Origin of the sequence: Mycobacterium sp. SMC-2 (genome assembly GCF_025263485.1) — a bacterium.
GTDB lineage: Bacteria > Actinomycetota > Actinomycetes > Mycobacteriales > Mycobacteriaceae > Mycobacterium.
Genome location: NZ_CP079863.1, coordinates 1,545,241 through 1,602,911, shown reverse-complemented (window position 1 = coordinate 1,602,911; position 57,671 = coordinate 1,545,241). Strand labels below are relative to the sequence as shown.

Sequence of the window (57,671 nt, the reverse complement as noted above, 5' to 3'; positions counted from 1 at the left end):
TGTTGACCTTGTAGCGACCGACGCGGGCCAGGTCGTAACGCTTCTCCTTGAAGAACAGGTTCTCCAGCAGGGTCTGCGCGGACTCCTTGGTCGGCGGCTCGCCCGGACGCAGCTTGCGGTAGATGTCCAGCAGCGCCTCGTCCGTGCCGGCGGTGTTGTCCTTCTCCAGCGTGCCCATCATGATCTCGGAGAAGCCGAACCGCTCGTGGATCTGCTCGTTGGTCCAACCGAGGGCCTTGAGCAGCACGGTGACGGGCTGGCGGCGCTTGCGGTCGATGCGCACGCCGACGGTGTCGCGCTTGTCGACGTCGAACTCCAGCCACGCACCGCGGCTGGGGATCACCTTGACGCTGTGCAGCAGCTTCTCGGTGGACTTGTCGATGGTCTCGTCGAAGTAGACGCCGGGCGAGCGCACCAGCTGGCTGACGACCACACGTTCGGTCCCGTTGATGATGAAGGTGCCCTTCTCGGTCATCATCGGGAAGTCGCCCATGAACACCGTCTGGCTCTTGATCTCGCCGGTGTTGTTGTTGATGAACTCGGCCGTGACGAACAGCGGGGCCGCGTACGTCATGTCCTTGTCTTTGCACTCGTCGACCGGCGCCTTGACCTCGTCGAAACGGGGGTCGGAGAACGACAGCGACATCGAGCCGGAGAAGTCCTCGATCGGTGAGAGCTCGTAAAGCACCTCTTCGAGGCCACCCACCGGGGTCGGCTCGCCACGACCGGCGGCGGCCTCGCGCCAGCGCGGCGAGCCGATCAACCACTCGAAGGAGTCGATCTGGACGTCGAGCAGGCCGGGAACCTCGAGCGGTTCGCGGAGCTTGGCGAAGGAGACTCGGTTGGGCGCTCCGGGCACGGAGCCGTTTAGGGAACTTCCATTAGAGGAACTTTGTGGGCGATCCGTTTTGCTCTGGCGGGAAACAGCCAAGATGCATCCTTCCAGCACCTCGTGCGACTCACGAGAACCGGGAGCACCGGTTGCGTTCGCCGCTAATTGTGTCGGTTAGGCCGGCGAACGAACTGTCCGTATCTCACGCGCACGATTAAAGAACCAAGCCGTTAAAGGGGGCTCAGGCTTAGACCACGGTGTCAGGTGGCGGGTGAGGTGGGCAGGAGGTAGCCAGCGCAACGTCCAACAATAGCGCAGGGCGGCGCATTCCTCAACTGTCCAGCACAGGGCATCCAGGGACATCGGCGCTGGCTGGCATCTCGACACTCCGCTGGATACATGCTGCCCAACAGACTGGCCCGTTTACGGCCCGCCGTCAAGAGGGCGGGCCGCCCGGTTACACGAAGTTATCGCGCGACCGTCGGGCCGGCTCTTAGTCGCCGACCTCGTGCGGCCGGTACTTGTGGGTGCCCTCCAGGTCGTCGAGGATCGCGGCCTGCGCCTTTTGCGGCAGGGTGTGCAGAATCTCGCGCACCCGCGCCTGGCGCCGGGCCACGGCCTTGCGCTCCGGCATCCCCGGCGAGGCGACGATCTGCGGCGGCACTCCCTCGATCTCCTCGACACCGCCGGCGTGCTGACCGGCTTCGAGGGCGGCCTGCTCTTCGGCCATGGTCGACTCGTCCTTTTCCTCGGACATGCCGATCGGCCCGATGCGGCGGCCGTTGAGGAACTGCCGCACGACCGGCTCGTCACTGGTCAGCAGCACCTCGCGCGGGCCGAACATGACCAGCTTGCGCCGGAATAGCATGCCCATGTTGTCCGGCACGGTGCGGGCGATGTTGATGTTGTGCGTGACGATCAGGACCGTGGCGTCGATCTGGGCGTTGATGTCGAGGATCAGCTGGCTCAGGTAAGCGGTGCGAACCGGGTCCAGACCCGAGTCGGGCTCGTCGCAGAGGATGATCTGCGGGTCCATCACCAGGGCGCGGGCCAGGCTGGCGCGCTTGCGCATACCGCCGGAGATCTCGCCGGGGAACTTCTTCTCGTCGCCGCCCAGACCCACCATGGTCAGCTTCTCCATGACGATGTCACGGATCTCGCTTTCCTTCTTCTTGGTGTGCTCGCGCAGTGGGAAGGCCGCGTTGTCGAAGAGGTTCATCGAACCGAACAGGGCACCGTCCTGGAACATCACGCCGAACAGCGTGCGGATCTCGTACAGCTCTTTCGCCGAGCACTGCAGGATGTCGGTGCCGTCGATGACGACCGAGCCGCGCTCGGGCCGCAACAGACCGATCAGGGACTTCAGGAACACCGATTTGCCGGTACCCGACGGCCCCAGCAGGACGCTGACCTCCCCGGCAGGGATCTCCAGCGTCACGTCTTCCCAAATCCTCGACGACCCGAAGGACTTCGTGAGGCCGTTCACCTCAATAGCGACACCCATGGGAGATCCTTCCGTCGACGCTCATGCCCGCCACCTGCCCTTTTATGTGGCATGAGTCACTGTAGCGCACGCTTGCTACGCGGCATCAGGGTTGCGGGGCACAGCCCGGAAAAATTGGCTGACCTGAGATCGGGCCGCCGCCGCCGGCGGGCGTCCTATTCAACGCGCGTTAGCCAGTGGGCGCCCAGTTGCCATGGAAGCCCATCGGCACCCGCTGCGGCAGGTGGACGGTAGCCACCGGCTCGAGGGTCTGGGCATCCAGCAGCACCAATTGCCCTTCGTCGCGGTCGCGGTGGTAGCCGTAGCCCATCAGGATGCCGTCGTCTTCGGCTCGCGCCGTGGGATTGGGCACGAAAGACATCTCCCCGAGCACAAGGGCGGGATCGAGCGCCGCGACCTCGCGCACCCCGGTCGCGTAGTCGTGCTTGTACAGCCAGGGCTGGGCGCCCTGGAAGGACGCGCCGATGGTGTAGCCGAAGCGGTGCCGCCCGCCCAGCACGGTTTCGTTGATCCTTGGAAATTCCTGCGGCTGGTCGTCGCGGCATTCGGTGGCCACCGCGCCGGTCGCCAGGTTGATGGTCCAGCGGTCCAGCGTCGGCGGGGCCTCGCCGGGGCCGCGCCGGTCGCGGTCGAACATCCGCGAGTAGCGGACCACGTCGAGCACCAAAACCTCGGCCCCGTCCCGCATTTCGGAGTAGGCGTTGAGCGGGTGGTAGACGTAGCAGGGTTCGATGTCGAACCAGCGGATGGCATCCTTGCCCGCGTTGCCCTCGCGGCCCTCGCGGGGCATCACGCCGATGCGGGCCGGGTAGTTGGGGTTCCACGCGTACGGCATCCGGTCGGAATGCTTCGGGTTGCGGTTCATCGCGGCGTTGATCGGGCTCGGTACCCGCACGCGCCCGATCAGCGATTGCATCACCAGCCGGGCCGGCAGGCCGAGCAAGCGGGGCATGGTCACCGGCAGCACCTGCGCCGGGTCGAACGTCACCGGCAGGTCGTAGATGACGACGTAGGAGTCGGTCAGCGAGAAGTCGTGCATCATCGGCGACCCCGACACCTCGATGTCGACCGTGCGGCGGGCCCGCCCCCGGGTGTCGATCACCGAGTACTGCACGGTTCGCCCGCGGGCGAACGAGTAGGAGACGGCGTGCAATTCGCCGGTGCGCGGATCCCGGTGCGGATGCGCGGTGTAGCCCCCGGACAGGGTGCCGTCGAAATCGCACGTCCCGACGGTATCCAGCTCCTCGGTCAGCTCGTAGTTGGCGACACCGCCCTCGACCAGCGCCAGGGTGCGGCCGGCATGGGTCAAGACGTTGGTGTTGGCGCCCAGCGAGAGCATGCCAGCCCGCGGGTCGAGCCGGGCCGGCGTCGGCCCGCCCAGGGTGGCGCACACCGACAGACTGCGGACCCAGCGGTTGCGGTACCAGCGGGCCTTCCCGTCGCGCAGCGCGACGCCGTGCACCATCCCGTCGCCGCTGAACCAGTGATAGGTGGCCGGGTCGACCTCTTCGGCCGGGTTGGGCCCGTTGCGCAGATACCGTCCGTCGAGGTGCTCGGGGATGCGCCCGGTGACCGGCAGGTCGGTCGCGGTGACCTCGGCGCTCACCGGCGCCAGCAAGCCTTCGAGATAGGGATTCCGGGTTTCGGCGGTTTGCACGGACGTCATCGCTGAGCTCCTATAACATTGATATGACGCTGTTATAGGTAACGTACGCCGCGGATGGGAAGATGGCAACGATGACTTCGGAAGCGACTTCGGCGAGCCCGCGCAGTGTCCGCGACGAGATGCTGTCCGCCGCGGTGGACCTGCTGCACGAGCACGGCCCCGACGCGCTGCAGACCCGCAAGGTCGCCGGCGCGGCGGGCACCTCGACGATGGCCGTTTACACCCACTTCGGCGGGATGCGGGGCCTGATCGCCGAGGTGGCCGCTGAGGGGCTGCGGCAGTTCGACGCCGCGCTGACGGTGCCGCAGACCGCCGACCCGGTCGCCGACCTGTTCGCGATCGGCGCGGCCTACCGGCGTTATGCCATCAAGCATCGGCACATGTACCGGCTGATGTTCGGCAGCACCAGCGCGCACGGCATCAACGCGCCGGCGGACAACGTCCTGAGGCTGTCGGTCGCCGACATCGAGAAGCACTACCCGAGCTTCGCGCACGTCGTGCGCGGGGTGCACCGATGCATGCTGGCGGGCCGGATCAGCGCCGGCTCGCCGGACGACGACGCGGCCGTGGTGGCCACCGCCGCCCAGTTCTGGGCGCTGATCCACGGCTTCGTGATGCTGGAGCTGGCCGGCTACTACGGCCACGACGGGGCCGCCGTCCTGCCCCTGCTGGCGTCGATGAATTCGAATCTGCTTGTTGCGCTGGGTGATTCACCCGAGCGGGCGGCGCAATCCCTGCGGTCGGCGATGCGGGCGGGCTGAGCGCGCGAAAACCCCCGGAGCCGCGGCGCGGTCCGGGGGTTTTCGACGTGGAGCTACTTGACGGTGACGGTGGCGCCGGCGGCCTCGAGCTTGGTCTTGGCCTCGTCGGCGGCCTCCTTGGCGACCTTCTCCAGCAGCGGCTTGGGCGCGCCGTCGACCAGGTCCTTGGCCTCCTTGAGGCCCAGCCCGGAGACGATCTCGCGGACCACCTTGATGACGCCGATCTTCTTGTCGCCGGCGGCCTCGAGGATGACGTCGAACTCCGACTGCTCCTCGGCGGCCTCGGCGGGGGCGCCACCGGCGGCCGGGCCGGCCGCGGCGACGGCGACCGGAGCGGCCGCGGTGACCTCGAAGGTCTCCTCGAACTTCTTGACGAAGTCGGAGAGCTCCAAGAGGGTCATTTCCTTGAAGGCGTCAAGCAGGTCGTCGGTAGACATTTTCGCCATGGTGTGTGGGTCCTTCCTGATTTCCGGTTGGGGGTTTATTCGGCTTCGGCCGAGGTTTCGGTGGATTCGGCGGGTGCGGGGGCCGGTGCCGCGGGTGCTTGTGCGGCCTTCTTCTCCTGCAGCGCGGCCGCGAGGCGGGCGACCTGCGAGGCGGGCGCGTTGAACAGGCCGGCCGCCTTGGCGAGGTTGCCCTTCATGGCGCCGGCCAGCTTCGCCAGCAGCACCTCGCGCGACTCCAGGTCGGCGATGCGCTCGACCTCGGCGACGGTCAGCGTGCGGCCATCCAGGTAGCCGCCCTTGATGACCAGCGCCTTGTTCTCCTTGGCGAAGGTCTTGATGGCCTTGGCGGCGTCGACCGGTTCCCCGGTGACGAACGCGATGGCGGTGGGCCCGGCGAACAGTTCGTCGAGGCCCTCGACGCCGGCCTCGGAGGCCGCCCGCTTGATCAGCGTGTTCTTGGCCACCGAGTAGGTGGCCGATCCGCCCAGCGACCGGCGCAGCTCGGCCAGGTTGGCCACCGTCAGACCGCGGTACTCGGTGATCAGGGTGGCGGTCGCCTCCCTGAACTGCTCGGCGATGTCTGCCACGGCGGTGGCTTTGTCAGCCCTGGCCATGCGTACCTCCTGAAGTGAAAGCCATGCGACGTGTCGTCTGTGATCACCGGAGGAACGACGAACGCCCCGGCGCAGGATGCGGCCGGGGCGTGAAAGGACGCCGGCGCGGGCCGGCGCTGCTGCCTCGTCCTCCTGCGTGGGCCGCCGGGATGCTCCCGGACCTTCAACCGATTTCTCGGTGACCGACGGTCTTCGGTGGATCGGCAACCAGGATAGCCCGACGCGCCCCCGTCAGCCAAAACGGTGGGGGCGGCGGGCGGTCAGCCGAGGCCGGCCAGCCGGGCGGCACCGACCAAACCGGCCTCGCCGCCGAGCTCGGCCGGCACCACACGCAGGCCGGCGAGAAAATCCAGTCTGGCGTACTCGGCGAGTTTCTCCCGCAACGGATCGAAGAGCAGGCTGCCGGATTTGGCGACGCCTCCCCCGATGACCACGAGGTCCAGGTCGCAGACGGCGCCGACCGACGCGATCATGGCCGCGAGCGCGGTGGCCCCCCTGCGAAACGCCCGGCGCGCCAGCGGATCCCCTGCCGCCGCGGCGGCGGCCAACTCCCGGGCGCCCGCGGCGGGCGGCGCGGACCAACCGTTGGCCCGCGCCCAGCGCACCATCGACGGTCCGGACGCGACGGCCTCGACACAGCCGCGGCCGCCGCACACGCAGGGCGGGCCGGCGTCCGCCACGACCACGTGCCCGACGTGACCGGCGTTGCCGGTGCGGCCGGTGTAGGGAACGCCGCCGAGCACCAGCCCGCCGCCCACCCCGGTGGACACCACCATGCCCAGCATGAAGTCCGCGCCCCGGCCGGCGCCACGCCAGTGCTCACCCAGCGCCATGCACAACCCGTCGCCGCCGAGCCGTACCGGCACGCCCGGCACCGCGGCCGCGACCCGGTCGCGCAGCGGAAAGCGCTGCCAGCCTTTGATGTTGATGGGGCTGACGGTGCCGCCGTGCACGTCGATGGGGCCCGCCGAACCGATGCCCACCGCCGCCACCGCACCGTCGGCGACGCGGAGCGCGTCGGCGATTGTCGCCTCGGCCGCGGCCCAGACCTCCTCGGCCGCGCCGCCGCTCGGCGTGAGCCGGATGACCGTGTGCACCAGCGCGCCGTCGGGATCGGCGAGACCCGCGGCGATCTTGGTGCCGCCGATGTCCAGGCAGAGGGTGAGCATCGCGATCAGTGCCGGTGGGTGTTGTCGGGCTGATGGGGGTCGCCGGGGTGCTCGTAGCCGGGCGCGAGCCGCACCAGCTCGGCCCGCCGCGCGTCCAGCCACACCCGGAAGGCGCGGCGCCGCGCGGCACCCCGCAGATGGTCGGCGATCGCCGATGCCACGTCATCCAGCGGGGGCCCGGCCGGCGACGGGGCCCGCCAGCCGTGCTCATCGCGGCGCGGCTCGGCGAACCGCAGCGGGTTGCGGGCGTGATAGGCGGCCACCTCCGCATCGGTGACGCGCACCGCGGCGGTGACGTTGGCGAACAGCGCCCGCGCGCGGGGGTCGGCCAGCGCGGCCGCGGCCACGCTGCCGATCTCCAGCCGGGCCGTCGCGTCGGGCAGCAGGTCGGACTGGCTCGGCGCGCCCCGCCCGCTCAGGCCGCGCGCGTCGGCCTCGGCGGCGACAACCCGCTCGGTCACGATCAACTGGGTCAGCCAGCGCCGCAGTTGACGCCCCTCCCCGGTGCCGCCGGCCGGCAAGGCGGCCGCGCCCGGTCCGCCGCGCAGCCGTGCCTCGGCCGCGTCGACCTCGTCGACCGAGACCGGGACGCCGGCAACCGTCGCCACCACGCTCATGCCACCGAAACCCTTACCGCCGGGGTGTACACTAGCCGGCCGGCGCAGCCGACCCGGACCAGGGCCCACCACTGGCCCGGCTCCACCCAGGCCGCGGGGGTCACCGCGAAACTGAGGTCGGCGCTGCCGCGGGCGGGCAGCACCGCGCCCACCGCGGCGGGGCCTGCCCACTCCCACGTGCCCCACGGGCTGATCAGGTGCGCCTCCAACGCCAGGTCCGCCCCGGCGTGGCTGCCGACCGTTACGGTCAGCGCGGCGGTGTCGCCGGCGGCCAACTCGACGTCGGCCGGCCCCCGGGCGAGGTAGATCAGCTCCGTCCCCTCGCACCCGCCGACCTCGACGATGCATACGTCCTCGACCGTCTGTCGCCACGCGGCCGGCACCTCGTCGCCGGTGATGCGCAGCTGGGCCCGGACCGGGTACAGCCCCGGCTCGGCGCGGGCGGGCACCGACACCGCCACGTCGGCCTCCCGGTACTCGCCGCGGCGCAGCGAAAGGGGCAGCTGGTCGGGCTTGGCCGACCAGCCCTGCGGGCATACCAGCGTGAGCGTCCCGGCCAGGGTCGCGTCGCTGCAGTCGCTGGCCGCGGTGAGGCGCAGCACGACCTCGCCGCCCGGCTCGGCGGCCACCCGCGCGGGATGCAGATGCGCGACGGCCGGCAGCCCGCCGAGGGGCGCGGGGCCCCGGTTGTGCAGCCAGTAGCGCGCGTACAACGGCTGGGCGGTTTCGGCGTCCGGGGCCAGCGCGGTGGACTCCGTTCGCAAGCCGCGCGTCTCGAATCGGGCCAGGACGGTGGCCACCTGGTAGCCATGCAGGTCGAGCGGGCGGCCCGCGCGCGGGGCCTCGAGCAGGTCGGCGTCGCGGAAGTCGCCGACCTGGCCGATGTCCGAGCCGATCGCCACGCTGGCCCCCGCGCCCGTCGTCTCCACCAAGCGCAGCGCCACTGCGCCCGGGTCGACCGGCCGGGCGCTGCCCGCCGTGAGCGGGTTGCCGGCGGCCTTGAGCGCGGCCAGCTGAACGCCGGGCGGCTCGACGCGCAGCAGAGACCCGGCGGCGGACAGCGCGCCGCCCGCCCCGCCGGCGGCGGCGACGGCGAGCAGCGGGTGGCCGAATTGCGCGCTGCGGGCGGGGATCTCGGCGCGCCTCCAGTCACCGTCACCGCAGACCAGCGCGTAGTCGAAGACGTGTGTCCAGTGCTGGAGCTGGAAGTTCGAGCCGTCCGGGGCGGTGCGGCGCGGTTCGTCGATCCAGGTGCCCGACGGCCAGCCGGTGCAGGAGCGCATCAGCGCGGTGTGCAGGGTGCCTTCGGTGTCGACGGCGAAGCTGGGCACGCCGCGGTTGAGCAGGGCGACGGTGCGGTCTTCGAAGTCGGCGGAGCCCGCCCCCGCCCGCTGGGTGACAACGATCTCGGCGTCGCCGAGGTCCTCGACCAGCGACGCGATCGCGGCGGCCAGGCCTTCCTCGTCACGGCCGGCGACGACCAGCACCGGCAGCGCCGCCGGCGCACGCAGGTCGGCGCCGGGCACCCACGCCGCGGCCAACGGTGTCGCGGCCGGCACCCAGACCCTGGCGTGGCCCGTCGTCGTCAACTGGCGGTCCAGTTCGTCCGCGTACGCCGGGCCGGCCTGCGCCAGCACCGCCTTGGTGAAGGCGTTGCGGGCGGGCCCGCCCAGCGCGATGCGCACGTCGGGCAGGTTCGAATCGACGTCGAGATCGCCGTAGCGCGGTTTGTCCGCGCCGCTGCAGGTGGCCGTCACCCCGGCCCGGACGAGCGCGACCATCAGCTCGCGGGCCAGCGGTCCCGACTCCGCCTCGTCCGGCGACACCACCTCGGCCACCGAGATCGCCCGCACCCCATCGCCCAGCCGGACGCGCGCCGCCGAGGACAGCCCGAACCAGCCGTAGGCCGGGTTGTCCAACGTCCACAGGTTCCGCGCGGTGTCCACCGAGCCGGGCCCGTCGTGCAACAGGGCGAAGCCCCGCCCGACGACGGCGTCACCGACCTCGCTGACCGGCATGGCGCCCGGCACCGGGCAGGGCCAGCGCAGCCGTACCAGGCGGTCGGCCCCGGTGAACTCGTCGATGGTGGTGCGGCAGTCCACCCGCGGCACGCCGCGCCACAGCGTCAGGGTTTGCGTGTAGCGCAGCAGCGTGCCGATCCGCCCGGTGACGACGAGCCGCTGCCCCAGCGGGCCGTGGTAGGCGCGCGCCCGGGCCGGCGACTCCGACGAGCACACCACCGGCCCCCGGGGCAGCAGGTGCCACGGGCCCTCGCCCTGCGTCGGGTGCGCCGGGTATTCCTCGTAGACGGCCAGCTCGTTGCCCACCCGGCCGTCGGCGATCAGCTCGCGGCCGTCCCGAACCAGGGACATCACTCCCCCGCCGCGCGCCGGGTCGACCTCGAGGCGGTAGTGCTCGTTGGCGATCGCCGCGCCCGGCACCGGTTCCCAGCCTGCCGGTGCGCCGGCGGCCACCAGCCGATACGCCCGCCAGCCCAGCGACGGCACGTCGCGCGCCAGCCAGGTGACCGACCGCCCGCCGTCCTCGACGAGTGCGGGCAGCTGGGCGCCGTCCGCGTCCAGCACCCGCACCCCGGCCCCGAGCGGCGGGTCGAGCCGCGCGGTGACGATGTCGGTGCGCTGCCGGGCCAGCGGGTTCCACACCGCGACGTCACCATCCACCGCGCCGGACAGCAGCGCCAGCGAGGCGTCGCGGGTCGCGCGGCCCAGCTCCCACGCGTCGCGCCAGCCGGTCAGCAGGTCGAGGTAGACCTGGTCGGACTCCGAGCCGGTGATGGCGTCGTGGTGTGCGCCGTAGGCCAGCTGCACCCACGCCTTGGCCAGCCCCGCCTGCGGGTAGTCGGCGCCGGTCGTCAGCCCGGCGAACACGGCGAACCGCTCGGCCTGAAGGACGGCGTTCTCCGCGGCCCGGTTGGCCTGTTTGGTGTCGATGTAGGAGACGTCCTTGCCGGTGTAGATCGGGTTCATGTCGCGGGTCTGCGGTGAGGGCAGGCGGCCGCGCTCGGCCAGCCCGGCGCGCACGGCCGCGAAGAACTCCCGGGGCAGCGCGCACACGAAGCGCGGCCAGGTGTAGCGCGCGGCCCAGTCGCGGTGGATGGCGGTGACCCACTTGTTCGGCGGCGTGTAGTCGGTGCCCACGGGCAACAGCACGTTACGGGTCAGCGCGACCCGCTTGAGCTGACGAAACAGCGCGAAGGTGGCGGCCTCGGCCTCGGCGAGCGAGGCCGACGAGTCCATCCCCCAGCCCGCCCCGTAGTGCGCGGGCATGTAGTGGGTGAGCAGGCCGCGGCCCGACGGCGCGATCCACTCGAACTCGCTGCAGAACTGCATTCGGTCCACGTCGCCACCCGGCCCCCACTGGTGGTGCGGTCCCCGGGCCCACGAGCTCGACGTCAGCCCCGCGTCGGCGGCGAACCCCGGGAATTGCGGGTCGTGGCCGAACACGTCGAGCTGCCAGGCGGTGGCCGGGTCGGCGCCCAGCACGTGATGCTGAAATCCCATGCCGTGCACCAGGTTCCGGATGGTGGTTTCCGGGCTCGTCAGATTGGTGTTGGGTTCGTTGTAGGTGCCGCCCATCACCTCGACGCGGCCCTGCGCCAGGAACCGGCGCAGGTCGGCGCGGTCCTCGGGGTGGGTGTCCCAGTACGGCTTGAGGTAGTCGACCTCGGCCAGCACGAACTTGTATTCGGGCTCGCGACGGGCCATCTCCAGGTGCGCGTGCACCAGCTCGAAGCTGTTGGTCTGCCGGCCCGGCGGGTCCGCGGCCCACTCGCTGGTGTAGGCGCCCTGGGTGTTCCACCACACCGGGTCGTAGTGGAAGTGACTGACCATGAACATGGTCCAGCCGGGCTCGGCCACGACGAACTCGAACGGCTGCGCGGCGCCGTCGCCCAGCGCTCGCGCCGCCCGCCGCTGCCCGACCACCGGGCGGTCCACCCGGACCGGGACCTCGACCACCGTGTCGCCGACCCCAGCCACCGCCGCACCGCTGACACCGTCGCCATCGACGCGGACGGGCGCGGGCTCGGCCACCTCCGAAACGGTGACGCGGGCCAGCTGCAGCGGCGCGTCCGGCGGCCCGACGAAAAGCTCCGCCGAGTGTGCCGAAACCAGCTGCATCCCCGCACTTTACGACCCGGGGGACCTAATATCCGTTAATGCCCGCTCTTGCCCGGCCCGTGGCCGACGAACGCAGCGCCCTGCGCGAATACCTGCGGTTTCACCAAAGCGCGTATTTCGCCGTCAGCTACGGCCTCACCGATGAACAGGCCCGGTCCACCCCCTCGGTCAGCGCGCTCTCGATCGGCGGTCTGATCAAGCACGCCACCGCAATGCAGCGCAGCTGGATGGGACGGGTCGCCGCCGCGCCCGACGCGCCACCGAAAGACACCCGTCCGTTCGAGCAGACCGCCAGCGAGTTCGCCGATCAGCACGTGATGCGGCCCGACGAGACGCTGGACGGCTTGCTGCGGGCCTTCGAAGAACAGAACGCAAGGTCGCTGCGGCTGGTGGAGACCGCGGACCTCGACGCGGCGGTGCCGGTGCCCCGGGACATCCCCTGGTTCCCCAAGGACCAGGAGGCCTGGTCGGTGCGCTGGGTGATCCTGCACGTGATCAACGAGCTGGCCCGGCACGCCGGGCACGCCGACATCATCCGCGAAACCATCGACGGCGCCACCATGTACGAGTTGATCGCGGGTCTGGAAGGCTGGGCGATCCCGGGCTGGGTGCAGCCCTGGAGTCCGGGCTAGAGAATTGGGCCTGACTCGGCCGATTTGGCAGACTGCACAGATGAGCTCCACCAAACACCGAGACGTGGCCCGGCTCGACCGGGTGCCGCTGCCGGTCGAAGCGGCCCGGGTAGCCGTCACCGGTTGGCAGGTCACCCGCACCGCCGCTCGCGTCGTCGCCAAGCTGCCGGGTAGGGGGCCGTGGCAGCAGAAGGTGATCAAGCAGCTCCCGCAGACCTTCGCCGACCTCGGCCCGACGTACGTGAAATTCGGGCAGATCATCGCGTCCAGCCCAGGGGCGTTCGGCGAATCACTGTCCCGCGAATTCCGCGGCCTGCTCGACCGGGTGCCGCCCGCCGACACCGACGAGGTGCACAAGCTCCTCGTCGAGGAGCTCGGCGGCGAACCCGCCGACCTGTTCGCCAAGTGGGAGGAGACGCCATTCGCGTCGGCCTCCATCGCCCAGGTGCACTACGCGACCCTGCACACCGGCGAAGACGTCGTCGTCAAGATCCAGCGCCCGGGCATCCGCCGCCGGGTCGCCGCCGACCTGCAGATCCTCAAGCGCTTCGCGCAGGCCGTCGAGCTGGCCAAGCTGGGCCGCCGGCTCTCGGCGCAGGACGTGGTCGCCGACTTTTCCGACAACCTGGCCGAGGAACTGAACTTCCGCCTCGAGGCCCAGTCGATGGACGCGTGGGTCTCGCACCTGCACGCCTCACCGCTGGGCCAGGGCATCCGGGTGCCGCAGGTGCACTGGGACTTCACCTCCGAGCGGGTGCTGACGATGGAGCGGGTGCACGGCATCCGCATCGACGACGTCGCCGCCATCCGCAAGGCCGGCTTCGACGGGGTCGAGCTGGTGAAGGCGCTGCTGTTCTCGCTTTTCGAGGGCGGGCTGCGGCACGGGCTGTTCCACGGCGACCTGCACGCGGGCAACCTCTACGTCGACGATCAGGGCCGCATCGTGTTCTTCGACTTCGGGATCATGGGCCGCATCGACCCGCGCACCCGCTGGCTGCTGCGCGAGCTGGTGTACGCCCTGCTGGTCAAGAAGGACCACGCCGCGGCTGGCAAGATCGTGGTGCTGATGGGCGCCGTCGGCACCATGAAGCCCGAGGCCCAGGCCGCCAAGGACCTGGAAAAGTTCGCCACCCCGCTGACCATGTCGACGCTGGGCGACATGTCCTATGCCGACATCGGGCGGCAGCTGTCGGCCCTGGCCGACGCCTACGACGTCAAGCTGCCCCGCGAGCTGGTGTTGATCGGCAAGCAGTTCCTCTACGTCGAGCGCTACATGAAACTGCTGGCGCCCAAGTGGCAGATGATGTCGGACCCGCAGCTGACCGGCTACTTCGCGAACTTCATGGTCGAGGTCAGCCGCGAGTACCAGAGCGACATCGAGGTCTGATGGAGGTCCGCACCGGCAACGCCACGTCAGGCGACCTGAAGCTGTATTACGAGGACATGGGCGACATCGACGACCCACCCGTCCTGCTGATCATGGGGCTGGGCGCCCAGCTGCTGCTGTGGCGAACCGCCTTCTGCGAGCAGCTGGTCCGCCAGGGCCTGCGCGTGATCCGATACGACAACCGGGACGTGGGGCTGTCGAGCAAGACCCAGCACCGCGGCGCGGGGCAGCCGCTGGTGACGCGGTTGGCCCGTTCCTGGCTGGGTCTGTCGAGCGAAGCCCCCTACAAGCTCGAGGACATGGCCGACGACGCCGCGGCCGTGCTGGATCACCTGGGCATCGATCACGCGCACATCGTGGGCGCTTCGATGGGCGGCATGATCGCCCAGATCTTCGCCGCACGGTTCAGCGAGCGGACGAAAACCCTCGGAGTCATCTTCTCCAGCAACAATTCGGCGTTTCTGCCGCCGCCCGGCCCTCGCCAGCTGCTGGCACTCATCAAGGGGCCGTCGCCGGGCTCGCCGCGCGAGGTGATCATCGACAACGCCATTCGGGTGAGCAAGATCATCGGCAGCCAGCGCTACCTCGCGTCGGAGGAGCAACTTCGGGCCGAGGCCACCGAAAGCTATGAGCGGAGCTATTACCCGTGGGGCATCGCCCGGCATTTCGACGCCGTGCTGGGCAGCGGCAGCCTGCGGCGCTACAACCGGCGGACCGCCGCCCCGACCGTGGTGATCCACGGCCGGGCCGACAAGCTGATGCGACCCTTCGGCGGCCGCGCGGTGGCCCGGGCGATTGACGGCGCTCGATTGGTGTTATTCGACGGGATGGGACATGATCTGCCACGGCAGTTGTGGGACCAGGTGATCGGTGTGCTGGTGACCAACTTCGCCGAAGCGAACTGAGCGAAAAACGCTCAAACGAAACGCTTCCCCTGCGATCTGTGTCAGTATCGCCGGGTTGTACGGTTGTCGAAGGAGGTGGGTCTACCAATGGCCAAGCTGAAGCCGTATTACGAAGAGTCGCAGGCAACCTACGACATTTCAGACGACTTCTTCGCGCTGTTCCTCGACCCCAACATGGTGTACACCTGCGCCTACTTCAAGAACGACGACATGACGCTGGAAGAGGCGCAACTCGCGAAGCTCGATCTGGGGCTGGACAAGCTGAACCTCGAGCCGGGAATGACGCTGCTGGACGTAGGCTGCGGCTGGGGTGGCGCCGTGGTGCGGGCGGTCGAGAAATACGACGTGAACGTCATCGGCATCACGCTCAGCCGCAACCACTACGCGCGCACCAAGGCGAGGCTGGACGCGATCGGAACGACGCGGCGGGCCGAGGCCCGGCTGCAGGGATGGGAAGAGTTCGACGAGCAAGTCGACCGGATCATGAGTTTCGAGGCCTTCGACGCGTTCAAAAAGGAACGCTGGCCCGCGTTCTGGGATTGGGCCTACAAGACCCTCCCCGATGACAGCCGGATGCTGATGCACAGCATATTCACGTATCCGCAGTCGCAATGGAAAGAGCGCGGCATCCCCATCACCATGTCGGATCTGCGCTTCTTCCATTTCCTCGGCAAGGAAATCTTTCCCGGCGGCCAGATGTGCGGCGAGCCCGATATCGTCGACAACGCCAAAGCCAGCGGCTTCTCGGTCGAGCAGATCGAATACCTGCGGCCGCACTACGCGCGGACGCTGGACATGTGGGCGGCCAATCTGGAAGCCAACCGCGAGCGCGCCATCGCCATTCAGTCCCAAGAGGTCTACGACCGCTTCATGCGCTATCTGACCGGTTGCGCGGACCTCTTCCGCAAGGGCATCTCCAACGTGGCCCAGTACACGCTCATCAAGTAGCGCCCGGCGCGTAAAAACTCCTCCGGCGCACGCGCGCGCAAATGCGCCGTTTTCAATCCTCGCCGAGTAGCCTCGCCCGGGATGGCCACCTCTCTGGTGTCCGTTTCCCTGGGGAGGACATATGTCTGACAACCCAACCGGCACTGTCCGTACGCGGTCCAATCTGGACGACGTACAGGCGCACTACGACCTGTCGAACGAGTTCTTCGCGCTCTTCCAGGATCCGACCCGCACCTACAGCTGCGCGTATTTCCCCCGCGAGAACATGACCTTGCACGAAGCGCAGCTCGCCAAGCTCGACCTGACGCTGGACAAGCTCGGGCTCCAGCCGGGGATGACCTTGCTCGACGTCGGCTGCGGTTGGGGTTCGGTGTTGAAACGCGCCGTCGAGCGCTACGACGTCAACGTCGTGGGGCTGACCCTGTCCAAGAATCAGCATGCCTATTGCCAGCAGGTGCTCGACGGGATCGACAGCGGCCGGTCGCGGCGGGCACTGCTGTGCGACTGGGCCGACTTCAACGAACCGGTCGACCGCATCGTCACCATCGAGGCGTTGGAGCACTTCGGCTTTCACCGCTACGACGACTTCTTCAAATTCGCCTACACCGCCATGCCCGGCGACGGCGTGATGCTGCTGCACTCGATCACGGGATTGCACGGAAGGCAGGTCATCGAGCGGGGCCTGCCCCTGACGATCGAGGTCGCCAAGTTCATCAAGTTCATCGTGACCGACATCTTCCCGGGGGGTCGGCTGCCGATGATCGAGACCATCGAGGAGCACTCGACGAGGAACGGCTTCCGGGTGACCCACGTCCAGTCGCTGCGGACCGACTTCGCCAAGACCCTCGACCTGTGGGCCGGCGCCCTGCAGGCGCGCAGGGACGACGCGATCAGGATCCAGTCCGAAGAGGTGTACGAGCGGTACATGAAGTACCTGACCGGCTGTGCCCGGGCTTTCCGCACCGCCTACATCGACTGCAACCAATTCACGCTGGAAAAGTAGGGTTGGGTATCGTTGCACGTCACGCCCCGAAGCAAGTGCGTGGGTATCCGCAGTGAACTTCATCGGAGGAGAACAAGACCATAATGGCTGATCAACCGGCTAGCCCGACGAAGATTCGGACGGCTCCCGAGGACATTCAGGCGCACTACGACGTCTCCGACGACTTCTTCGCCCTGTTCCAGGACCCGACCCGGACCTACAGCTGCGCCTACTTCGAGCGTGACGACATGACGCTGGAAGAAGCGCAGTACGCCAAGATCGACCTGAACCTGGACAAGCTCGACCTCAAGCCGGGGATGACCCTGCTGGACATCGGCTGCGGCTGGGGCACCACCATGAAGCGCGCCGTCGAGCGGTTCGACGTCAACGTCATCGGCCTGACACTGTCCAAGAACCAGCACGCCCGCTGCGAGCAAGTGTTGGCGTCGATCGACACCAACCGTTCGCGTGAAGTGCGCCTGCAGAACTGGGAGGACTTCAACGAGCCGGTCGACCGGATCGTGTCGATCGAGGCCTTCGAGCACTTCGGGCACGAGAACTACGACGACTTCTTCAAAAGGTGCTACGACATCATGCCCGAGGATGGCCGGATGACCGTCCAGAGCAGCGTCAGCTACCACCCGTACGAGATGGCGGCCCGCGGCAAGAAGCTGACCTTCGAGACGGCCCGTTTCATCAAGTTCATCGTCACCGAAATCTTCCCGGGCGGCCGGCTGCCGTCAACGCAGATGATGGTCGACCACGGCGAGAAGGCGGGTTTTATTGTGCCCGAACCCCTTTCGCTGCGTCCGCACTACATCAAGACGCTGCACATCTGGGGCGACACGCTGGAGTCCAACAAACAGAAGGCCATCGAGGTCACTTCCGAAGAGGTCTACAACCGCTACATCAAGTACCTGCGGGGCTGCGAGCACTACTTCACCGAGGAAATGCTCGACGTCAGCCTGGTGACCTACCTGAAGCCGGGAGCGGTCAACTAGCTTTTGTCGCCGAGCGTCGACTTGTTGGGCCAATTACCTTGAGAATTGCCCAACAAGTCGACGCTCGGCGGGAAACTCAGGCCTCGGAGAAGTTGCGGGTGACCGACGGGTCCACCGGGATGCCCGGGCCGGTGGTCGTCGACACCGTGATCTTCTTCAGGTAGCGGCCCTTCGAGGCGGACGGCTTGAGCCGCAACACCTCGTCGAGCGCGGCGCCGTAGTTCTCCGCGAGGGCCTTCTCGTCGAAGGACGCCTTCCCGATGACGAAGTGCAGGTTGGCCTGCTTGTCGATGCGGAAGTTGATCTTGCCGCCCTTGATGTCGGCCACCGCCTTGGCGACGTCCGGGGTGACGGTGCCCGTCTTGGGGTTCGGCATCAGGCCGCGCGGACCGAGCACGCGGGCGATGCGGCCGACCTTCGCCATCTGGTCGGGGGTCGCGATCGCGGCGTCGAAGTCCAGGAAACCGCCCTGGATCTTCTCGATGAGGTCGTCGCTGCCGACGATGTCGGCGCCGGCGGCCTGCGCCTGCTCGGCCTTGTCGCCGACCGCGAACACCGCGACGCGGGCGGTCTTACCCGTGCCGTGCGGCAGGTTGACCGTGCCGCGGACCATCTGGTCCGCCTTGCGGGGGTCGACGCCGAGCCGGATCGCCACCTCGACCGTCGCGTCCTGCTTGGCCGAGGACGTCTCCTTCGCGAGCTTGGCCGCCTCCAGGGGGCTGTACAGGTTGTTGCGGTCCACCTTCTCGGCGGCGGCGCGGTATGCCTTGCTGTTCTTGCTCATTGATTCATCCAATCGGGTGTTGGGTCGTGGTTAAGCAGCGGGCCGAAGCTGGCCCTCCCACGGTTGGGGTCGAACTATGCGGTTCTATTCGACGGTGATCCCCATCGACCGGGCGGTGCCGGCGATGATCTTGGCGGCCGCGTCGATGTCGTTGGCGTTGAGATCGGTCTTCTTGGTCTCGGCGATCTCACGAACCTGGTCCCAGGTGACCTTGGCGACCTTGGTCTTGTGCGGCTCGGCCGAGCCCTTGCCCACGCCCGCGGCCTTGAGTAGCAGCTTCGCGGCGGGCGGCGTCTTGAGCGCGAAGGTGAAGCTGCGGTCCTCGTAGACCGTGATCTCCACCGGGATGACCTGGCCGCGCTGGTTCTCCGTGGCGGCGTTGTAGGCCTTGCAGAACTCCATGATGTTGACGCCGTGCTGGCCGAGCGCGGGCCCCACCGGCGGCGCAGGGTTGGCCTGCCCCGCCACGATCTGCAGCTTGATCAGCCCAGCGACTTTCTTCTTCGGGGCCATGGGTGTTGGTGTTCCTTCCTAGCTAACGCGTTCTAAATCTTCGAGACCTGGCTGAACGTCAATTCCACCGGCGTCTCGCGGCCGAAGATCGACACCAGCACCTTGAGCTTCTGCTGTTCGCCGTTGACCTCGCTGATGGTCGCCGGCAGCGTGGCGAACGGCCCGTCCATGACCGTCACCGATTCGCCGACCTCGTAGTCGACCTCGACGACCGGGCGCTCCAACCCACCGGCCTCGGCCGTGGCGGCCGCGGCGGCCACGCCCTTGGCGGCCTTCTTGGTCGCCCCCCGCGGCAGCAGGAACTTGACCACGTCGTCCAGGGCCAGGGCCGACGGTCGCGACGTCGCCCCGACGAACCCGGTGACGCCCGGCGTGTTGCGCACCGCGGCCCACGAGTCGTCGGTCAGATCCATGCGCACCAGGATGTAGCCGGGCAGCACCTTGCGGTTGACCTGCTTGCGCTGGCCGTTCTTGATCTCGGTGACCTCTTCGGTCGGCACCTCGACCTGGAAGATGTAGTCGCCGACGTCCAGGTTCTGCACACGCGTCTCGAGATTGGCTTTGACCTTGTTCTCGTATCCCGCGTAGGAGTGGATGACGTACCAGTCGCCCGGCTTGCTGCGCAGCTCCGCCTTGAGCGCGGCCGCCGGGTCGACCTCTTCGGCCGACTCCTCGGGGGCCTCGGCCGCGGAGGTCTCAGTCTCCTCGGCGCGCTCTTCTACGTCGACCGCTTCACCCGCGGACGTGTCACCGTCGAAGGTAGTCACGGTTTTCAGTCCTCTCTATCTCTCGCTCAGCCGAACACCAGCAGCACCAGCTTGGTGAGGCCGAAATCCGCGCCGCCGACCAGCGCCACCATGAAGGCCAGGAACACCAGCACCACCGATGTGTAGGTGAGCATCTGCTTGCGGTTGGGCCAGATAACCTTCCGCATCTCCGCAACCACCTGCTTGAGGTAGTTGTAGACGAAGACGAACGGGTTGGCCGAACGCTCCCCGGGCTTCTTCGGTTTTTTGGCCTTCTTGGCTTTGGCGCCCTTGGTGGCCTTGTCCTGCTTGGCGACCTCGACCTCGTCCGCCGACTCTACGTCGACGTCCTCGCCGGCATCGGTCGCTCGCTGCCGGGTGCGTTTGCCGGTGGGGCGCTGCGGCCGCGTCACCACAGCGGTCCGGCCGCCGTTCGCGCGGTCCTCACCCCTGTCTGCGCCGTCGCTTGTGGCGTCGTTGGCAGCGTCGCCTTCGTCGCTCACCGCATGCTCCTTAAGTTTGCTCGTACCCCGCGGGCCATCCCGTGGTGAACGGCCACTATTCCAGTGTCCACCATGGCACGCCTTTTCTATTGTCGGGCTCCTCCTCGGGCCATTCCGGCCCGCATCGTCGCCAGACGTCGCGTTCAGCAGGGGCGACAGGACTTGAACCTGCAACCTGCGGTTTTGGAGACCGCTGCTCTGCCAGTTGAGCTACGCCCCTTCGCGGTTGGCAGGCCAACCTGCGCTTACCTACCGGGGCTCACATGACACGCGCGCCTTCCGATCGCTCGACTCACGGAAAGCGCGCTAACGCTGGGAAAACCCCGAGGTCCGAGTGTACATCGACGCGGGAGTCAGATACTAATTACGCCGTTCTGACGACCTGGCCGGACTCCGAGTCCCATTTGAGATTCGCCGACTGGTCGGCGTACTGGCTCATCAACGTGGTGTAGGCCTCCAAGACCACCTCACCGTGATCGTCGGTGCAGATGTTCTTGGTGACGACGATGTCGGCGCCGAAACGCTCGTCCACCGACACGATGTCCATCCGCGCCCACAGCTTGTCGCCGGCCTTGATCGGCTTGGAGAACACGAACCTCTGGTCGACCTGGACGATCACCAGCGTCTCCATGCCGATGTCGACGTGCCGGAAGAAATCCAGCTGAACCAGCTTGGCGAAGATGGTTGCGAAGGTCAGGGGCGCCACGATCGCGTCGTGGCCGAGTTCGGCGGCCGCGTCTTCGTCGAAGTGGGCCGGGTGGCGGTTCTTGGTGGCTAACGCGAACTGACGGAGTTGTTCACGGCCCACCACGAAATAGTCCGGGTACCGCCAGATCATCCCGCGGATATCGGTCTTGAGCGCCATTAAGCGGGGCCCGCCTATGCGAGTGTCGCGGAGGCGATGGCCCTACCGAAGATCTTCTTGCCGCCGGTGGTGGCCGTCAACGCGATGGTTACCGACTTGGTCTCCGGATCGACGGACTTCACCCGGCCGCTGAAGACCAGCTCGGCGCCCTTGCCGTCGTTGGGCACCGGCACCACCGCGGTGAACCGCACGTTGTACTCGGTGACCGCACCGGGGTCACCGATCCACGAGGTGACGTAGCCGCCACCGATGCCCATGGTCAGCATGCCGTGCGCGATCGCGGTGTCCAACCCGACGACCTTGGCCATCTCGTCGTCCCAGTGGATCGGGTTCAGGTCCCCGGACACTCCCGCGTAGTTCACCAGATCCTGACGGGTCAGCGGATAGGTCTTCTCGGGGAGCTGGTCACCCACCTTCACCGAGCTGAACTCACGCAGTGGCATCAGAAAATCCCTCTTCTCCGTTTTCGCCGGCACGGCCCGCCAGGGTCGTGTAGGTCTCCTGGACGACGTCACCGGCTTCGTTGGTGACGACGTTCTTGGTCACGATGATCTGAGTGCCGTGCGAAACCCGCACCGAGTCCACGTAGACGTCGCAGTACAGCTTGTCGCCCGCCACGATTGGCGCCATGAACTTCAGCACCTGGTCGACCTGCACGATCTGCGCGTCGTGGACGGCGATGTTCGCGTGCTTGAAGAAGGATGTCTGCGCCTGGTAGCCGAACACGCAGATGAACGTCAACGGCGCGAGCAGCCCGCCATAGCCGAGATCGGCCGCCGCCTTCTCCTCGAGATAGAAGGCGTCGTCATTTTGCACGGCGACGGCGTACTCGCGGACTTTCTCCCGCTCCACGATGTAATAGTCGGGGTAGCGGTAGTGCATCCCGACGATGCTTTCGCTTAACGGCACGGCTCTAAAATCTACCTAGTCAGTGGGCGAATAAACGGTTGAGGGTCGCCGCTAGCGCGTTTCCCGGTGCGCCTGGTGCTTGCCGCAGTTGGGGCAGAACTTCTTCAGCTCCATGCGGTCCGGGTCGTTCCGGCGATTCTTCTTGGTGATGTAGTTGCGGTGCTTGCACACCTCGCAGGCCAAGGTGATCTTCGGCCGCACGTCGGTACTGGACGCCATGACGGTTCTCTCTCAAATCTCTCAAAGTGCACGTTGTTGTGTTGTAGCGATGGCCGGACTCGAACCGGCGACCTAACGATTATGAGTCGTTCGCTCTAACCGACTGAGCTACATCGCCTCTGGCTACCCCTGTTGGAGTCCGGGGCCGCCACGCCTGCTCGGCATCCGCCGAGCCCCCTAACGGAATCGAACCGTTGACCTTTTCCTTACCATGGAAACGCTCTACCGACTGAGCTAAGGGGGCCGTTCACCCGAATCGGCAGTGCCGCGGGCCTAAAAGAGGGTACAACCTGGCTCGCAACGGGACCAAACCACGGGCTTTACGGGGCGGCGGCACCGCCGGGGCGGGGCTGCCAGGCGCTGGGGTCGCTGAATTCGTCGTACTCCTCGCCCGGTTCGCCGCCTTCGGCTCCGGTGAGCAGGGTGCGCAACGCGAGGTTGATGGCCTCTCGGGCATCGGCCAACTGGAAGCGGCGTATCGCCTCGTCGACCAGATCGACGTCGATCTCGATTTCGACCTTCTTCCTCATGCGCCAACAATACCCACCGGACAGACGCCCAATCCCTGCTCGCGGGCGGGGTCGACAAAGTTCCCGGCGCGCTGCCGACCCTCGGTCCGCACGCCCTACTCTGGTCACGTGTCAACAGACCGGCTGTACTTTCGTCAACTGCTCTCCGGTCGCGACTTCGCCGCCGGCGACATGTTCGCGGCCCAGATGCGCAACTTCGCCTACCTGATCGGCGACCGCCAAACGGGCGACTGCGTGGTGGTCGACCCCGCGTACGCGGCGGGTGATTTGCTCGACACGCTCGAGGCCGACGGCATGCACCTGTCCGGCGTGCTGGTGACCCATCATCATCCCGACCACGTCGGTGGGTCGATGATGGGCTTTTCGCTGCAGGGCCTAGCCGAGCTGCTGGAACGCAAAGTCGTGCCGGTTCACGTCAATATCCATGAGGCGCAATGGGTTTCGCGGGTCACCGGGATCAGCCTCGGCGACCTCACCGCCCACGAGAATCACGACAAGGTCAGCATCGGCGACATCGAGATCGAGTTGCTGCACACTCCCGGCCACACGCCGGGCAGCCAATGCTTCCTGCTCGACGGCCGCCTCGTCGCCGGTGACACGCTGTTCCTGGAGGGCTGCGGGCGCACCGACTTTCCCGGCGGCGACTCCGACGAGATGTACCGCAGCCTGCGGCAACTCGCGACGCTGCCCGGTGACCCGATCGTGTTTCCGGGGCACTGGTATTCGGCTGAGCCGAGCGCTTCGCTGTCGGAGGTCAAGCGTTCCAACTACGTGTATCGGGCCGCGGACCTCGCCCAGTGGCGGATGCTGATGGGCGGCTGAGGCGCGCGGAGCCACGCCTCGGCCCGGCGGTGCGCCACCGGGCTGGCCAATCCGCACCGCGACATCGAGACTCCGATTTATCCAGACGCGGGGCGCTACGGGTGCTAAATAATCTTCGTGCAGCGTTTCGGCCGGCAACCACGTCGCGGTGAGCGCGAATTCGGCGATCGTGGGCCGTCGTGACCCGCGGAATGGTGCTGGGGAGGTTTTTGCCGCCCCACGCCGGCCACGTTTACCTTTGCGAGTTCGCCCACCGATGGGTGGACGATCTGACGGTCGTTATCTCGGTACAGGCCGGCGACCCGATATCGGGCACTCAGCGCCTGGCGTGGATGCGTGAGCTGTTCCCCTTCGATCGGGTGCTTCCTCTTTCCATCGAGAACGTGCAGCACCCGCCGTCGTGGGCCACGTGGAAGGCCCGCTTGGACGGAGTCCTCCCGGAGCGTCCCGATTTCGTCTTTGCTTCCGAGCCTTACGGCGCGGACTTCGCCCAAATCCTCGGGGCGCGTTTCGTGTCAGTCGATCAAGCTCGCGCGGTCGTTCCGGTCAGTGCGACGGACATCCGCGCGGACCCGTTCGCGCACTGGCAGCACATCCCACGCTGCGTCCGGCCCAACTTCGTGAAAAGGGTCAGCATCCTCGGCCCCGACCCCACCGCGACGGGCGCACTCGCCAGGGGGCTCGCGGAAAAGCTGGGGACGAAATGGGTTCCGGAGTGGTCAACGGCACTACCGGGCCTGCGGGGAGGCTCGTCGGCTGGATGGGATTGCAGAGAATTCGTTCGCGGACAGATCGCTTCTGAGGAAGCCTTAGCGCGCGACGCCGATCGCGTGCTGATCTGTGCCGATCCGCTGGCGACCACCGTGTGGGCCGAGTTGCTGTCGGGAAGCTGCCCTCAGGAGATCTGTGAATTAGCTTGTCGCCCTTATGATCTCACGCTGCTCATGACGCCCGATGCGTCTTCGGACACCACCGGCCTGGCTTCTCCACTCGGTGCGGACGTTGACTTCGTCGGCCGCTGCGAGCGCGCTTTGCGCGCAGCGGTACGACCATTCGTCGTCGTCGATGGCGGCTGGGAAGAGCGGACCGCGACGGCCCTGGGCGCGGTGGAAAGACTGACGCCTTCCCACCGCTCGTGGGAATTGCGGTGATACGCCGCCCGCGCGGGCGGCAACCCGGCCTGCCCACGCTGGACGCCAGGCTGTGGTGGATAGCAGGGGTGTGCGTCCTGGGCTCGTTCATGAACCTCTTGGACACGACGGTCGTCACCGTCGCACAACGCACGTTCGTCGCCACCTTCGGCTCCACCCAGGCCGTCGTTTCCTGGACGATCACCGGTTACACACTCGCGTTAGCCGCCGTGATCCCGCTCGCCGGTTGGGCAGCCGACCGATTCGGCACGAAACGAATGTTCATCGGTTCCGTCGTCGCGTTCACACTGGGCTCGCTGTTATGCGCGGTAGCTCCAAACATCACCGCGCTGATCGTCTCTCGGGTGCTGCAAGGTCTCGGCGGCGGCATGCTCACGACCCTGACCCTGACCATCGTCAACCGCGAGGCGGGTCCGCAACGGGTTGGCCGCGTGATGGCTGTCCTCGGCATCCCGGTGGTGCTCGCTCCAGCGTTTGGCCCTGTCTTGGGCGGTTGGCTCATCGACAGCTACAGCTGGCAGTGGATCTTCTGGATCAACCTGCCGTTCGGTGCGGCCGCAGTTGTCCTGGCCGCGATCGTGTTGCCCGGCGACGACCCGTCACCGTCGGAAACCTTCGACGTCGTCGGGATGCTGCTGCTGTCGCCAGGCCTGCCAGCGCTGTTGTACGGGATGTCCGAAATCCCGATCCGCCGCAGCGTGACCGACGGGCACGTGTGGGTACCCCTAGCCGTTGGGATGGCGTTGCTCGTCGGGTTCGTGTTTCACGCCCTCCGCCGGTCGGATAAGCCCCTGATCGATCTGCGCCTACTGACCAACCGGGCGTTCACACTCACTAATGTCGCCATGTTCTTCTATATCGTCTCGACCTTCGGCGCCGGGGTGCTGTTCCCCAGCTACTTCCAGCAGCTGGGCAACCAGACGCCTCTTCAAGCCGGGATGAGCGTGGTCCCCCGAGGAATCGGTGCCGCGGTGAGCATGCCGTGGGCGGGCAGGTCGATGGACCGACGCGGCGCTCGCGGGGTTCTTGCCATCGGCGTCGCGTTGAACGTCGCGGGCATGGGTGTGTTCGCTTACGGTGTCGCCCTGCAGCGCGAGTCGCTGCCGGTGCTGCTGACCGGTCTGACGATCTTGGGGCTGGGCATGGGCGCTACCCGGATGCCGCTGGTCGCCGTGGCGATGCAGACGCTGGCCCCGCATCAGATGGCCAGGGGTTCGACGCTGATCAAGGTCAATCAGCAGGTGGCGGCCGCGGTGGGGACCGCGCTCCTGTCGGTGATCCTGACCAGCCGGCTCGATCAAACGGTAACGCCCGGCCAGCCCCCTTCCCGGATCGACCTTTCGCACGCCTACGGCGCGGCGTTTGTGGTGGCGGTCGTACTGGTGGCGCTGACTTTTCTGCCGCTGGCTTTCATGTACCCGAAGCCGCAAGCAAGCGCACCGAGGCGCACGTCCTCCGGTGCTGCCGCGCAGCACACCGGGCGGTCATCTACAGGTATTCACTGATCCGCCGTCAGGGGGCCGGACTTTGCAACCGGCGTCTCTTGCCCGGTCCCGCGATGCCTTGCCTGTGATATAAGCGGAGGGTGGATTCCATGGGGTGGATCCAGGACGGCTGGAACGGAATCACGAACGTCGGGTCCAGCACCTGGATCGCGTGGGCGGCGTGGGCGGCGATCGCGCTCGCCGTCGTCGCCCTCGTCTTCACCAACCGGCAGATCACCCGCAACCGCCGGCTGCTCGCCGAGCAGACCCGGCCGCAGGTCGCAATGTTCATGGAGCCACACCCCGCCGACTGGCACGTGATCGAACTGGTGGTCAGGAACTTCGGTCAGACGGCGGCGTACGACATCACGTTCTCGTTCGTGAATCCGCCGACGGTGGCCGAATACGAGAACGCCACCGACGGCTACGCCGACGTCGTCGAACTGCGGCTCCCGCGCCAGTTGCCGGTGCTGGCCCCCGGCCAGGAATGGCGGATGGTGTGGGATTCGGCTCTCGACCGCGCGGAGATCGGCAGCGGCATCGAGTCCCGCTTCACCGGCACCATCAAATACTTCGACCGGCCGGAGCGCCCGCGCGGGCGGCGGTTCTGGGAGCGCGAACGCCTCCCGCTGGAAACCCAGGTGGTGCTGGACTGGGACTCCTTGCCGCCCGTCCAGCGCATCGAGCTGATGACCACCCACGACCTGGCGAAGCGGGAGAAGCAGAAGCTGGAGCTGTTGCGTGGCCTGCTGACCTACTTCCACTACGCGAGCAAGGAAACCCGTCCCGAGGTATTCCGCGGCGAGATCGAACGGATCAACGGCGCCGTGCGGGAAACGCAGGACAGATGGCGCACCCGCCAGCTCGACGAGCCCACCGATGTCAACCTGCGCTGGAGTGAGGCCGCGGACGACCTGGGCAAACACCACAGCCAGCCCGCGTGACGGCAAGGAGCCAGCAAGGAAATGAGCGGCCCGGTTCACTACAGCCTCAAGGATTCCATCGCGGTCATCAGGATGGACGACGGCAAGGTCAACGCCCTTGGCCCGACGATGCAGCAGGCGCTGGGCGAGGCGATCGACCAAGCCGACGCCGACAACGCCGGGGCACTGGTGATCACCGGGAACGAGCGGGTGTTCAGCGGCGGGTTCGACCTGAAGATCCTGACCTCGGGCCAGGCGCAGCCGGCGATCGACATGCTGCGGGGCGGCTTCGAGCTGGCCTATCGGCTGTTGTCTCATCCCAAGCCGGTGGTGATGGCCTGCACCGGCCACGCCATCGCGATGGGGGCGTTCCTGCTGTCGTCCGGCGACCACCGGGTGGCCGCGCACGCCTACAACATCCAGGCCAACGAGGTGGCGATCGGCATGGTCATCCCGTACGCGGCCCTGGAGATCATGAAGCTCCGGCTGACGCAGTCGGCCTACCAGCAGGCCGCCGGGCTCGCCAAGACGTTCTTCGGAGAGACCGCGCTGGCCGCCGGCTTCGTCGACGAGATCGTGCTACCGGAGATGGTGGTGAGTCGCGCCGAGGAGGCCGCGCGCGGATTCGCCGGTCTGCACCAACACGCCCACGCCGCAACGAAATTGCGTGCCCGGGCCGACGCGCTCAAAGCCATTCGCGCCGGGATCGACGGCATCGAGGCCGAGTTCGGGCTGTAACTGGCCTGGTCTGGAACGTTTTGGACACCGGCGGCCGGGTACGCCTCCCGGCGTGGCAGTAGACCGGATCGCCGAACCGTGGGGAACCCGGACACCGTACGAACCGGGCACGCGGTGGCCCGAGCGCGTGGACACCTACCTGGCCGACGGCGTCACCCCCGAGTTGGTCGACCGCTGGGTGCAGTCGGCCGCGGTGCTGCACTCCAACGGCGACGGCCTGGACATCGCGGTCACGGGCGGGCGGATCGTGGGGGTGCGGGGGCGCGCCGTCGACCGGGTCAACCACGGTCGGCTCGACCCCAAGGACCTGTTCGGCTGGCAGGCCAACAACTCGCGTGATCGCTTGACCAGGCCCATGATTCGGGTCGGCGGCGAATTGAAGCCGTGCGACTGGGACACGGCGATGGACCACATCGTGGCGCGCAGCAGGCAGTTGCTCGACACCTACGGCCCCAGCTCGATCGGCTTCTACACCTCCGGGCAGCTGTTCCTGGAGGCGTACTACACCCAGGGCGCCATCGCGCACGGGGCGATCGGCACCAACCACGTCGACGGCAATACCCGGCTGTGCACTGCTACGGCGGCCGAGGCGCTGAAGGAATCGTTCGGCTGCGACGGGCAGCCGGGTTCCTACACCGACGTCGACCATGCCGACGTCATCGCGCTGTTCGGCCACAACGTCGCCGAAACGCAGACGGTGTTGTGGGCCAGGATGCTGGACCGGCTGGCCGGCGACTCGCCGCCGGCGATCGTGTGCGTCGACCCCCGGCTCACGCCGGTCGCCCGGCACGCCACGGTCCACCTCGCGCCGCTGCCCGGCACCAACGTGGCGTTGATGAACGGCCTGCTGCACGAGATCATCACCCACGGCTGGATCGACCGCGACTACATCGACGCGAACACGGTCGGTTTCGACGAGCTGCGCAAGCGGGTCGACGAGTTCGGACCCGAGCGAGTAGCCGAGATCTGCGGCGTGGCCGCCGAGGACATCCGCCGCGCGGCGCGGCTGATCGGCACCGCCGAGCGGCTGCTGTCCACCGTGCTGCAGGGTTTCTACCAGTCGCACCAGGCGACGGCGGCGTCGGTGCAGGTCAACAACATTCACCTGATACGCGGCATGCTCGGCAAGCCGGGCTGCGGTGTGCTGCAGATGAACGGACAGCCGACGGCGGAGAACACCCGCGAATGCGGCGCGGACGGGGACCTGGCCGGCTTCCGCAACTGGTCCAACGACTCCCACATCGCCGAGCTGGCGAAGCTGTGGAACCTCGAGCCGCTGCAGATTCCGCACTACGCGCCACCCACGCACGCCATGCAGATGTTCCGGTTCGCCGAGGAGGGGACCCTGCGGATGTTGTGGGTCACCGCCACCAATCCCGCGGTGTCACTGCCGGAGCTGGCGCGGATCCGCGACATCCTGTCCCAGGAGCGGCTGTTCTTGATCGTCGAGGACATCTTCATGACCGAGACCGCCGCGCTGGCCGACGTGGTGCTGCCGGCCGCGGCATGGGGCGAAAAGACGGGCACCTTCACCAACGCCGACCGCACCGTCCATCTTTCCGAAAAGGCCATCGAGCCACCGGGTTCCGCGCGCTCCGACCTCGACATCTTCCTGGACTACGCGCGGCGGATGGACTTTCGCGACAAGGACGGCAGGCCGTTCCCGCCCTGGACGGATCCCGAGTCGGCGTTCGAGGCGTGGAAGAAATGCAGCGCGGGAAGGCCGTGCGACTACACGGGATTGACCTACGCGAAGCTGCGCGGCGGCAGCGGCGTCCAATGGCCTTGCAACGCAGAGAATCCCGACGGGGGTGAACGGCTTTACACCGACGGCAAGTTCTGGGCGCACCCGGATTACTGCGAGGCCTACGGCAAGGATCTGATCACCGGCGCTCCGCTGCAGCCGGACGAGTACCGGTCCATGAACCCCTACGGCAAGGCCATCATCAAGGCGGCCGAATACATCCCCCCGCACGAGCGGCCCAGCTCCGAGTATCCGTTCGCGTTGATCACCGGCCGCACGGTATACCACTTTCACACCCGCACGAAAACGGCCCGGGCACAACAGCTTCAAGACGCCGCGCCCGAGGTGTGGGTGGAGGTCTCGCAAGGTGACGCCGGGCGGCTGGGCATCGCCGAGGGCGACCTCGTCGAGGTGAGCACGCCGCGTGGCTGCGTCACCGGCGCCGCCCGCATCTGCGGGATTCGCGACGGCGTCTTGTTCGTGCCCTTCCACTACGGCTACTGGGACATCGGCGGCAAAGCCCATCAGCGGGCCGGCAACGAACTCACGATCACCGATTGGGACCCGGTTTCCAAGCAGCCGATCTACAAGACGGCCGCGGCCCGATTGCGGAAGGTCCGTGCGCGCCACACCGAGAGGACTGTGGCCGGTTACGCGCCGACCACCACGGCGTCCGCGCCGGTCGACGGGGCGGTGCCCGCGACGGCGGGTGGCGCGGCCGCCGGCGTGACGGAAGCGCTGGCGGCCGGAGGCCGGCGATGAAGCTGAAGTTGGCGATCCGCGAGTTGCACCGCTCGGAACGCAAGCTGGCCCACGAGCTCAACGTGGTGGCCGCGCGACACCACAGCGACCAGGACATCCACCACCTGGCTCACGACATGGCCGGCTGGTCGCAGCAACACCTCAACGGGCTGGCCGAGCACGGCCGCCATTACGGCCTGTGCCTGTCCGCCGAGCCGCGCACCGGTGCGATCACCGGATTCGTCCAGTCCCGGCTGAGCGGCATGTTGCGGCACCGGCCCGAGCCCGGCCTGGTGCTGCTCGCCGATCTGCGGCGGATTCACCGGGTGGCGGCCGGGGTGTCGCTGGATTGGGAGCTGCTGTCCCAGGGCGCGCAGGCCGGCAAGGATTCCGAACTGCTGAGCTTGGCGACGCGCTGCCATCCCGAGACGTTGCGTCAGATGCGTTGGGCCAACGCGATGCTGAAAGAACTTTCCCCGCAGGTCTTGATGAGCTGAAAAGGCGAACGCGGTGACCGCCGCCGGCAGTCACCGCGTTCCCTTCGCCTCCTCGCCGTCAGTGTGACACGCGCCTGCCGCGCAATCACTTCACTCGTTCACCGGAACCGCTCGAGATACGCCGGCCAATCCCAGGTCGACAGGAAGTCCCGCGTCGCCGCATAGCCCCTGTCATAGAGCTCTTCCAGGCGCCCCCTGGAAATGCCGAAGTCCAGAACGCTCACGTCGGTGGAGGCAACTCCGATGGTTCGGCACTTGACCCACGGCAGGCTCAGCTGCGCCTGGTCGTGGCCGACCAACATGGTGGTGAAAAGGCTTTGCAGCAATGCGGATTGTTTGAGGAAGCGCAGCGGGCGCAACGCGGGGAACACTTGCTCGACGCCCTCGGCGAGCTTGGGCATCACCGTGATTCCGAACGTGGGCCAGCGCGGCGGTTTGCCGTCGGTTCGGTCCAGCGACTCGATCGGGAAGTTCGACAGCACCCCACCGTCGACCAGGTTGGACGTGAGTCCCGCGGTGTTGGCCAGCGTGACCGGCGGGTAGAAGAACGGGATCGCCATCGAGGCGCGGACCGCGTCGGCGACCGGCTGCTCGTCGGGATCGCGCCCGTAGAGCCGCCGGTAGTCCCACGGCAGCCGCACCAGCTGCGCGGCGGTGACGTCGGCGACGGTGACCGCCACCTGGTAGCGCCGTTCCGGGGGCAGCTCATCGTCGTCGAGGGCCAGGTCGCCGAACGTGACCACCCCCAGGTTCTTCAGCTCGCTACGCACCCAGTCGTGGGCGAAGTCGCCGCGGTACATCGCCGTGTCGCGCACCAGTCCCCACGCGGAACCGACGACGGGCAGCGGCCCCGCGTCGCGCCATTGCCGCAACGGCACCGACAGCGCGAGTTCCCTGATCTGAGCGCTGGTCAGTTGATCGCCCCTGGACGCGGCCGCCGAGATCGCCGCGACCACCGATCCGGCCGAAACACCCGACACCCGATAGGCCGAGTACCCCGCATCCATCAGCCCGGCAACCGCGCCGACCAGGCCGATGAACTTCACGCCGCCGCCGGAGAGAACCAGGTCCACCGGTTTCGTTTCGGCCGCCATTCAGCTTTCCGCCGAAACCCATTGATAGGGAAGGAATTTGCGGTCCAGGGTCACCACGACGCGATCGCCCGACGGGTGGGACTTCTTTCGCAGGTCGACGCTGAAGTTGATCGCGCTCATGATGCCGTCGCCGAACTGTTCGTGTATCAACTCCTTGATGGCGCCACCGTAGACCTGCAGGGCCTCGTAGAACCGATAGATCGTCGGATCGGTCGGCACGGCGGTGGGCAGCCCGCCACGCATGGGCGGCGCCGCCAGCACGGGTATGGCCGACTCGTCGAGGTTCAGCTTCTCGACCAGAATCCGTGCCAGCTCAGGGGGAATGGAGTGCTGGCCGAGCAGCGCCGCGGTGGTCCATACCACCGGCCGGTCGATGGCGTCGGCCAGCTGCTGCCACGTCAGGCCGAGCCTCAGGCGAGCCACGACGATCTGCTCGGTGATCTCATGTCTGTTCATAGCCCCCAAGCATGCACCGGCCGCGCCGTGCCGGGACCATAAGGCGCCCCCGGAGATATCGCATGCGATATCAAATTTGGGGATGACCAATACCTCCAGGATCCCTCAACGCCGGCTCCGCCCCGGTGGTCATGCACGGTGACGAGCCTGCGACCGCTCGCCTCACCAATGACCGTGGTGGACGACCTCGGAGAAGGGACGCCGATTCGGCTTGCGGATCGGGGTGAGCGGGCGGTCGGCGGGATAGCCGACCCCGAGCAGGAAGGCAACCAACCGGTCCCCGGGCACACCCAGGATGGCGCGCGCCTTCTCCTGGTCGCCCACCGACGAATGCCCGGTCCCGATTCCCAGGTCGGTGGCGGCGATCATCATCGCCATCGTGGCCTGGCCCACGTCGTAGTTGTCGGTGACGACCCGGCGCTCGTCGGGCGGCACGGGCACGACGATGGCAATCGCGGCCGCCGCGGCGGCGATGTGCCCGGCACCCTGCCAGACGGTCGAGAGCTCGCGCAGCTGCGCCCGGTCGGTGACGATCACGAAGTCCCACGGCTGCCGGTTCTTGGCCGACGGCGCCCGCCACCCGGCCTCGGCGATGCGGATCAGGTCGTCTTCGGAAACCGGATCCGGCTTGTACTGCCGGACGTTGCGGCGGGCGCGGATCGCGTCCCAAGCCTCCATGGGTGCCTCCTCATTCTCCAGCCGACTCCGGGTAAACGGGAGTATTCTCGGGCAAATTCCCCGCATACGCCGCTGAGTTTCATTCCGGCCCATTCGGGAAGCCATGGTGAACCAGCTGCACCGCGCGCTCGTGAACCAGCTGAGTGGCCCCGGATGCAGGAAGGCGCGTAGCCGGCATGACACACCTGACGCCGCATTTCGAGGAAGTCCAGGCGCACTACGACCTGTCCGACGACTTCTTCCGGCTGTTCCTCGACCCCACCATGACCTACAGCTGCGCGTACTTCGATCGCATGCGAGATATCCCGCTGGAAGAGGCGCAGCTCCGCAAGATGGACCTGGCGCTCGGCAAGCTGGGGTTGCACCCCGGGATGACGCTGTTGGACGTCGGGTGCGGCTGGGGCGCCACGATGCGCCGCGCGATCGAGAAGTACGACGTGGACGTCGTCGGTCTGACGCTGTCCAAGCACCAGGCCGCCCACGTGCAGAAGCTGTTCGACGCGATGAACACCCCGCACAGCAGGCGGGTGCTGCTACAGGGCTGGGAACAGTTCGACGAGCCCGTCGACCGGATCGTCTCCATCGGCGCGTTCGAGCACTTCGGCTATGACCGCTATGACGATTTCTTCGAGATGGCCCACCACGTCCTGCCCGACGACGGGGTGATGCTGCTGCACACGATCACCATGCTGACCCCGGAGCAGATCGTCGAGCACGGCCTGCCGATGACCGAAGAGCAGACCAGCTTCAACGACTTCATCGCCGCCGAGATCTTCCCCGGTGGGCAGTTGCCGCCGATCGAGATGGTGGAGTTCCACGCGTCGAAGATGGGTTTCAACCTGGTCCGCAGGCAGTCGCTGCAGCTGCACTACGCCCGCACCCTTGACCTGTGGGCCGCGGCGCTCGAGGCGCACCGGAACGAGGCGATCGCGATCCAATCCGAAGAGGTCTACGACCGCTACATGCGGTATCTGACCGGTTGCGCCCAGGCCTTCCGCGACGGCTATATCGACATCAACCAGTTCACGCTGGCCAAGTAGGCCATAACCACCAACCCTTGTCGGTGTCCGGGGCTATCGTGGCACCGCGATGGCGCTTCATCTCCACCGTGCCGAGCGCACCGACCTCCTTGCCGACGGCCTCGGCGCCCTGCTGGCCAACCCGCTGGCCGACCCGTTCACCGAAGAACTGGTTCTGGTGCCGGCGCGCGGCGTCGAACGCTGGCTCAGTCAGCGGTTGTCGCATGTGCTCGGGCGCGACCGCGGCGGCGACGGGGTGTGCGCCGGGGTGGCGTTCCGGAGTCCCGGCTCCCTGATCGCCGAACTCACCGGCACGGCCGAGGAGGATCCATGGTCGCCGGACGCGATGGCCTGGCCGCTGTTGGAGGTGATCGACTGCTCCCTGGACGAGCCGTGGTGTCGCACGCTGGCAACGCATTTGGGTCACTTCGCGCCGACGGAGGCCGAGGCGGAGCTGCGCCGCGGGCGGCGCTACTCGGTGGCGCGCCGGCTGGCCGGCTTGTTCGCCTCGTATGCCAGGCAGCGTCCGCGGCTGCTCGCCGACTGGCTGGCGGGCGAGGTCGGCGACCTCGACCCCGACCTGGCCTGGCAGCCGGAGCTCTGGCGGGCGCTGGTGGCCGCGGTGCCCGCCGATCCCCCGCACATCCGGCATCACACGACCGTGACCCGGCTGCGCGAGGGCCGCACCCACCTGCCGTCGCGACTGTCGCTGTTCGGGCACACCCGATTGGCGTGCACCGACGTGGAGCTGCTGGACGCGTTGTCCGCCCACCACGACCTGCACCTGTGGCTGCCACATCCCAGCGACCAACTGTGGCGCGCGCTGGCCGGCGCCCGCGGCGCGATCCCCCGCCGCGCGGACACCAGCCACCGCGTCGTGGGCCATCCGCTGCTGGCGACGCTCGGGCGCGACCTGCGCGAACTGCAACGCGGCCTGCCCGCCGATCCCAGCACCGACGAGTACCTTCCGGCACCGGAACGTCCCGACACGCTGCTCGGCTGGCTGCAATCCGACATCGCCGCGAATGCCGTTCGGCGCCAAGGGCGTAAGCTCGCCGCCGACGATCGCTCGGTGCAGGTACACAACTGTCACGGCCCTGCGCGCCAGGTCGACGTGCTGCGCGAGGTGCTGCTCGGCCTGCTGCAGGACGACCCCACGCTTCAGCCGCGCGACATCCTGGTGATGTGCCCGGACATCGAGACGTATGCGCCGCTGATCGTCGCCGACTTCGGGCTCGGCGACGTGGTGCAAGGCGCGCATCCCGCGCACCGACTGCGAGTAAAGCTCGCGGACCGCTCACCGCTGCAAACGAATCCGCTGCTCGGGGTCGCCTCGCGGCTGCTGGCGCTGGCGGGCGGCAGGGCGACCGCCAGCGAGGTGCTCGACTTCGCCGAGGCCGCGCCGGTGCGCGCCCGCTTCGGTTTCACCGACGACGATCTGGAGGCCATCACCCGCTGGGTCCGGCAGGCGAACATCCGGTGGGGGTTCGATCAGGAACACCGGCGGCCGTACCACGTCGACTTCGTGCACAACACTTGGCGTTTCGGCATCGACCGGGTGCTGGCCGGCGTCGCGATGTCCGACGACTCGCACGCCTGGATCGACGCGACGTTGCCGCTCGACGATGTCAGCAGCAACCGCGTCGAATTGGCCGGCCAGTTCGCCGAATTCGTGGCCCGGCTGCAGCGCGTGGCCGACTCGCTCACGGGCGCCCGGCCGTTACGCGACTGGCTGGCCGCGCTGGCCGACGGCATCGGCCTGTTGACCCGCGTCGACGACTCCGACCTGTGGCAGACCGCGCAGCTGCAACGGGAGTTCGCTTCGACGTTGGCCGACGCCGGGCCGCGGGCCGATACCCTGCTGCGGCTGCCCGACATCCGGGCGCTGCTGCACGGACGCCTCGCCGGCCGCCCGACGCGGGCCAACTTCCGCACCGGCACGCTGACGGTGTGCACCATGGTCCCGATGCGCTCGGTGCCGCACCGGGTGGTGTGCCTGGTGGGCCTCGACGACGGGGTGTTTCCCCGGCTCGGTGTGGTCGACGGCGACGACGCGCTGGCGCGCGACCCGATGACCGGCGAACGCGACATCCGCTCGGAGGACCGGCAATTGCTGCTCGACGCGATCGGGGCGGCCACCGAGAAGCTGGTGATCACCTACACCGGCGCCAACGAATACTCGGGCCAGCCGCGCCCGCCGGCGGTGCCGTTGGCCGAACTTCTGGACACGCTGGACATAACCACCGCGGACAAGATTCGCGGGCGCATCGTCGTCGAGCATCCGTTGCAGCCCTTCGACGTTCGCAACGTCATCCCGGGAAAGCTGGTGCCGAAGGTTCCCTTCAGCTTCGACCCGACGGCGCTGCGGGCGGCGCGGGCGGCCACCGGCGAGCGCGGCGACGCGCCCAAGTTCATTTCGGGACCGCTGCCACCACCACCCGCCGACGACGTCATCCTCGCCGACCTCATCGGCTTCTTCAAGGACCCGGTCAAGGGCTTCTTCCGCGCGCTGGAGTTCACGCTGCCGCGGGACGTCGACGGCGTGCAGGACGCCATGCCCGTCGACCTCGACGCCCTCGAGGAGTGGACGGTCGGCGACCGCATGCTGGGCGACATCCTGCGCGGGTGGACGCCCGACGACGCGCGGCAGGCCGAGTGGCGGCGGGGGACGTTGCCGCCCGGGCAACTGGGTTGGCGCAGGGCGGCGGAGATCCGCGATCAGGCCGCCCTGCTGGCGGCCGCGGCGCAGCGGCACCGCCGGGCCGACGCCCGCGCGTACGACGTCGACATCGATCTCGGCCGCGGGCGCCGGCTCACGGGCACGGTGTCACCGGTGTACGGGGAGCGGCTGGTGTCGGTGACGTACTCCAAGCTCGACGGCAAGCATTTACTCGAGTCGTGGATTCCGTTGCTGGCGTTGATCGCTCACGATCCGGGCCGCGACTGGTCGGCGGTGTGCATCGGCCGCCTGAAGAGGGGAACCACCCCGCGGGTGGAGGGGCTCGGGCGGCCCCACGAGGACGCCGTGGCGCTGCTGCGCGAGCTGGTGGCGATCTACGACGCGGGGCGCCGGGAGCCGATTCCGTTGCCCATCAAGACGTCCTACGCCTGGGCGGCCGCGCGGCACTGCGGCGACGATCCGCTGCGCGAGGCGCAATACCGGTGGAAATCCAGCGACCGATACCCCGCGGAGGACGCCGCGCCCGCCCACGTGCGGGCCTGGGGCAAGAACGCGCGGCTGACCGATCTGATGCAGCCGCCGCGCCCGGGTGAGGAGCACGACGGCGAGGACACCCGGCTGGGCGCATACGCCGCCCGGGTTTGGCTGCCGATGCTGCGCGCCGAGAGGAAACCCTGACATGAAGCAGGCGATCGAGCGTTTCGACCTGCTCGGCCCGCTGCCCGCCGATCGGTCCACCACCGTGCTGCAGGCCAGCGCCGGCACCGGCAAGACTTTCGCGCTGGCCGGCCTGGTGACCCGCTATGTCGCCGAGGGCGCGGCGACGCTGGACCAGATGTTGCTCATCACGTTCGGCCGGGCCGCCAGCCAGGAGCTGCGCGAGCGGGTCCGCGGCCAAATGGTCGAGGCCGTGGCCGCTTTCGGCGACGGCGCCGGCGCCAACGAGTTGGTGGCGTACCTGCTGGACGGCACCGAGGACGAATGCGCGGCGCGCAAGCAACGCCTCCGCGACGCGCTGGCCGGCTTCGACGCGGCGACCATCGCCACCACGCACCAGTTCTGCCAGCTGGTGTTGAAGTCGCTGGGCGTGGCCGGTGACACCGCCGCGAACGTCACGCTGCTGGAGAGCCTCGACGAGCTGATCGTCGAGATCGTCGACGACCTGTACCTCGCCCACTTCGGGCAGGAGCGCGACGATCCGGCGCTGGGTTACCGCGAGGCGCTGCGGCTGGCGCGCGAGGTGGTCAAGAACCCGTCGACGCAGCTGCGGCCGCTGGACCCCGAGCCCGGTTCGCGGGCCGCCGTCTGCGTGACGTTCGCCGAAGACGTTCTCGCGGAACTGGATACGCGCAAACGACGCCTGGGCGTGCTCGGCTACGACGACCTGCTGAGCCGGCTCGCCGACGCGCTGGCCACCGACGACTCCCCCGCTCGGCTACGCATGCATCACCGCTGGCCGATCGTCATGGTCGACGAGTTCCAGGACACCGACCCGGTGCAATGGCAGGTGATCGACCGCGCGTTCAGCGGGCGCTCCACCGTGATTCTCATCGGTGATCCCAAGCAGGCCATCTACGCGTTTCGCGGCGGCGACATCGTGACGTACCTGCGGGCGGCCGAGACGGCGGGCGAGCAGAAGACGCTGGCCATCAATTGGCGCACCGACGCGGCGCTCGTCGAGCGGCTGCAGGTGGTGCTGCGGGGCGCCCAACTCGGCGACCCCGCGATCGTGGTGGACAACGTCGACGCCTACCACCAGGGTCACCGGCTCGCCGGGGCGCCGCGCAATGACCCGTTCCGGTTGCGGGTGGTGCAGCGGGAAAGTTTGGGGCGCAGCGGGATTCAGAACCTGCCCATCGACGAGCTGCGGGCGCACATCGGCGCCGACCTCGCCGCCGATATCCGCGCGCTGCTGGCGGGTGGCGCGACGTTCGCCGGCAGGCCGCTGCAGGCCCGCGACATCGCCGTGATCGTGGAGAAGCACAAGGACGCCGCCGCCTGCTTCAAGGCGCTGTGCGACGCGGACGTGCCGGCGGTTTACACCGGTGACTCCGACGTGTTCGCCTCCGACGCCGCCGAAGATTGGCTGTGCCTGCTGGAGGCGTTCGACCAGCCGCACCGGCCCGGCATGGTGCGCGCCGCGGCGGCCACGATGTTCTTCGGCGAGACCGCGGAATCCCTGGCGGCCGGCGGTGACGCGCTGACCGATCGGGTCGCGGAAACGTTGCGGGAGTGGGCCGGCCACGCCCGCGAACGCGGAGTCGCCGCCATCTTCGAGGCGGCCCAGCTTTCGGGCATGGGCGATCGGGTGCTGTCGGCCCACGGCGGCGAACGCCATATGACCGACCTGGCGCACATCGCCCAGTTGCTGCAGGAGGTCGCGCACCGGGAGCGCGCCAGCCTGCCCGCGCTGCGAGACTGGCTGCGCAGGCAACGCGACGAACGCGCCGGCGCACCCGAACGCAACCGGCGCCTGGACAGTGACGCCGCGGCCGTGCAGGTCATGACGGTGTTCGTGAGCAAGGGCCTGCAATACCCGATCGTGTATCTGCCGTTCGCGTTCAACCGCAATACCCAGGACCGCGACGTGGTGTTGTTCCACGACGAGGGCGTGCGCTGCCTGCACATCGGCGGCAAGGACAGCCCGGACTTCAAGGATGTCGAGAAACTGGGCCGCAAAGAGGACGCCAGCGACGACAGCCGGCTGACCTACGTGGCGCTCACCCGCGCCCAGGCTCAGGTCGTCGCGTGGTGGGCGCCGGCGTTCGACGAACCCAACGGAGGCCTGTCCCGGCTGCTGCGCGGCCGCCGGCCGAACGAGCCGTTCGTGCCCGACCGATGCGAGCCGGCGAAGATCACCGACGCCGACGCGCTCGCCCGGTTGCGGGAGTGGGAGGCGGCCGGCGGCCCGGTGATCGAGCCGTCGGTGGTGGCCGCGGCGCCGCCCATGCCGTCCGGGCCGGTGCCGTCGGGCCTCGACAGCCGCCACTTTCACCGCATCATCGACACGGGGTGGCGGCGCACCTCCTACTCCGGTCTCATCCGGGTGGCCGAGTCCACCGGGGTGGGTAGCGAGCCGGAGGTCACCGAACTGGACGACGAAGTCGGCGAAATCCCGTTGACCCAGGCCGCATCCGGGCCCGAGGTGCCGTCGCCGATGGCCGAGCTGCCGGTGGGTGCGAAGTTCGGCACGCTGGTGCACGCCGTGCTCGAGACCGCCGACCCGCTGGCCACCGACCTGGCCGCCGAGCTGCAGGCGCGCATCCGCAGACACTCGGTGTGGTGGCCGGTCGACGTGGCCCCGGACGTGCTGGCCGCGGCCATGCTGCCGATGCACGAGACGCCACTGGGCCCACTGGCCGGCGACCTGACGCTGCGCCAGATCGGGCTGTCGGATCGGCTGCGCGAGCTGGACTTCGAGTTCCCGCTGGCCGGTGGGGATCTGGGCTCGCCCGCGCCCGAGATCCGGCTGGCGGACATGGGGGCGTTGCTGCGCGCGCACCTACCAACCGACGACCCGCTGGCGTCCTATGCCGACCGGTTGACGAGCCGGCCCCTCGGTGACCAACCGTTGCGCGGCTATCTCACCGGGTCCGTCGACGCCGTGTTGCGTGTGCCCGACGGCGCGTCGCATCGCTATCTGGTGGTCGATTACAAAACCAACTGGCTCGGCGATCCCGACCGGCCGTTGACGTCCACCGATTACGACCGGCCGCGCCTGGTCGAGGCGATGCTGCACTCGGATTATCCGCTGCAGGCGCTGCTGTACAGCGTTGTGCTGCACCGGTTCCTGCGTTGGCGCGTGCCGGACTACGACCCCGGCCGGCACCTTGGCGGCGTCCTCTACCTGTTCGTGCGCGGGATGTGCGGCGCGGCCACGCCCGTGGTCGACGGTCACCCGTCGGGTGTGTTCAGCTGGCGGCCGCCCTCGTCGCTGATCGCCGAGTTGTCGGACCTGCTCGATGGGAGGGCGGCCGCGTGACGCTGGAGGCGATCGCCGCCGAGGGCTTGCTGCGGTCCTACACCGAAGCTGGCGTCTTCGAGGCCGCCGATATTCATGTGGCGCAACGGCTTACGGCGCTCGCGGGTGAGGGCGACGAGCGGGTGGCGCTGGCGGTCGCGCTGCTGGTGCGCGCGCTGCGGGGCGGTTCGGTGTGCGTGGACCTGCGGGCGGTGGCAACGCAAGTCGGTGTCGCGGACCTGCCGTGGCCCGACCCCGCGGAATGGATGGCCGCCGTGCGGGCCAGTCCACTGCTCGGCACGCCACCGGTGCTGCGGCTGTTCGGCGAGCTGTTGTACCTGGACCGGTACTGGCTCGAGGAGGAGCAGGTGTGCGCCGACCTGCTCGCGCTGTCCGTACCCCGGGCCAGCGGCGAAACGCCCGTCTTCGAGCGGCTTTTCCCACCCGGCTATGACGAGCAGCGGGCGGCCGCGGAAATCGCGGTCTCGCAAGCGGTTACCGTGCTGACCGGTGGGCCAGGCACCGGCAAGACCACCACGGTGGCGCGGCTGCTGGCTCTGCTGGCCGGGCAGGCCGAGCTCGGCGGCCTCCCACGGCCCCGGATCGCGCTGGCCGCGCCGACCGGCAAGGCGGCGGCGCGGCTCGCCGAGGCGGTGGCGGCCGAGGTGCGGCGGTTGGACGCGGCGGACCGCGCGCGGCTGGCCGGGCTGCAAGCCACGACGCTGCATCGGCTGCTGGGTTCGCGACCGGATACGTCGGTGCGGTTCAAGCACAACCGCGGCAACCGGCTGCCGCACGACGTCATCGTCGTGGACGAGACGTCGATGGTGTCGCTGACGATGATGGCCCGGCTGCTGGAGGCCGTGCGGCCCGACACGCGGCTGATCCTGGTTGGCGACCCGAACCAGCTGGCCTCGGTGGAAGCCGGTGCGGTGCTGGCCGATCTGGTGGACGGGCTGACCTCCCGCGACGACGTGCGGATCGCGGCGCTGCGCACGCCGCATCGATTCGGCGAGTCGATCGGTGCGCTGGCCGAAGCGATCCGGATCGGCGACGCGGACCGTGTTGTGGGGTTGCTGCGGGCCGGCGGCGAGCACATCGAATGGCTGGACGCCGACGGGCCCACCGGGGCGCTGCGCTCGGTGCTGGTGCCGTACGCGCTGCGGGTGCGGCAGGCCGCGGTCCTCGGCGCCACCGAGGCGGCGTTGGCGGCGCTCGACGAGCACCGGCTGTTGTGCGCGCATCGGCACGGTCCGTACGGGGTGTCGCACTGGAATCGGCAGGTGGAGCGCTGGCTCTCGGAGGAGACCGGTCAGCACGTGTCGTCGGCGTGGTACGCCGGACGGCCAGTGTTGGTGACGGCCAACGACTATGGGCTCAAGGTCTACAACGGCGACACCGGAGTGGTCGTGGTAAGCGACGGCGGGCTGCGGGCCGTCATCGCCGGCGCCACCGGAACGCTGGGCTTCGCGACCAGCCGGCTCACCGACATCCAGACCATGCACGCCATGACCATTCACAAGAGTCAGGGCAGCCAGGCCGACGAGGTGACGGTGTTGATGCCGCCCGAGGACTCGCGGCTGCTGACGCGCGAATTGTTCTACACGGCCGTGACGCGGGCGAAGGCCAAGGTTCGGGTGGCCGGTTCCGAGGCTTCGGTGCGCGCGGCCATCGAGCGCCGCGCCGTGCGCGCGACCGGACTGGCGCAGCGGTTGCGGGCCGCGGCGCCGACCACGTGAAGGGCGGCATGGACGACAACGACGATTCCGAACCGGCATCGGAACTCAGCTCTCGGCGAACCCACATCGTGCGGCTTGCCGTGTTCGTCGGCTTCCTGCTGGTGATGTTCTACCTGGTGGCCGTCGCCCGAGTCGTCCACGTGGAGGAGGTGCGGCGCGTGGTCTCGGCGACGGGACCGGCGGCGCCGGTCACCTACGTGGTGGCGTCGGCCGTCCTGGGCGCGTTGTTCGTGCCGGGCTCGATCCTGGCCGCGGCCAGCGGGCTGCTGTTCGGCCCCCTGCTCGGCGTCGTCGTGACGCTGGGCGCGACGGTCGGTACCGCGATCGTCGCCAGCCGCATCGGCCACCGGGCCGGCCGGGACAGCGCGCGGGCGCTGCTGGGGCCGAAGCGGGCCGACCGCATCGACGCGCTGATCGAACGCCGCGGGCTGTGGGCGGTCGTCGGCCAGCGCTTCGTTCCCGGGATCTCCGACGCGCTCGCCTCCTACGCGTTCGGGGCGTTCGGAGTTCCGTTGTGGCAGATGGTCGTCGGATCGTTCATCGGTTCGGTGCCGCGCGCGTTCGTCTACACCGCGCTGGGCGCCTCGATCGCGAACCCGTCGTCGCCGTTGACGTACGCGGCGATCGCGGTGTGGTGCGTGACCGCCGTCGTCGGCGCGTTCGCGGCGCGGCGCGGATACCGGCATTGGCGCGCCGGCCGGAAAGCGGCGGACGGTTAGGTGGTGCGTTCCGCCGCCACGAACAGGTTTCCCGGCACCGCATCCGCGACCTCTTTGGGTGCCGCGCGGTCATAGCCGGCCATCAGCTGGTCGGACGGGGTGACCGTCACGCTCCAGCCGTGGCGACGGAACCAGTCACCGACGTCCTCGCGCTCCTCGAAGTACCACAGCTCCTCGGTTCTGGGCACCTCGCGGTCCGGGGCCACCCGCGCCATCAGCGCGCGGACGCGGTCCATCCGCTCACGACGCCTCGCGCGGAACTCCGGGTCGAGGAACTTGGGTCCCAACGCCTCGACGGCCACCCGGCTGCCGGGAGCGGTGAGCCCGTGCACGCGTTCGAACAGCAGCTCCTGGGCGGCGGCCGGCAGGTACGGCATCAGCCCCTCGGCCGACCACGCGCTGGGTGCCGACGGGTCAAAACCGGCCTGCTGCAACGTCTTCGGCCAGTCATGGCGCAGGTCCACCGGGACGGCGACCCGGGTGCACGCGGGCTGCGCCCCGTGGTCGGCCAACGTCGACAATTTGAAGTCCAGCACCCGGGGCTGGTCCAGCTCGTAGACCGTGGTGCCATCCGGCCAGGGCAGCCGCCATGCCCGCGCGTCCAGGCCCGCCGCCAGGATCACCGCCTGGCGGATGCCGGCGCGGGTAGCGGCCAGGAAGAACTCGTCGAAAAATTTTGTCCGCGAGGCCATGTAGCCGACCATTGCCCGCATCTGCAGCGGCAACTCGGGTTCGGCCTCGACGAGTTCGTCGGGGAGCTGCGGGGCCGAGTGCCAGTTCCACACCCCGTCGCCGGCGGCATCGAGGAAAACCTGCGCGAACGGGTCGCGGATCAACGGGTTCTCGCTGCGGGTTTCGGCCGCGCGGGCCGAGGCCACGCCCAGCGCGGTCGCCCCGACGCTTTCGGTGATCTCCCAGCTGTCGTTGTCGCTTCTGGCTGTGCTCATTCCTGCTCAGTTCCTTTCGGTCCGCTCGGCCGCCACGAAAAGGGTCTTGGGGGCGGCGTCTTCGACATCCTGCGGGGGTCTGCGGTCGTAGCCGGCCATCAGCTGCTCGGCCGGGGTCACCGTCACATCCCAGCCGTGGCGGGACAACCAGTCGCCGACGTCCTCGCGCTCCTCGAAATACCACAGGTCGGCCACGTCGGGGATGTCGCGTTCCGGCTCGAGCTTGGCCATCAGGTCGCGGACCCGCTGCATGTCCGAACGCCGCTTGGCGATGGCGGCCTCGTCGAGAAAGTCGGGTCCGGGCGCCTCCACGGCGATTCGGCTGCCGGGGGTACTGAGCGCCTGGACGCGCTCGAACAAAAGCTCCTGGGCGGCCGCCGGCAGGAACGGCAACAAACCCTCGGCCGACCAAACGCTCGGCGCCGAGTCGTCAAAACCGGCCCGCCGCAGGGCCTCCGGCCAGTCCTGGCGCATGTCGACGGGGACGTGCACCAGGCGGCAGGTCGGCTCGGCGCCGTTGTCGCGCAACGTCGACAGCTTCCATTCCAGCACCCGGGGCTGGTCCAGCTCGTAGACGGTGGTGCCGTCCGGCCAGGGCAGCCGCCATGCGCGCGCGTCCAGGCCCGCGGCCAGGATCACCGCCTGGCGGATGCCGGAGCGGGTCGCGGCGAGGAAGAACTCGTCGAAGAACGCCGTCCGCGTCGCCATGTAGTCGACCATCCCCTGCATGCGCGGTTTGAGGTCGGGCGCGGCCTCGGCGATCTGGGCGGGCAGGTTGGGCGCCGCGAACCAGTTCCACATGCCCTCGCCGGCGGCGTGCAGAAACACCCGGGCGAACTCGTCGGAGATCAGCGGGTTCTCGCTGTCGGTCTCCGCGGCGCGCGCCGCCGCCACACCGAGGGCCGTCGCCCCCACGCTCTCGGTGATTTCCCAGCTGTCGTTGTCGGTCCTGGCCACCCGCGTCCTCCGAATCGATAGTTCGCCTACCTAGTCGACCGTACGCGCGCCGGGCGGGTGAGAGTTGTCGCGGAACCGGCTATCGGCGTTAAGTTGTCGGCGAGCCGGCGAGCAGGTCGATGGGCGGCGCCGAACGGATCCGAAGGATCGTCACACCATGCGAGTCGACGGGCGCGAGATCAGCGTTTCCGGCAGCTTGCTGCAACCGCTGACCCGGCGCACCAACGACATCCTGCGGCTCGCGGCGAGCGCGACCTTACTCGCGGCGGTGATCACGAGTTCGTTGATCACCCGGCCGCAGTGGGAGGCCCTGGAAAAGTCCATCTCGCAGATCGTCGGCGTGCTCTCCCCGCGGCAGTCCGACCTGGTGTACCTCGGCTACGGCGTGGCGATCCTGGCCCTGCCGTTCATGATCTTGATCGGCCTGATCGTCGGGCGGCAATGGAAGCTCCTCGGCGCATACGCCGCCGCCGCGCTGCTCGCGGCGCTGCCGCTCTCAATTGGCGGCAACGGGTTTTCGGCGCCCCGCTGGCACTTCGACCTCTCCGAACGCCTGCAGACCGTGTTGGGCCAGTTCCTCGACGACCCGCGCTGGATCGGCATGCTGGCGGCCGTGCTGACCGTCTCGGGGCCGTGGCTGCCCGCGCGCTGGCGGCATTGGTGGTGGGCCCTGCTGCTGGCCTTCGTGCCGATCCACCTCGTGGTCAGCGCGATCGTGCCGGCCCGCGCGCTGTTGGGGCTGGCGGTCGGGTGGCTGGTCGGCTCGCTGGTGGTCCTGGTTGTCGGCACCCCCGCGCTCGAGGTGCCCCTGGAGGCCGCCGTGCGCGCGATGGCCAGGCGCGGGTTCGTCGTCTCGCGGCTCACCGTGGTCCGGCCGGCCGGCCGCGGGCCGCTGGTTCTTTCGGCCGGGTGCGAGGAGCCCGACCGCGCGGCGGTCGTCGAGTTGTACGGCCCGCATCAGCGCAGCGGCGGCACGCTGCGCCAACTCTGGATCAAGCTGCGGCTGCGCGACACCGAGACCGGGCCGCTGGTAACCTCGATGCGCCGCGCCGTCGAGCATCGCGCGCTGATGACGATCGCCATCGGGGACATGGACCTGGCGAACACCTCGACGATCGCGGTCGCCACGCTCGACCGGGGCTGGATCCTCTACTCGCACAAGCCACCCCGTGGCTTGCCCCTGAGCCGATGCGCGCAGTCCACGCCGGTGGACCGGGTGTGGCGGTCGCTGCGGACCCTCAACGACCAGCAGATCGCGCACGGCGACCTGCGTGGCAACGAGATCACCGTCGACGGCGACGCCGTGCTCTTCGGTGGCTTCCACAGCGCCGAATACGGCGCCACGGAAGCCCAACTGCAATCTGACATCGCGCAGCTGCTGGTGACCACCTCGGCCCTGTATGACCCGAAATCGGCGGTGGCCGCGGCCATCGACGCGTTCGACCGAGACACCATCCTGAGCGCGTCGCGTCGGTTGACCAAAGTTGCCGTGCCACGGGCGATTCGGAAGTCGATCTCGGACGCGGGCGCCGTCATCTCGGCCACCCGCGCGGAAGTTAAGCGGCAGACCGGTGCCGACCAGATCAAGGCCCAGCCCATCACCCGGTTCACCCGCGGCCAGATCATTCAGCTGGTGCTCTTCGGCGCGCTGGTCTATGTCGCGTATCCGTTCATCAGCACCGCGCCCACCTTCTTCTCCCAGCTGAGGAGCGCGAACTGGTGGTTCGCGCTGCTCGGGCTGGCGGTGTCGGCGCTGACGTACCTGGGGGCCGCCGCGGCTCTGTGGGCATGCACCGACGGGACGGTGAACTATTGGCGGCTGTCATTCGTCCAGGTGGCCAACACCTTTGCCGCAACCACCACGCCCGCCGGAGTGGGTGGGCTCGCGCTGTCCACCCGGTATCTGCAGAAGAGCGGCCTGTCGGCGATGCGGGCCACCGCCGCGGTCGCGCTGCAGCAGGCCGTGCAGGTGATCGTGCACCTCGCGCTATTGATCTTCTTCAGCGCGGTGGCGGGCGCCTCGATGCACCTGTCGCACTTCGTGCCGAGCGCCACGATGCTGTACCTGATCGGCGGGGTGGCGCTGGGCATCGTCGGCACCTTGTTGTTCGTGCCCAAGTCGCGGCGATGGCTGGCCACGGAGGTGCGCCCGAAGCTCAACGAGGTGACCGGTGACCTGGTCAAGCTGGCCCGCGAGCCGCGGCGACTGGCGCTGATTCTGCTCGGTTGCGCGGGCACCACTCTCGGTGCGGCGCTGGCTCTTTGGGCCAGCGTCGAAGCCTTCGGCGGCGGCACGACGTTCGTCACCGTCACCGTGGTCACCATGGTCGGCGGAACGCTGGCCTCCGCCGCGCCGACACCCGGCGGCGTCGGGGCCGTGGAGGCGGCGCTGATCGGTGGGCTGGCTGCCTTCGGCGTGCCGGCGGCCGTCGGCGTGCCGTCCGTCCTGCTGTATCGGTTGCTCACCTGCTGGCTGCCCGTGTTCGTCGGGTGGCCGGTGATGCGGTGGCTGACGAAGAACGAGATGATCTAGAGCGCCCGCCACGGAATCAGCTATATGGGGATTGCACAACCACGAGAATAATTGAGGTGCGGGCACTTTGGCCGACCGCGGAGGTCAAATAGACCAGGTAGTACTGCTCGGACACCGATCGTGCGACCGTGATGGGTACGTCGATGGTCGCCGACCCGTCGGAGGAGAACTGGCCCGCCGTGGGCGTCACGGTGATCCCGGCGGCCGAGGCGGTGCCAGTGACGATGTAGCCGCCGGCGTCACCGACCATGCGTTGAGCGTCGAGTTTCACGGAGCCCTTGGTTCCCGGCGGGATGGTGACGATGGGGTCGGGGATGTTGACGGTCACGGCGGAGCTGCCCGCACCGAACGACGGCGGCGCCGAGGACTCACTTGTGCCCCAACGCCTGTCCGGATAGGCGGCGAGCGAGAAGGCCAGCTCCCCGCCGGTGCGGACGAATGACTCGGGCAACCACGTGTGATCGGTGCCCCGGCCGTCGACGCGCAGGCCGCTGATGTAGTTGAGGTGGTGCGGTCCGGACGCGCCCGGCGCGGAGATCCGAATGGCTTTGCCGCCGGGAAGCGCGATCAGGGCGCGATCGAAGAGCGGTGCGGCCACGGTGAGGATCGACGTTCCCGGGGTGCTCGGATAGAGGCCCAGGGCCGCCCAGACGTACCAGCTGGCCAGCGCGCCCAGGTCGTCGTTGCCCGGCTCGCCGTCGGGCGTCGGGCCGAACAGCCCGCGCACCCGGTCGACGGTGCGCTGGGTCTTCCACGGTTGGCCGATGTAGTTGTACAGCCACGGCACCCCGAAACCCGGTTCGTTACCGGCCCACAGATAGGGCTCGTTCGGGCCGACGTTGAGCTTCTTGGTGAAGCCGTCGAGCCGCCCGGCCACCGCCTGGCGGCCGCCGAGGGCCGTCACCAGGCCGTCGACGTTGTGCGGCACCCACCAGACGTATTGCGCGGCGTTGCCCTCGTCGAATCCGATCTGGCCGAAGTCCGAGGGTGACACCACGAACGCCGGGCCCGCGTGGAAGAAGGTGGTCCAACTGCGGGGCGAAATGTAGCGGGTGGTGGGGTTGAACAGGTTCTGCCAGTACTGCGACCGGGCCTGGAATTCGGCGGCGGTCGCCGTGTCGCCGAGCGATGCGGCGAACCGCGAGATGGCGAAGTCGTCGACCGACCACTCCAGCGTGATCGACGCGTCGGCGATCCAGCCGTCGGTGCGGAACTCGAAGGAGAACGGTGCGTAGCCGAATTGCAGATACGTGTTGATTCCCGGTCGCTCGACGTAACCGTTAAGCCCGACACCGCCTTTCGTCGCCGCATTCACCATGTAGCGCAGCGCCGCCTGGGTGTCGAAATCCTCGGCCCCGAAGGCGTGAAAGTTCACGATGAGTGGGACCACGTTGTCTCCGGTCATCTCGGCGGTCGCGGCGTTGGCCACTGGCCAGCGTGGCAGCGCCCCGCTCTGCTCGGCATCGTTCACCAGCGATTGGGCCATATCGCTCGCCCGGTCCGGGAAGAGCAGCGCCTGCAACGCCGCCAGGCAGCGGTAGGTGTCCCAGTCGGAGAAGTTGGCGTACTGCGTGTGCCCCGCGGCCACGGTGTGCACGGCGCCGTCGAATCCGATGTAGCGTCCGTCCACGTCGTTGAAGGTGTTGGGGTGCAACAGCGATCGGTACAGGGAGGTGTAGAAGGTCTCCAGGTCGTCGACGTTCCTGCCGGCGACGGCGATGCGAGACAGGCTGGCGTTCCAGTCCCGCGCCGCCGCGGCGCGCATGTCGTCGAAGCTCGCCGCGCCCTCGGCCGCCAGGTTCGCGCGCGCCCCGTCGATGCCGACGTAGGAGATGGCGGTCCGCACCTCGAGCACCGCTCCGGCCGGGAATTGCAGGTATCCGCCGCTGTACGACGAATTCGCGCTGCGCGCACCAGGATAGACCGCTAAGCCGTCCCACGCCCCGTAAGAGGTGAAAGGCTGGCTGAACTTCATCGCAAAATAAACCGTGTAGGTGTTGTTCTTGCCGCAGAATCCGCCGCTGGTGGCCCAGCCCGTGATCGTGGTGTTGTCCTCCCCGATCTGGATGGTCGCGCGGGAGTTGCCCGCCAGCGACGCACCGGAGCGCACCTGGAACAGGGCCGGGCGGCCGTCGCGGGGGTAGCTGAATCGGCCGACGCCCGTGCGCGTGGTGGCGGTGAGTTCCGCCTTCACCCCGGTGTCCGGGAAGCGCACCGTGTAGTAGCCGGGCATGCCCTGTTCGGTGTCGTCGTGGGCGATCCGTTCCCAGGCCTTCCAGGGTTGCAAGCCAATTCCGTTGGTCGTCGGCAGCATTGAGATGTCGCCGAACGCGGCGCAGCCCACCGAGGCGTGGGTCATGCTGAACCCGGTAGCGCGTGAGTTGTCGTAGTTGTAGCCGGCGTAGTTGCCCACGGTGTCCGGCGAGTACTGCACCATTCCGAACGGCACAGTGGCGCCGGGGAAGTTGTTGATCTCCCCTACCCTCGCGCCGCCCGTCCCGGTGCCGATGAGCGTGGCGACGTGGTCGACCGGATTCGCCACGAACGCCGGCTCGCCATCGTAGGCAAGCGGCGGCGCCGCGGCGATGAACGCCATGAAGACGACCGACGCCGCCAGCAGCGCGACGATGGCCCTCCGTGACCGCATACCTGTCTCTTACTGGACGACGGTGAATTCGGTGGGTGTTTCCCGGCCGAATTGGATAACGATTTGCGGGCCGGGCGCGGCACCGCCCACAAAGTTGCCAAAAATACCGGCAAACACGCACACCATTTCGGCTACTGTCATCTCGGCGTCGCCGGCGCTCGTACCGGCACCAATTTTCGGGAGATTGGATTTATGAAACATTCGACAATAGCAACCATTTCCGTGGCGCTGAGTTTAGCGCTCGCCGGTTGCGGCAGCGACCACAAATCCGGCAGCCAATCGTCGACCTCGACGACCACATCCACGTCGACATCGACGACGTCGTCCGCGACGAGCACGACACCGGTCGCGAAAGCCAAGTACACCATCGCCGACTACGTCAAGGACAACCACATCACCGAGACGCCGGTTCATCACGGCGATCCCGGCCCGAACGTCGACCTGCCGGTGCCCCCCGGCTGGCAGCTCAACCAGAACGCCGGCTCGTCGTACGGCGGCATCGTCTCCACCCAGCCCAGCAACCCCAACGACCCGCCCACCGTTACCGCCCTGTTCTCCAGGCTCACCGGCGACGTGGACCCGGCCAAGATCATCCAGTACGCCCCTGGCGAGGTGCAGAACCTGCCCGGATACGACGGCGGTGACGGCAAAGCGTCCACGCTCGCCGGCTTCCAGGCGTGGCAGCTCGGTGGCACGTACGAGCGAGACGGCACCACCCGCGTCATCGCGCAGAAAACCGTGGTGATCCCCAGCCAGGGCGCGGTCTACGTGCTCCAGCTCAACGCCGACGGGCCACAAGCCGATCAGGGCCCGTTGATGGACGTCACCAAGGTCATCGACGACCAGACCACCATCACGCCGTAACCGACGAACGTGACGGCGCCACGGGACGTTGCGCGGCGCCGTCACGTCATCGCCGGGCCGCAGAACGGGATTAATTAAACGCATGCCAGAGCAGTCATATGCGATAGACGCGGGGCACCCACCGTCGGCGCTGCTGCGCTTCATCAACCCGATGATGGGTTTCCTGCTGCGCACGCCGCTCGCCGGATCCGCCCGCAAGCAGCTGATGGTGCTGGGCTTCACCGGGCGAAAAACGGGGCGGCAGTTCTCACTTCCGTTGAGCGCCCACGTGATCGACGGTCAGCTCTACGCGTTGACCGGCGCTCCCTGGAAGCAGAACTTCCGCGATGGCGCGCCCGCCCAAGTCGTCTACGACGGCAAGACGACCGCGATGCGCGGCGAGCTCATCCGCGACCGCGACGTCGTCTCCGACCTCTATGCGCGCTGCGCCGAGTCCTACGGCGTCCGGCGCGCACAACGGATGATCGGGCTGAAGTTCCGCGATCAACGCATGCCGACGCGTGAAGAGTTCACCGAGGCGGTCGACCGGATGCACCTTTCAGCGGTGCGCCTGACTCCGGCCGGGTAGCCGCTGCTCGTCGGAGCCGGACGCCCGCAGGTGCGCCGTGAGCAGGCGTTGGTCGAACCGCGAGCGCGACGCGATGACCTGCTTGCCCAACTCGGTGAAGTCTTTCGCGATTTGCTCGGCGAGGACCGCCAGCTTCATGTTGCGCACCTGCGACAACGATTTGAGCAGGTTGAACGCCGCCATCTCGTCGACCCCGTAGACCAACATCAGCATCCCCTTGGTCCGGTCGATGGCGCCGCGACGCTCGGATATTTCGGCCACCTTCGCGCTGATGTTCTCCTCGCGCTTGCGGCTGGATGTCGGTGTGACGTCGACATAGAAGCCGTGGGTGCCGATGACGTCGCCGTTGCTGTCGCACAACTCATCACCCACCACGACCACGTCATGGGTCTTGCCGCGGGCGTCGACGATGCGGTGCCTGGTGCTGAACACCTGCCGGCGTTCGATCATGTCGTCGATGGTTGCGGACACGTGATGGCGATCGCTCGGGTGCTTGTGGGCAATCACCAGCTCGGTCGTCGGAGTCACCGTTCCGGGTTCGTAGCCGTGCATCCGATGCACCTGATCGGACCATTCCCAGCGCTGGTCTTCGAAATAGAAGCGAAACCAGCCGGCCCGCTGGGGCGTACCGCCGGCCAGGGCCTGCTCAACCGCGGCTGTCTGGCCGTCTAGTTCAGACGCCACCGCACACGCTCCGTGTCCGATTTGGCCGCCGATCGCTTCCCGAGCGATTCTTGCCGGATGGCCTCGCTTTCCCGCAGCCGGATCTCGGTCGCGCGACACAGTTCGCGTGACCGCTCGAGCTGTTGGTGCGAGCGCTGCATGGAGCTGGCGACAGAAAGCCGCAGCGATCTAGCGGCCTCGGAGTATGTCCCCCGGGGGGCCCCGGCGCTGCGCCGGAGGGTCTCCCGGAGCACGGCCGTCCGGCGCGCCGAACGGGCGCGATGAGCCCTTTGCCGGCACGCCGACGAGCAGTACACGGCGTCGGACCGGGCCGCGAAGGCGACACCGCACACCGCGCACAGGATTGGCCCCATACCCGTTACGTTACAACTATTCGACCGCCCCGTCGGGTCAATCGAGCTGCTCACGCAGCCTGTCGACCAGCCGGACCAATTTCGCGTAGTGGGACCCGGGCCAGTAGACCCGCCCGCATTCCGTGCACCGGCTGAACTCCTCGTAGTACCGGCGCGTGCGCGGCTCCAGCTGATCGATTACCTCGCCCTTGCTGACCCGGGTCAGCGCGCCATTGCAGCGCACGCAGCGGGTCAGCGGCGCCAGCCGCTGGCCCAAATCCAACCGTCGCAGGACGTCGAGCGCCTGCTGCTCGGGATCGTGGGAGCGAACGAACAGGCCGTGGGTGACGGCGCGGCGCTTCAAGAGGCCGCGATCACGGGTCAGCAGGATCCGGCGTTGCCCGCCGCTGATGTCGGCCAACGTCTTGTCGTCCGCGTCATTCGACCACCACACGTCGAATCCGAGCAGGCGCAACAGCCACGCCAGCCGACCGAGGTTGACGTCGACGACGAACCTCGGGTCGCGGAGCCGCTGTGGCCCGGGATAGGCGGCGATACGGTCGCCGAAACCGGGGCGGTGGGCGAAGGCACACGGGGACCCGTTCACCATGATGAGGCCTACCTCGGTGTGCGGGATGCCCATCGCCTCCAGCACGTCCTTGACGGTCTGGTGCGGCCGGAACGGGCGGCGCACCGTCGCCCCGCGCGACTCGGGCGCCAGGAAGTCGTTGAGTTCGGCGTACACCCGAACTTCGACGTACCCGGTCGGCTCGTTCACTCACACGGCCCCGCGCCCGCGGCGGCGTGGGTTCGGGTGATCACCGGCTGCTGAAAACCGGCGCCGCCCACCGCGCGCCGCACCGCCTCGTCGACCGCGCCGGTGCGCTCGGCGGGGACCAGCGCAATCACGCAACCCCCGAATCCCCCGCCGGTCATCCGCGCGCCCAGGGCGCCCGCCCGCACCGCGGTGTCGGCGATCAGGTCGATGTGCTCGGTGGTGATCTCGAAGTCGTCACGCATGGACGCGTGCGAGGTGTTGAAGAGCCGCCCGGCTTCGGTGAAGTCCGAATCACCCAGCGCCGCAACGCAATCGAGCACGCGTTGATTCTCGCTCAACACGTGGCGGGCCCGGCGGGCGTCGACCGGGTCGCGCACCGCGGCGACGGCGGACGGCCCGCGGTCCTGGACCTCGCGCAGCGAGGACACCCCGAGATCCGCGGCCGCCCGCTCGCACGACGCGCGCCGCGCGGCATAGTCGCCGCCGGCGTGGCTGTGCCGGGCGCGCGAGTCGATGAGCAGCAGCGCCACACCGGCGGCGTCCGGGTCGAAGGCGACCGGCGCGACCGTGAGATCGCGGAAATCGATCAGCAGCGCCGTCGACGGCCGGCCGAACAGCGACGCCAGCTGATCGAGCAAACCCGTTGGGGCGCCGACGTAGTCGTTCTCGGCGCGCTGGGCGAGCCGCGCCTGCTCTTTCGCGTCGATGCGCACGCCGGCGGCGACCACGATGGCGCCCAGCGCCGCGCACTCCAGCGCCGCCGACGACGACAGGCCCGACCCAATCTGCACGTCGCTGGTGATCCGCATCGCGCCGCCGGGCACCGGGTGGCCGGCCTGACGCAGCGCCCACACCACCCCGGCCACGTAGGCGGCCCAGCCGGCCACACCACCGGGAACGGTGTCGAGCGGAATGCGCACCGAGCCGTCCGCTTGGTCGCTGGCCACGGTGATCGCGTCACCGCCGTTGGGCGTGAACCTCACCACCGTGCGTTGCGGCAGCGCGATCGGCAGCGCGAACCCCAGGTTGTAATCGGTGTGCTCCCCGATCAGATTGATCCGCCCGGGGGCGGCGTAGGACACCGTCATCCAAGGTCCCGCAGCCGCCGGGCCACGCTTTCGGGCGTGACATCGCTGATGAACGCGTCCATCGCCGACTCGGAGGCCGCCAGGTACTTGAGCTTGGTGGCGCTGCGCCGGATCGACATCAATTCGACGTGGAAGTAGCCGTCCGCCTGCGCGTCGGTGTCGGCGTACTGGTGCAACGCCGAAATATAGGGCAGCGGTGCGGAATACATCTTGTCGAATCGCCTCAGCACGTCGAGGTAGACCCGCGCGAATCCGTCGAGTTCCTCCTCACCGAGTTCGATGATGTTGCGCACCAACCTGTTCGGGTAGATGTGCACCTCGACCGGCCAGCGCGCGGCGAACGGCACGAACGCGGTGAACAGGTCGTCGCGGGCGACGATTCGGCTGCCGTCGGCGACTTCACCGGCCAGTAGGTCGGCAAAGAGATTGGTGCCGTGGCGCGTTCGGTGCTCGCGTGCCTGGTCGAGCATCGCGGCGGTGCGCGGCGTCAGATACGGATAGCCGAAGATCTGGCCGTGCGGGTGGGTCAGCGTCACCCCGATCTCCTCGCCGCGGTTCTCGAAGCAGAACACCTGCTCGATGCCCGGGGTGGACATGAGGTCGCCGGTGCGGTGCCGCCACGCCTCGATGACCAGCCGGGCGTGCGGCGGCTCCAGTTCCGCGAACGAGCCGGTGTGCTTGCTGGAGAAGCAGATCACCTCGCAGCGGCCCTGCCCCGGCACGGACACGAAGCCGTCACCGGCGGGCCCGAGTGCGGGGCCGGCGCCGGACAGGCTGGGGAACCGGTTCTCGAACACCACGACGTCGTAGTCCGGGGCGGGCACCTCGCTGGTCAGGCCGCTCGGGCCGGGGCACAGCGGACACTGGTCCGGGGGCGGCTTGTAGGTGCGATCCTGGCGCAGCGCCGCGACGATCACCCACTGCCCCGTTGTCCGGTCGAACCGCAACTCGGTCCGCTGCTCGTCGCGCGCCGGCAGCGGCCTACGGTCTTCGACCGGCGCCGGACGGTGCCCGGGCAGCGCGAAGAACAGCAGGTCGCGGCCGTCGGCCAGCTTCGCCCGCGTCGGCGCTGTCACGATGTCGAAGACTAGCCTGGCCGCCGTGCCGCAGTTCGGGTAACCATGATGGGTCCAGCAGGCGACAAGGGGGCGCGGCGATCGCTGTTCTTTATGACCAAGCCAGCAACTGGGTGATTGGCTCCGATCCCGGTTTGCTTCGGCTGCGGATGGCGACTCGGACCACGGCCGCACTCGGCTGTTCGCTGCTGGCCCTTTACGTCCTGACCCGGGCGACGGGGCAGCCACTGACCGTCGCCTTGCTGGGCGTGGTCATCACCATGGTCGCGTCGCGATCCGTCAATGAGCCGGACCCGCGCCAGCAGCGGATCACCATGGCGCTGTTGCCCGTGCCCGCCGCCGTATCCATCACGGCCGCCGCGGTGCTCGCGTCCCACCAGGTGGTCAGCGACGTGGTGTTCGTGGTGGTCGTGTTCACCGCGGCGTACATTCGCCGCTTCGGGGCGCGGGGCAGGGCGCTGGGCATGGTCGCGTTCATGTCCTACTTCTTCACGTTGTATCTGCGAGCACGCATCTCGGAGCTGCCGTGGATGATCGGGGCGGTCGCGGTGGGCGCGGTGTGCACGTACGTGATGACCACCTACGTCATGCCCGATCGGCCCGAGCGCGTGCTGCGGGCGACCATCCGGGCGTTGCGGGCCCGAATGGCGATCGTCGTCGACACCACGGCGGAAGCCGTGCGCACGGGCCGCCTCGACGAACGGCGGCGTCGTCGCATGCGGGCGCGGACGACTCGGCTCAACGAGACCGCCCTGATGGTGCAGAGCCAGATCGAGGACAAGGCCGACCCCGCCACGCTATGGCCGGGTGTCACCGCCGAACAATTGGCCCCCTGGCTCCTGGACGCCGAGCTGGCCATCGAATGGGTGGCGACGGCCGGCCGACGGGCCGCGACGCTGGCCGCGGAGAACCCGAGCGCGATACCCGCACAAACCCGGGCCGCGCTCGTCGACGCGCTCTCGCGGCTGGCGCGGGCCATCCGCCTGCCCGAGCCTGATGGCCTTCAGCGAGCCGCCGCCCAAGCGCAACGGCTGCTGGACGAGCAGTGCGATCCCGCGGACGACGACCCGGGTAGCGCCGCCGTGCGCCGCCTCGCCCTGGCGATAATCAACGCCGCCACAGCGACTTCCGACGTGCGGGCCATCGTCGACCGCGGGGCGGGCGCCGTGGGGAGCACGGACGGCGAGCGTCCGCCGGCCTGCGACGGCGCGGCCCCAGAGGACGCCGCCGAGCCGGCCGAGGAAGCACGACCCCAGGGCCTGCGGCCGACCACCCGTCAAGCCATCCAGGTCACCGTCGCCGCATCGCTGGCCATCGTCGTCGGCGAGCTGGTGTCGCCGGCCCGCTGGTATTGGGCGGTGATCGCCGCGTTCGTCATCTTCGCCGGCACCAATTCGTCGGGCGAAACCTTGACCAAAGGCTGGCAACGCCTGCTCGGTACCTTGCTCGGCGTGCCGTGCGGCGTGTTGGTGGCCACGCTGCTCGCCGGCGACAGGACGGCCGCGCTCGCGGGCATCTTCGTGTGCCTGTTCTGCGCCTTCTATTTCATGACGGTCACCTACAGCCTGATGACCTTCTGGATCACCACGATGCTGGCGTTGCTATACGGCTTGCTCGGCCAATTCTCATTCGGCGTACTGATGTTGCGGATCGAAGAGACCGCGCTCGGCGCGGTCATCGGAGTCACCGTGGCGGTCGTCGTGCTGCCCACCCACACCAGAGCCGCGATCCGCGACGACACCCGGACGTTTCTGGCCAGCCTGTCGACGCTGATCGACGTGTCCACCTCGACCATGTTCGGTGAAGCCAAGACCGTGAGCCCGTCCGAGCAGGCACGCCAGCTCGGACGGGACCTCCAGCAGTTCCGGGTCACCGCCAAGCCGCTGGTGGCGGGGGTCGCCGGGCTGGCCGGACGGCGCAGCATCCGCCGCGCGCTGCGCATCTTCGCCGCGTGCGACCAGTACGGCCGCAGCCTGGCGCGCAGCAGCGAGCAATACCGGGACCGGCTGGGTTCGCAACCCCTTGCCGTTGAACTGGCCCAAGCCTTCTCGGCCGCCGCGGCCCAGACGCGGCGCAACA

At 68.6% G+C, this 57,671-nt stretch carries 50 protein-coding genes, 3 tRNA genes and 1 pseudogene (2 of these 54 only partly in view); 23 read left to right on the top strand and 31 right to left on the bottom strand.

Translation table 11 applies throughout. The annotated features are described in order from the left end of the window. The 3 genes from KXD96_RS07565 to KXD96_RS07555 form a co-directional block, all read right to left on the bottom strand. On the bottom strand, positions 1–931 hold the start of the coding sequence (locus KXD96_RS07565) for a DNA-directed RNA polymerase subunit beta (RefSeq protein ID WP_260743928.1). 2,591 nt of this gene lie to the left of the window's left edge; the window shows 931 of its 3,522 coding nt (coding positions 1–931); its start codon is at positions 929–931; its stop codon lies off the left edge, out of view. A 394-nt stretch (positions 932–1,325) separates the two neighbouring features. After that, entirely contained in the window at positions 1,326–2,336 is a 1,011-nt protein-coding gene (locus tag KXD96_RS07560; protein WP_260743927.1) for an ABC transporter ATP-binding protein, read from the bottom strand. Positions 2,337–2,505: 169 nt separating this feature from the next. Next, positions 2,506–4,002 carry a carotenoid oxygenase family protein gene (locus KXD96_RS07555; protein WP_260743926.1) on the bottom strand — a complete coding sequence of 499 codons (1,497 nt, stop codon included), beginning with the start codon at positions 4,000–4,002 and terminating at the stop codon, positions 2,506–2,508. Positions 4,003–4,064: 62 nt separating this feature from the next. Here KXD96_RS07555 and KXD96_RS07550 point away from each other — a divergent pair, with 62 nt between their 5' ends. Then, on the top strand, positions 4,065–4,763 hold the full coding sequence (locus tag KXD96_RS07550) for a TetR/AcrR family transcriptional regulator (RefSeq protein ID WP_396878182.1): 699 nt from the start codon (positions 4,065–4,067) through the stop codon (positions 4,761–4,763). 53 nt (positions 4,764–4,816) lie between these two features. Here the strand turns inward: KXD96_RS07550 and rplL are convergent, their stop codons facing one another. The 5 genes from rplL to KXD96_RS07525 form a co-directional block, all read right to left on the bottom strand. Further along, the gene (gene rplL / locus KXD96_RS07545) at positions 4,817–5,209 is read right to left on the bottom strand and encodes a 50S ribosomal protein L7/L12 (protein WP_055401244.1); all 393 of its coding nucleotides are present in this window, start codon (positions 5,207–5,209) and stop codon (positions 4,817–4,819) included. Between the two features lie 35 nt (positions 5,210–5,244). Next, positions 5,245–5,823 carry a 50S ribosomal protein L10 gene (gene rplJ, locus KXD96_RS07540; protein ID WP_260743924.1) on the bottom strand — a complete coding sequence of 193 codons (579 nt, stop codon included), beginning with the start codon at positions 5,821–5,823 and terminating at the stop codon, positions 5,245–5,247. A 260-nt stretch (positions 5,824–6,083) separates the two neighbouring features. Then, positions 6,084–6,992, bottom strand: a complete 909-nt coding sequence (locus KXD96_RS07535) for an ROK family protein (protein WP_260743923.1) — start codon at positions 6,990–6,992, stop codon at positions 6,084–6,086. 5 nt (positions 6,993–6,997) lie between these two features. Next, entirely contained in the window at positions 6,998–7,609 is a 612-nt protein-coding gene (locus tag KXD96_RS07530; protein ID WP_260743922.1) for a malonyl CoA-ACP transacylase, read from the bottom strand. Next, entirely contained in the window at positions 7,606–11,748 is a 4,143-nt protein-coding gene (locus KXD96_RS07525) for an NEW3 domain-containing protein (protein ID WP_260743921.1), read from the bottom strand. Before KXD96_RS07525 ends, KXD96_RS07530 begins: the two co-directional genes overlap by 4 nt. A 59-nt stretch (positions 11,749–11,807) precedes the next feature. Between KXD96_RS07525 and KXD96_RS07520 the strand changes: the two genes are divergently transcribed. The 6 genes from KXD96_RS07520 (at position 11,808) to mmaA4 (ending at position 17,603) form a co-directional block, all read left to right on the top strand. After that, positions 11,808–12,380, top strand: coding sequence for a DinB family protein (locus tag KXD96_RS07520; protein WP_260745264.1), 573 nt, complete (start codon positions 11,808–11,810; stop codon positions 12,378–12,380). A 40-nt stretch (positions 12,381–12,420) separates the two neighbouring features. Beyond that, the gene (locus tag KXD96_RS07515) at positions 12,421–13,767 is read left to right on the top strand and encodes an AarF/ABC1/UbiB kinase family protein (protein ID WP_260743920.1); all 1,347 of its coding nucleotides are present in this window, start codon (positions 12,421–12,423) and stop codon (positions 13,765–13,767) included. Next, entirely contained in the window at positions 13,767–14,672 is a 906-nt protein-coding gene (locus KXD96_RS07510) for an alpha/beta fold hydrolase (RefSeq protein ID WP_260743919.1), read from the top strand. The genes KXD96_RS07515 and KXD96_RS07510 overlap by 1 nt, the downstream gene beginning before the upstream one ends. 87 nt (positions 14,673–14,759) lie before the next feature. Continuing rightward, positions 14,760–15,620 carry a cyclopropane mycolic acid synthase family methyltransferase gene (locus KXD96_RS07505; RefSeq protein ID WP_260743918.1) on the top strand — a complete coding sequence of 287 codons (861 nt, stop codon included), beginning with the start codon at positions 14,760–14,762 and terminating at the stop codon, positions 15,618–15,620. 121 nt (positions 15,621–15,741) lie between these two features. Next, positions 15,742–16,623, top strand: a complete 882-nt coding sequence (mmaA3, locus tag KXD96_RS07500; RefSeq protein ID WP_260743917.1) for a methoxy mycolic acid synthase MmaA3 — start codon at positions 15,742–15,744, stop codon at positions 16,621–16,623. A gap of 83 nt (positions 16,624–16,706) precedes the next feature. Continuing rightward, complete coding sequence (mmaA4, locus tag KXD96_RS07495; RefSeq protein WP_260743916.1) at positions 16,707–17,603, top strand: hydroxymycolate synthase MmaA4; 897 nt, start codon at positions 16,707–16,709, stop codon at positions 17,601–17,603. A gap of 76 nt (positions 17,604–17,679) precedes the next feature. Here the strand turns inward: mmaA4 and rplA are convergent, their stop codons facing one another. The 12 genes from rplA to KXD96_RS07435 all read right to left on the bottom strand — a co-directional run bounded on the left by rplA (position 17,680) and on the right by KXD96_RS07435 (position 22,672). Further along, entirely contained in the window at positions 17,680–18,387 is a 708-nt protein-coding gene (gene rplA / locus KXD96_RS07490; RefSeq protein ID WP_260743915.1) for a 50S ribosomal protein L1, read from the bottom strand. A gap of 84 nt (positions 18,388–18,471) precedes the next feature. Beyond that, entirely contained in the window at positions 18,472–18,900 is a 429-nt protein-coding gene (gene rplK, locus KXD96_RS07485; protein ID WP_068087268.1) for a 50S ribosomal protein L11, read from the bottom strand. Positions 18,901–18,932: 32 nt separating this feature from the next. Then, positions 18,933–19,667 (bottom strand): transcription termination/antitermination protein NusG, encoded by a 735-nt coding sequence (gene nusG, locus KXD96_RS07480; RefSeq protein ID WP_260743914.1) that lies wholly within the window; start codon positions 19,665–19,667, stop codon positions 18,933–18,935. A 26-nt stretch (positions 19,668–19,693) separates the two neighbouring features. After that, the gene (gene secE, locus KXD96_RS07475) at positions 19,694–20,149 is read right to left on the bottom strand and encodes a preprotein translocase subunit SecE (RefSeq protein WP_260743913.1); all 456 of its coding nucleotides are present in this window, start codon (positions 20,147–20,149) and stop codon (positions 19,694–19,696) included. Positions 20,150–20,296: 147 nt separating this feature from the next. Further along, positions 20,297–20,369: transfer RNA gene (locus KXD96_RS07470), tRNA-Trp, on the bottom strand. Between the two features lie 144 nt (positions 20,370–20,513). Continuing rightward, the gene (gene hadC, locus KXD96_RS07465; RefSeq protein ID WP_260743912.1) at positions 20,514–21,014 is read right to left on the bottom strand and encodes a (3R)-hydroxyacyl-ACP dehydratase subunit HadC; all 501 of its coding nucleotides are present in this window, start codon (positions 21,012–21,014) and stop codon (positions 20,514–20,516) included. Positions 21,015–21,028: 14 nt separating this feature from the next. Then, on the bottom strand, positions 21,029–21,457 hold the full coding sequence (gene hadB, locus KXD96_RS07460) for a (3R)-hydroxyacyl-ACP dehydratase subunit HadB (RefSeq protein WP_065442249.1): 429 nt from the start codon (positions 21,455–21,457) through the stop codon (positions 21,029–21,031). Next, on the bottom strand, positions 21,444–21,923 hold the full coding sequence (gene hadA, locus KXD96_RS07455) for a (3R)-hydroxyacyl-ACP dehydratase subunit HadA (RefSeq protein WP_260743911.1): 480 nt from the start codon (positions 21,921–21,923) through the stop codon (positions 21,444–21,446). The genes hadB and hadA overlap by 14 nt, the downstream gene beginning before the upstream one ends. 51 nt (positions 21,924–21,974) lie before the next feature. After that, complete coding sequence (rpmG, locus tag KXD96_RS07450) at positions 21,975–22,142, bottom strand: 50S ribosomal protein L33 (protein WP_007167776.1); 168 nt, start codon at positions 22,140–22,142, stop codon at positions 21,975–21,977. A 44-nt stretch (positions 22,143–22,186) separates the two neighbouring features. Then, positions 22,187–22,260 (bottom strand) — tRNA-Met (locus tag KXD96_RS07445). Positions 22,261–22,313: 53 nt separating this feature from the next. Continuing rightward, positions 22,314–22,386: transfer RNA gene (locus KXD96_RS07440), tRNA-Thr, on the bottom strand. Positions 22,387–22,462: 76 nt separating this feature from the next. Further along, positions 22,463–22,672 carry a type II toxin-antitoxin system VapB family antitoxin gene (locus KXD96_RS07435; RefSeq protein WP_260743910.1) on the bottom strand — a complete coding sequence of 70 codons (210 nt, stop codon included), beginning with the start codon at positions 22,670–22,672 and terminating at the stop codon, positions 22,463–22,465. A gap of 108 nt (positions 22,673–22,780) precedes the next feature. Here KXD96_RS07435 and KXD96_RS07430 point away from each other — a divergent pair, with 108 nt between their 5' ends. The 7 genes and pseudogenes from KXD96_RS07430 (at position 22,781) to KXD96_RS07400 (ending at position 30,772) form a co-directional block, all read left to right on the top strand. Next, positions 22,781–23,494 (top strand): MBL fold metallo-hydrolase, encoded by a 714-nt coding sequence (locus KXD96_RS07430; RefSeq protein ID WP_260743909.1) that lies wholly within the window; start codon positions 22,781–22,783, stop codon positions 23,492–23,494. 179 nt (positions 23,495–23,673) lie between these two features. Beyond that, positions 23,674–24,645 (top strand): AAA family ATPase, encoded by a 972-nt coding sequence (locus KXD96_RS07425; RefSeq protein ID WP_260743908.1) that lies wholly within the window; start codon positions 23,674–23,676, stop codon positions 24,643–24,645. Beyond that, positions 24,642–26,150, top strand: coding sequence for a DHA2 family efflux MFS transporter permease subunit (locus tag KXD96_RS07420; RefSeq protein WP_260743907.1), 1,509 nt, complete (start codon positions 24,642–24,644; stop codon positions 26,148–26,150). Before KXD96_RS07425 ends, KXD96_RS07420 begins: the two co-directional genes overlap by 4 nt. A gap of 89 nt (positions 26,151–26,239) precedes the next feature. Then, a pseudogene (locus KXD96_RS07415) lies at positions 26,240–27,081 on the top strand (hypothetical protein); the annotation flags it as partial. Positions 27,082–27,094: 13 nt separating this feature from the next. Beyond that, positions 27,095–27,790 (top strand): crotonase/enoyl-CoA hydratase family protein, encoded by a 696-nt coding sequence (locus tag KXD96_RS07410; protein ID WP_260743906.1) that lies wholly within the window; start codon positions 27,095–27,097, stop codon positions 27,788–27,790. A 52-nt stretch (positions 27,791–27,842) separates the two neighbouring features. After that, positions 27,843–30,296, top strand: coding sequence for a molybdopterin oxidoreductase family protein (locus KXD96_RS07405; protein WP_260743905.1), 2,454 nt, complete (start codon positions 27,843–27,845; stop codon positions 30,294–30,296). Continuing rightward, the gene (locus tag KXD96_RS07400; RefSeq protein ID WP_260743904.1) at positions 30,293–30,772 is read left to right on the top strand and encodes a hypothetical protein; all 480 of its coding nucleotides are present in this window, start codon (positions 30,293–30,295) and stop codon (positions 30,770–30,772) included. Before KXD96_RS07405 ends, KXD96_RS07400 begins: the two co-directional genes overlap by 4 nt. 98 nt (positions 30,773–30,870) lie before the next feature. On the opposite strand, the gene KXD96_RS07395 is transcribed toward KXD96_RS07400, so the two are convergent. From KXD96_RS07395 to KXD96_RS07385, 3 genes are all read right to left on the bottom strand, one after another. Beyond that, a complete protein-coding gene (locus KXD96_RS07395) occupies positions 30,871–31,866 on the bottom strand; it encodes a patatin-like phospholipase family protein (RefSeq protein WP_260743903.1) in 996 nt (331 codons plus the stop codon). Continuing rightward, complete coding sequence (gene cynS, locus KXD96_RS07390; protein WP_260743902.1) at positions 31,867–32,322, bottom strand: cyanase; 456 nt, start codon at positions 32,320–32,322, stop codon at positions 31,867–31,869. Between the two features lie 162 nt (positions 32,323–32,484). Further along, the gene (locus KXD96_RS07385; protein ID WP_260743901.1) at positions 32,485–33,000 is read right to left on the bottom strand and encodes a nitroreductase family protein; all 516 of its coding nucleotides are present in this window, start codon (positions 32,998–33,000) and stop codon (positions 32,485–32,487) included. A gap of 176 nt (positions 33,001–33,176) precedes the next feature. Between KXD96_RS07385 and KXD96_RS07380 the strand changes: the two genes are divergently transcribed. From KXD96_RS07380 to KXD96_RS07360, 5 genes are read left to right on the top strand one after another with little or no spacing between them, the layout of a single operon-like run. Continuing rightward, on the top strand, positions 33,177–34,040 hold the full coding sequence (locus tag KXD96_RS07380; protein WP_260743900.1) for a cyclopropane mycolic acid synthase family methyltransferase: 864 nt from the start codon (positions 33,177–33,179) through the stop codon (positions 34,038–34,040). A gap of 49 nt (positions 34,041–34,089) precedes the next feature. Further along, complete coding sequence (gene recC, locus KXD96_RS07375) at positions 34,090–37,377, top strand: exodeoxyribonuclease V subunit gamma (RefSeq protein ID WP_260743899.1); 3,288 nt, start codon at positions 34,090–34,092, stop codon at positions 37,375–37,377. A 13-nt stretch (positions 37,378–37,390) separates the two neighbouring features. Then, the gene (recB, locus tag KXD96_RS07370; RefSeq protein ID WP_260745263.1) at positions 37,391–40,681 is read left to right on the top strand and encodes an exodeoxyribonuclease V subunit beta; all 3,291 of its coding nucleotides are present in this window, start codon (positions 37,391–37,393) and stop codon (positions 40,679–40,681) included. Beyond that, the gene (gene recD / locus KXD96_RS07365; protein ID WP_260743898.1) at positions 40,678–42,399 is read left to right on the top strand and encodes an exodeoxyribonuclease V subunit alpha; all 1,722 of its coding nucleotides are present in this window, start codon (positions 40,678–40,680) and stop codon (positions 42,397–42,399) included. The genes recB and recD overlap by 4 nt, the downstream gene beginning before the upstream one ends. An 8-nt stretch (positions 42,400–42,407) precedes the next feature. Continuing rightward, complete coding sequence (locus KXD96_RS07360) at positions 42,408–43,118, top strand: TVP38/TMEM64 family protein (RefSeq protein WP_260743897.1); 711 nt, start codon at positions 42,408–42,410, stop codon at positions 43,116–43,118. On the opposite strand, the gene KXD96_RS07355 is transcribed toward KXD96_RS07360, so the two are convergent. Continuing rightward, entirely contained in the window at positions 43,115–44,065 is a 951-nt protein-coding gene (locus KXD96_RS07355) for a class I SAM-dependent methyltransferase (protein WP_260743896.1), read from the bottom strand. The two genes, KXD96_RS07360 and KXD96_RS07355, sit on opposite strands and share 4 nt — an antisense overlap. Before the next feature lie 6 nt (positions 44,066–44,071). Beyond that, complete coding sequence (locus tag KXD96_RS07350; RefSeq protein ID WP_260743895.1) at positions 44,072–45,022, bottom strand: class I SAM-dependent methyltransferase; 951 nt, start codon at positions 45,020–45,022, stop codon at positions 44,072–44,074. Between the two features lie 157 nt (positions 45,023–45,179). Here KXD96_RS07350 and KXD96_RS07345 point away from each other — a divergent pair, with 157 nt between their 5' ends. After that, positions 45,180–47,555, top strand: a complete 2,376-nt coding sequence (locus KXD96_RS07345; RefSeq protein WP_260743894.1) for a lysylphosphatidylglycerol synthase transmembrane domain-containing protein — start codon at positions 45,180–45,182, stop codon at positions 47,553–47,555. Between the two features lie 16 nt (positions 47,556–47,571). On the opposite strand, the gene KXD96_RS07340 is transcribed toward KXD96_RS07345, so the two are convergent. Next, the gene (locus KXD96_RS07340) at positions 47,572–50,202 is read right to left on the bottom strand and encodes a GH92 family glycosyl hydrolase (RefSeq protein WP_260743893.1); all 2,631 of its coding nucleotides are present in this window, start codon (positions 50,200–50,202) and stop codon (positions 47,572–47,574) included. A 9-nt stretch (positions 50,203–50,211) separates the two neighbouring features. Next, positions 50,212–50,403: a hypothetical protein gene (locus KXD96_RS07335; protein WP_260743892.1), complete on the bottom strand. Its 192-nt coding sequence runs from the start codon at positions 50,401–50,403 to the stop codon at positions 50,212–50,214. On the opposite strand from KXD96_RS07335, the gene KXD96_RS07330 reads away from it, so the two are divergent. Together KXD96_RS07330 and KXD96_RS07325 are read left to right on the top strand one after the other, a co-directional pair. Continuing rightward, positions 50,395–51,066 (top strand): LpqN/LpqT family lipoprotein, encoded by a 672-nt coding sequence (locus KXD96_RS07330; protein WP_260743891.1) that lies wholly within the window; start codon positions 50,395–50,397, stop codon positions 51,064–51,066. The genes KXD96_RS07335 and KXD96_RS07330 overlap by 9 nt on opposite strands. Positions 51,067–51,148: 82 nt before the next feature. Next, positions 51,149–51,634 (top strand): hypothetical protein, encoded by a 486-nt coding sequence (locus KXD96_RS07325; protein WP_260743890.1) that lies wholly within the window; start codon positions 51,149–51,151, stop codon positions 51,632–51,634. On the opposite strand, the gene KXD96_RS07320 is transcribed toward KXD96_RS07325, so the two are convergent. The 4 genes from KXD96_RS07320 to galT form a co-directional block, all read right to left on the bottom strand. Beyond that, complete coding sequence (locus KXD96_RS07320; protein WP_260743889.1) at positions 51,605–52,318, bottom strand: PAS and ANTAR domain-containing protein; 714 nt, start codon at positions 52,316–52,318, stop codon at positions 51,605–51,607. The two genes, KXD96_RS07325 and KXD96_RS07320, sit on opposite strands and share 30 nt — an antisense overlap. Before the next feature lie 390 nt (positions 52,319–52,708). Beyond that, entirely contained in the window at positions 52,709–53,428 is a 720-nt protein-coding gene (locus tag KXD96_RS07315) for a Mut7-C ubiquitin/RNAse domain-containing protein (RefSeq protein ID WP_260743888.1), read from the bottom strand. Beyond that, positions 53,425–54,516, bottom strand: a complete 1,092-nt coding sequence (locus KXD96_RS07310; protein WP_260743887.1) for a galactokinase — start codon at positions 54,514–54,516, stop codon at positions 53,425–53,427. The genes KXD96_RS07315 and KXD96_RS07310 overlap by 4 nt, the downstream gene beginning before the upstream one ends. Continuing rightward, complete coding sequence (gene galT, locus KXD96_RS07305) at positions 54,513–55,592, bottom strand: galactose-1-phosphate uridylyltransferase (protein ID WP_260743886.1); 1,080 nt, start codon at positions 55,590–55,592, stop codon at positions 54,513–54,515. The genes KXD96_RS07310 and galT overlap by 4 nt, the downstream gene beginning before the upstream one ends. 113 nt (positions 55,593–55,705) lie before the next feature. Between galT and KXD96_RS07300 the strand changes: the two genes are divergently transcribed. Then, positions 55,706–57,671 carry the 5' portion of an FUSC family protein gene (locus KXD96_RS07300; RefSeq protein WP_260743885.1) on the top strand. 287 nt of this gene lie beyond the right edge of the window, so only the first 1,966 of its 2,253 coding nucleotides appear in the window; the start codon lies at positions 55,706–55,708; its stop codon lies beyond the right edge, outside the window.

Excerpts from the sequence above, each read along its gene's own strand:
- KXD96_RS07560 (WP_260743927.1), bottom strand. The coding sequence starts at position 2,336 with ATGGGTGTCGCTATTGAGGTGAACGGCCTCACGAAGTCCTTCGGGTCG.
- KXD96_RS07555 (WP_260743926.1), bottom strand. The coding sequence starts at position 4,002 with ATGACGTCCGTGCAAACCGCCGAAACCCGGAATCCCTATCTCGAAGGC.
- KXD96_RS07550 (WP_396878182.1), top strand. The coding sequence starts at position 4,065 with ATGGCAACGATGACTTCGGAAGCGACTTCGGCGAGCCCGCGCAGTGTC.
- rplL (WP_055401244.1), bottom strand. The coding sequence starts at position 5,209 with ATGGCGAAAATGTCTACCGACGACCTGCTTGACGCCTTCAAGGAAATG.
- rplJ (WP_260743924.1), bottom strand. The coding sequence starts at position 5,823 with ATGGCCAGGGCTGACAAAGCCACCGCCGTGGCAGACATCGCCGAGCAG.
- KXD96_RS07535 (WP_260743923.1), bottom strand. The coding sequence starts at position 6,992 with ATGCTCACCCTCTGCCTGGACATCGGCGGCACCAAGATCGCCGCGGGT.
- KXD96_RS07530 (WP_260743922.1), bottom strand. The coding sequence starts at position 7,609 with ATGAGCGTGGTGGCGACGGTTGCCGGCGTCCCGGTCTCGGTCGACGAG.
- KXD96_RS07525 (WP_260743921.1), bottom strand. The coding sequence starts at position 11,748 with ATGCAGCTGGTTTCGGCACACTCGGCGGAGCTTTTCGTCGGGCCGCCG.
- KXD96_RS07515 (WP_260743920.1), top strand. The coding sequence starts at position 12,421 with ATGAGCTCCACCAAACACCGAGACGTGGCCCGGCTCGACCGGGTGCCG.
- KXD96_RS07510 (WP_260743919.1), top strand. The coding sequence starts at position 13,767 with ATGGAGGTCCGCACCGGCAACGCCACGTCAGGCGACCTGAAGCTGTAT.
- KXD96_RS07505 (WP_260743918.1), top strand. The coding sequence starts at position 14,760 with ATGGCCAAGCTGAAGCCGTATTACGAAGAGTCGCAGGCAACCTACGAC.
- mmaA3 (WP_260743917.1), top strand. The coding sequence starts at position 15,742 with ATGTCTGACAACCCAACCGGCACTGTCCGTACGCGGTCCAATCTGGAC.
- mmaA4 (WP_260743916.1), top strand. The coding sequence starts at position 16,707 with ATGGCTGATCAACCGGCTAGCCCGACGAAGATTCGGACGGCTCCCGAG.
- rplA (WP_260743915.1), bottom strand. The coding sequence starts at position 18,387 with ATGAGCAAGAACAGCAAGGCATACCGCGCCGCCGCCGAGAAGGTGGAC.
- rplK (WP_068087268.1), bottom strand. The coding sequence starts at position 18,900 with ATGGCCCCGAAGAAGAAAGTCGCTGGGCTGATCAAGCTGCAGATCGTG.
- hadC (WP_260743912.1), bottom strand. The coding sequence starts at position 21,014 with ATGGCGCTCAAGACCGATATCCGCGGGATGATCTGGCGGTACCCGGAC.
- hadB (WP_065442249.1), bottom strand. The coding sequence starts at position 21,457 with ATGCCACTGCGTGAGTTCAGCTCGGTGAAGGTGGGTGACCAGCTCCCC.
- rpmG (WP_007167776.1), bottom strand. The coding sequence starts at position 22,142 with ATGGCGTCCAGTACCGACGTGCGGCCGAAGATCACCTTGGCCTGCGAG.
- KXD96_RS07435 (WP_260743910.1), bottom strand. The coding sequence starts at position 22,672 with ATGAGGAAGAAGGTCGAAATCGAGATCGACGTCGATCTGGTCGACGAG.
- KXD96_RS07410 (WP_260743906.1), top strand. The coding sequence starts at position 27,095 with ATGAGCGGCCCGGTTCACTACAGCCTCAAGGATTCCATCGCGGTCATC.
- KXD96_RS07400 (WP_260743904.1), top strand. The coding sequence starts at position 30,293 with ATGAAGCTGAAGTTGGCGATCCGCGAGTTGCACCGCTCGGAACGCAAG.
- KXD96_RS07395 (WP_260743903.1), bottom strand. The coding sequence starts at position 31,866 with ATGGCGGCCGAAACGAAACCGGTGGACCTGGTTCTCTCCGGCGGCGGC.
- cynS (WP_260743902.1), bottom strand. The coding sequence starts at position 32,322 with ATGAACAGACATGAGATCACCGAGCAGATCGTCGTGGCTCGCCTGAGG.
- KXD96_RS07385 (WP_260743901.1), bottom strand. The coding sequence starts at position 33,000 with ATGGAGGCTTGGGACGCGATCCGCGCCCGCCGCAACGTCCGGCAGTAC.
- KXD96_RS07380 (WP_260743900.1), top strand. The coding sequence starts at position 33,177 with ATGACACACCTGACGCCGCATTTCGAGGAAGTCCAGGCGCACTACGAC.
- recC (WP_260743899.1), top strand. The coding sequence starts at position 34,090 with ATGGCGCTTCATCTCCACCGTGCCGAGCGCACCGACCTCCTTGCCGAC.
- KXD96_RS07360 (WP_260743897.1), top strand. The coding sequence starts at position 42,408 with ATGGACGACAACGACGATTCCGAACCGGCATCGGAACTCAGCTCTCGG.
- KXD96_RS07355 (WP_260743896.1), bottom strand. The coding sequence starts at position 44,065 with ATGAGCACAGCCAGAAGCGACAACGACAGCTGGGAGATCACCGAAAGC.
- KXD96_RS07345 (WP_260743894.1), top strand. The coding sequence starts at position 45,180 with ATGCGAGTCGACGGGCGCGAGATCAGCGTTTCCGGCAGCTTGCTGCAA.
- KXD96_RS07340 (WP_260743893.1), bottom strand. The coding sequence starts at position 50,202 with ATGCGGTCACGGAGGGCCATCGTCGCGCTGCTGGCGGCGTCGGTCGTC.
- KXD96_RS07330 (WP_260743891.1), top strand. The coding sequence starts at position 50,395 with ATGAAACATTCGACAATAGCAACCATTTCCGTGGCGCTGAGTTTAGCG.
- KXD96_RS07335 (WP_260743892.1), bottom strand. The coding sequence starts at position 50,403 with ATGTTTCATAAATCCAATCTCCCGAAAATTGGTGCCGGTACGAGCGCC.
- KXD96_RS07325 (WP_260743890.1), top strand. The coding sequence starts at position 51,149 with ATGCCAGAGCAGTCATATGCGATAGACGCGGGGCACCCACCGTCGGCG.
- KXD96_RS07310 (WP_260743887.1), bottom strand. The coding sequence starts at position 54,516 with ATGACGGTGTCCTACGCCGCCCCCGGGCGGATCAATCTGATCGGGGAG.